The organism is Tildeniella sp. (assembly GCF_059505325.1).
On sequence record NZ_JCACKI010000032.1, the window covers coordinates 1 to 56,064 of the forward strand.

Annotated in this window: 57 protein-coding genes and 3 pseudogenes (1 of these 60 only partly in view); 29 read left to right on the forward strand and 31 right to left on the reverse strand. The window is 50.3% G+C overall.

Annotation, left to right across the window (positions count from 1 at the left end; translation table 11 throughout):
- Nucleotides 1-20: 20 nt before the first annotated feature.
- The 4 genes from AC5JO6_RS12690 to AC5JO6_RS12705 all read right to left on the reverse strand — a co-directional run bounded on the left by AC5JO6_RS12690 (nt 21) and on the right by AC5JO6_RS12705 (nt 2,884).
- A complete protein-coding gene (locus tag AC5JO6_RS12690) occupies nt 21-965 on the reverse strand; it encodes a DEAD/DEAH box helicase (protein WP_496081433.1) in 945 nt (314 codons plus the stop codon).
- Between the two features lie 227 nt (nt 966-1,192).
- Nucleotides 1,193-1,888 (reverse strand): phosphoribosylformylglycinamidine synthase subunit PurQ, encoded by a 696-nt coding sequence (gene purQ / locus AC5JO6_RS12695; RefSeq protein ID WP_496081434.1) that lies wholly within the window; start codon nt 1,886-1,888, stop codon nt 1,193-1,195.
- A gap of 9 nt (nt 1,889-1,897) precedes the next feature.
- Nucleotides 1,898-2,473 carry a Uma2 family endonuclease gene (locus AC5JO6_RS12700; RefSeq protein ID WP_496081435.1) on the reverse strand — a complete coding sequence of 192 codons (576 nt, stop codon included), beginning with the start codon at nt 2,471-2,473 and terminating at the stop codon, nt 1,898-1,900.
- Between the two features lie 30 nt (nt 2,474-2,503).
- Nucleotides 2,504-2,884, reverse strand: a complete 381-nt coding sequence (locus AC5JO6_RS12705) for a VOC family protein (RefSeq protein WP_496081436.1) — start codon at nt 2,882-2,884, stop codon at nt 2,504-2,506.
- 60 nt (nt 2,885-2,944) lie between these two features.
- Here AC5JO6_RS12705 and AC5JO6_RS12710 point away from each other — a divergent pair, with 60 nt between their 5' ends.
- From AC5JO6_RS12710 to AC5JO6_RS12725, 4 genes are all read left to right on the forward strand, one after another.
- On the forward strand, nt 2,945-3,115 hold the full coding sequence (locus AC5JO6_RS12710; RefSeq protein ID WP_496081437.1) for a PCP reductase family protein: 171 nt from the start codon (nt 2,945-2,947) through the stop codon (nt 3,113-3,115).
- Nucleotides 3,116-3,150: 35 nt separating this feature from the next.
- Nucleotides 3,151-3,972, forward strand: a complete 822-nt coding sequence (nei, locus tag AC5JO6_RS12715) for an endonuclease VIII (protein WP_496081438.1) — start codon at nt 3,151-3,153, stop codon at nt 3,970-3,972.
- A gap of 320 nt (nt 3,973-4,292) precedes the next feature.
- Nucleotides 4,293-4,982, forward strand: coding sequence for an antibiotic biosynthesis monooxygenase (locus AC5JO6_RS12720; RefSeq protein WP_496081439.1), 690 nt, complete (start codon nt 4,293-4,295; stop codon nt 4,980-4,982).
- A gap of 743 nt (nt 4,983-5,725) precedes the next feature.
- Nucleotides 5,726-5,926, forward strand: a complete 201-nt coding sequence (locus AC5JO6_RS12725; RefSeq protein ID WP_496081440.1) for a hypothetical protein — start codon at nt 5,726-5,728, stop codon at nt 5,924-5,926.
- Nucleotides 5,927-5,962: 36 nt separating this feature from the next.
- On the opposite strand, the gene AC5JO6_RS12730 is transcribed toward AC5JO6_RS12725, so the two are convergent.
- Nucleotides 5,963-7,183, reverse strand: a complete 1,221-nt coding sequence (locus tag AC5JO6_RS12730) for a DUF8838 domain-containing protein (protein ID WP_496081441.1) — start codon at nt 7,181-7,183, stop codon at nt 5,963-5,965.
- A gap of 9 nt (nt 7,184-7,192) precedes the next feature.
- Between AC5JO6_RS12730 and AC5JO6_RS12735 the strand changes: the two genes are divergently transcribed.
- Entirely contained in the window at nt 7,193-7,483 is a 291-nt protein-coding gene (locus AC5JO6_RS12735; protein WP_496081442.1) for a hypothetical protein, read from the forward strand.
- Between the two features lie 134 nt (nt 7,484-7,617).
- On the opposite strand, the gene AC5JO6_RS12740 is transcribed toward AC5JO6_RS12735, so the two are convergent.
- The 13 genes and pseudogenes from AC5JO6_RS12740 to AC5JO6_RS12800 form a co-directional block, all read right to left on the reverse strand.
- Nucleotides 7,618-8,409, reverse strand: coding sequence for an IS5 family transposase (locus AC5JO6_RS12740; protein WP_496081443.1), 792 nt, complete (start codon nt 8,407-8,409; stop codon nt 7,618-7,620).
- 70 nt (nt 8,410-8,479) lie between these two features.
- Nucleotides 8,480-9,139: an SMI1/KNR4 family protein gene (locus tag AC5JO6_RS12745; protein ID WP_496081444.1), complete on the reverse strand. Its 660-nt coding sequence runs from the start codon at nt 9,137-9,139 to the stop codon at nt 8,480-8,482.
- Between the two features lie 164 nt (nt 9,140-9,303).
- Nucleotides 9,304-9,411: pseudogene (locus tag AC5JO6_RS12750) on the reverse strand (YjbQ family protein); the annotation flags it as partial.
- Nucleotides 9,412-9,429: 18 nt separating this feature from the next.
- Nucleotides 9,430-9,696, reverse strand: coding sequence for a BrnA antitoxin family protein (locus tag AC5JO6_RS12755; RefSeq protein WP_496081445.1), 267 nt, complete (start codon nt 9,694-9,696; stop codon nt 9,430-9,432).
- Entirely contained in the window at nt 9,644-9,937 is a 294-nt protein-coding gene (locus tag AC5JO6_RS12760; protein ID WP_496081446.1) for a BrnT family toxin, read from the reverse strand. The genes AC5JO6_RS12755 and AC5JO6_RS12760 overlap by 53 nt, the downstream gene beginning before the upstream one ends.
- Nucleotides 9,938-10,021: 84 nt before the next feature.
- A complete protein-coding gene (locus AC5JO6_RS12765) occupies nt 10,022-10,438 on the reverse strand; it encodes a secondary thiamine-phosphate synthase enzyme YjbQ (RefSeq protein WP_496081447.1) in 417 nt (138 codons plus the stop codon).
- A gap of 189 nt (nt 10,439-10,627) precedes the next feature.
- Nucleotides 10,628-11,050: an ester cyclase gene (locus AC5JO6_RS12770; protein ID WP_496081448.1), complete on the reverse strand. Its 423-nt coding sequence runs from the start codon at nt 11,048-11,050 to the stop codon at nt 10,628-10,630.
- Between the two features lie 232 nt (nt 11,051-11,282).
- Nucleotides 11,283-14,183, reverse strand: a complete 2,901-nt coding sequence (locus AC5JO6_RS12775; protein WP_496081449.1) for a P-loop NTPase — start codon at nt 14,181-14,183, stop codon at nt 11,283-11,285.
- Nucleotides 14,176-14,532 (reverse strand): Pepco domain-containing protein, encoded by a 357-nt coding sequence (locus tag AC5JO6_RS12780; RefSeq protein WP_496081450.1) that lies wholly within the window; start codon nt 14,530-14,532, stop codon nt 14,176-14,178. The genes AC5JO6_RS12775 and AC5JO6_RS12780 overlap by 8 nt, the downstream gene beginning before the upstream one ends.
- A 375-nt stretch (nt 14,533-14,907) precedes the next feature.
- Nucleotides 14,908-15,326 (reverse strand): annotated as a pseudogene (locus AC5JO6_RS12785) (secondary thiamine-phosphate synthase enzyme YjbQ).
- A 111-nt stretch (nt 15,327-15,437) separates the two neighbouring features.
- On the reverse strand, nt 15,438-17,666 hold the full coding sequence (gene psaB / locus AC5JO6_RS12790; protein ID WP_496081451.1) for a photosystem I core protein PsaB: 2,229 nt from the start codon (nt 17,664-17,666) through the stop codon (nt 15,438-15,440).
- Nucleotides 17,667-17,690: 24 nt separating this feature from the next.
- The gene (gene psaA, locus AC5JO6_RS12795) at nt 17,691-19,946 is read right to left on the reverse strand and encodes a photosystem I core protein PsaA (protein WP_496081452.1); all 2,256 of its coding nucleotides are present in this window, start codon (nt 19,944-19,946) and stop codon (nt 17,691-17,693) included.
- A complete protein-coding gene (locus tag AC5JO6_RS12800; RefSeq protein WP_496081453.1) occupies nt 19,943-20,188 on the reverse strand; it encodes a hypothetical protein in 246 nt (81 codons plus the stop codon). The genes psaA and AC5JO6_RS12800 overlap by 4 nt, the downstream gene beginning before the upstream one ends.
- 311 nt (nt 20,189-20,499) lie before the next feature.
- Between AC5JO6_RS12800 and AC5JO6_RS12805 the strand changes: the two are divergent.
- The 3 genes and pseudogenes from AC5JO6_RS12805 to AC5JO6_RS12815 all read left to right on the forward strand — a co-directional run bounded on the left by AC5JO6_RS12805 (nt 20,500) and on the right by AC5JO6_RS12815 (nt 23,267).
- A pseudogene (locus AC5JO6_RS12805) lies at nt 20,500-20,942 on the forward strand (Tse2 family ADP-ribosyltransferase toxin).
- 29 nt (nt 20,943-20,971) lie between these two features.
- Complete coding sequence (locus AC5JO6_RS12810; protein WP_496081454.1) at nt 20,972-21,499, forward strand: hypothetical protein; 528 nt, start codon at nt 20,972-20,974, stop codon at nt 21,497-21,499.
- A 157-nt stretch (nt 21,500-21,656) separates the two neighbouring features.
- Entirely contained in the window at nt 21,657-23,267 is a 1,611-nt protein-coding gene (locus AC5JO6_RS12815; protein ID WP_496081493.1) for a hypothetical protein, read from the forward strand.
- 257 nt (nt 23,268-23,524) lie between these two features.
- Here the strand turns inward: AC5JO6_RS12815 and AC5JO6_RS12820 are convergent, their stop codons facing one another.
- Together AC5JO6_RS12820 and AC5JO6_RS12825 are read right to left on the reverse strand one after the other, a co-directional pair.
- Nucleotides 23,525-23,929, reverse strand: a complete 405-nt coding sequence (locus AC5JO6_RS12820) for a response regulator (RefSeq protein ID WP_496081455.1) — start codon at nt 23,927-23,929, stop codon at nt 23,525-23,527.
- Between the two features lie 6 nt (nt 23,930-23,935).
- Entirely contained in the window at nt 23,936-24,334 is a 399-nt protein-coding gene (locus tag AC5JO6_RS12825) for a response regulator (RefSeq protein WP_496081456.1), read from the reverse strand.
- A 163-nt stretch (nt 24,335-24,497) separates the two neighbouring features.
- Between AC5JO6_RS12825 and AC5JO6_RS12830 the strand changes: the two genes are divergently transcribed.
- Complete coding sequence (locus tag AC5JO6_RS12830; protein ID WP_496081457.1) at nt 24,498-27,089, forward strand: DNA gyrase/topoisomerase IV subunit A; 2,592 nt, start codon at nt 24,498-24,500, stop codon at nt 27,087-27,089.
- A 60-nt stretch (nt 27,090-27,149) separates the two neighbouring features.
- On the opposite strand, the gene AC5JO6_RS12835 is transcribed toward AC5JO6_RS12830, so the two are convergent.
- From AC5JO6_RS12835 to AC5JO6_RS12845, 3 genes are all read right to left on the reverse strand, one after another.
- Complete coding sequence (locus AC5JO6_RS12835) at nt 27,150-27,377, reverse strand: hypothetical protein (RefSeq protein ID WP_496081458.1); 228 nt, start codon at nt 27,375-27,377, stop codon at nt 27,150-27,152.
- A gap of 69 nt (nt 27,378-27,446) precedes the next feature.
- Nucleotides 27,447-27,656: a type II toxin-antitoxin system HicB family antitoxin gene (locus AC5JO6_RS12840; RefSeq protein WP_496081459.1), complete on the reverse strand. Its 210-nt coding sequence runs from the start codon at nt 27,654-27,656 to the stop codon at nt 27,447-27,449.
- The gene (locus AC5JO6_RS12845; protein WP_496081460.1) at nt 27,638-27,850 is read right to left on the reverse strand and encodes a type II toxin-antitoxin system HicA family toxin; all 213 of its coding nucleotides are present in this window, start codon (nt 27,848-27,850) and stop codon (nt 27,638-27,640) included. Before AC5JO6_RS12845 ends, AC5JO6_RS12840 begins: the two co-directional genes overlap by 19 nt.
- A 127-nt stretch (nt 27,851-27,977) precedes the next feature.
- Between AC5JO6_RS12845 and AC5JO6_RS12850 the strand changes: the two genes are divergently transcribed.
- The 5 genes from AC5JO6_RS12850 to AC5JO6_RS12870 all read left to right on the forward strand — a co-directional run bounded on the left by AC5JO6_RS12850 (nt 27,978) and on the right by AC5JO6_RS12870 (nt 32,808).
- The gene (locus AC5JO6_RS12850) at nt 27,978-28,703 is read left to right on the forward strand and encodes a ribonuclease III domain-containing protein (RefSeq protein ID WP_496081461.1); all 726 of its coding nucleotides are present in this window, start codon (nt 27,978-27,980) and stop codon (nt 28,701-28,703) included.
- 130 nt (nt 28,704-28,833) lie between these two features.
- Entirely contained in the window at nt 28,834-29,238 is a 405-nt protein-coding gene (locus tag AC5JO6_RS12855; RefSeq protein WP_496081494.1) for a DUF433 domain-containing protein, read from the forward strand.
- Complete coding sequence (locus AC5JO6_RS12860; RefSeq protein ID WP_496081462.1) at nt 29,213-29,578, forward strand: DUF5615 family PIN-like protein; 366 nt, start codon at nt 29,213-29,215, stop codon at nt 29,576-29,578. Before AC5JO6_RS12855 ends, AC5JO6_RS12860 begins: the two co-directional genes overlap by 26 nt.
- A 162-nt stretch (nt 29,579-29,740) precedes the next feature.
- Complete coding sequence (gene ctpC / locus AC5JO6_RS12865) at nt 29,741-31,027, forward strand: carboxyl-terminal processing protease CtpC (RefSeq protein ID WP_496081463.1); 1,287 nt, start codon at nt 29,741-29,743, stop codon at nt 31,025-31,027.
- 152 nt (nt 31,028-31,179) lie between these two features.
- On the forward strand, nt 31,180-32,808 hold the full coding sequence (locus AC5JO6_RS12870; RefSeq protein ID WP_496081464.1) for an NAD(P)/FAD-dependent oxidoreductase: 1,629 nt from the start codon (nt 31,180-31,182) through the stop codon (nt 32,806-32,808).
- Nucleotides 32,809-32,848: 40 nt separating this feature from the next.
- Here AC5JO6_RS12870 and AC5JO6_RS12875 read toward each other — a convergent pair whose 3' ends face one another.
- On the reverse strand, nt 32,849-33,253 hold the full coding sequence (locus AC5JO6_RS12875) for a hypothetical protein (protein WP_496081465.1): 405 nt from the start codon (nt 33,251-33,253) through the stop codon (nt 32,849-32,851).
- Between the two features lie 454 nt (nt 33,254-33,707).
- Nucleotides 33,708-34,085: a Mo-dependent nitrogenase C-terminal domain-containing protein gene (locus AC5JO6_RS12880; protein ID WP_496081466.1), complete on the reverse strand. Its 378-nt coding sequence runs from the start codon at nt 34,083-34,085 to the stop codon at nt 33,708-33,710.
- An 832-nt stretch (nt 34,086-34,917) separates the two neighbouring features.
- On the opposite strand from AC5JO6_RS12880, the gene AC5JO6_RS12885 reads away from it, so the two are divergent.
- Entirely contained in the window at nt 34,918-36,093 is a 1,176-nt protein-coding gene (locus tag AC5JO6_RS12885; protein ID WP_496081467.1) for a sulfotransferase family protein, read from the forward strand.
- Between the two features lie 80 nt (nt 36,094-36,173).
- Entirely contained in the window at nt 36,174-36,791 is a 618-nt protein-coding gene (cysC, locus tag AC5JO6_RS12890) for an adenylyl-sulfate kinase (RefSeq protein ID WP_496081468.1), read from the forward strand.
- Between the two features lie 47 nt (nt 36,792-36,838).
- Here the strand turns inward: cysC and AC5JO6_RS12895 are convergent, their stop codons facing one another.
- Entirely contained in the window at nt 36,839-37,036 is a 198-nt protein-coding gene (locus AC5JO6_RS12895; RefSeq protein ID WP_496081469.1) for a hypothetical protein, read from the reverse strand.
- A gap of 81 nt (nt 37,037-37,117) precedes the next feature.
- On the reverse strand, nt 37,118-37,321 hold the full coding sequence (locus tag AC5JO6_RS12900) for a hypothetical protein (RefSeq protein WP_496081470.1): 204 nt from the start codon (nt 37,319-37,321) through the stop codon (nt 37,118-37,120).
- Here AC5JO6_RS12900 and AC5JO6_RS12905 point away from each other — a divergent pair.
- The gene (locus tag AC5JO6_RS12905) at nt 37,320-38,741 is read left to right on the forward strand and encodes a PilT/PilU family type 4a pilus ATPase (RefSeq protein ID WP_496081471.1); all 1,422 of its coding nucleotides are present in this window, start codon (nt 37,320-37,322) and stop codon (nt 38,739-38,741) included. The two genes, AC5JO6_RS12900 and AC5JO6_RS12905, sit on opposite strands and share 2 nt — an antisense overlap.
- A 19-nt stretch (nt 38,742-38,760) precedes the next feature.
- Nucleotides 38,761-39,522 carry a circadian clock KaiB family protein gene (locus tag AC5JO6_RS12910; RefSeq protein WP_496081472.1) on the forward strand — a complete coding sequence of 254 codons (762 nt, stop codon included), beginning with the start codon at nt 38,761-38,763 and terminating at the stop codon, nt 39,520-39,522.
- Nucleotides 39,523-39,549: 27 nt separating this feature from the next.
- On the opposite strand, the gene AC5JO6_RS12915 is transcribed toward AC5JO6_RS12910, so the two are convergent.
- A complete protein-coding gene (locus AC5JO6_RS12915) occupies nt 39,550-41,826 on the reverse strand; it encodes a PhoX family protein (protein WP_496081473.1) in 2,277 nt (758 codons plus the stop codon).
- A 465-nt stretch (nt 41,827-42,291) separates the two neighbouring features.
- A complete protein-coding gene (locus AC5JO6_RS12920) occupies nt 42,292-43,476 on the reverse strand; it encodes an NAD(P)H-quinone oxidoreductase subunit H (RefSeq protein ID WP_496081474.1) in 1,185 nt (394 codons plus the stop codon).
- A 319-nt stretch (nt 43,477-43,795) separates the two neighbouring features.
- Between AC5JO6_RS12920 and rsmH the strand changes: the two genes are divergently transcribed.
- The gene (gene rsmH / locus AC5JO6_RS12925) at nt 43,796-44,722 is read left to right on the forward strand and encodes a 16S rRNA (cytosine(1402)-N(4))-methyltransferase RsmH (RefSeq protein WP_496081475.1); all 927 of its coding nucleotides are present in this window, start codon (nt 43,796-43,798) and stop codon (nt 44,720-44,722) included.
- A gap of 101 nt (nt 44,723-44,823) precedes the next feature.
- Entirely contained in the window at nt 44,824-45,486 is a 663-nt protein-coding gene (locus tag AC5JO6_RS12930; RefSeq protein ID WP_496081476.1) for a class I SAM-dependent methyltransferase, read from the forward strand.
- Between the two features lie 93 nt (nt 45,487-45,579).
- On the opposite strand, the gene trhO is transcribed toward AC5JO6_RS12930, so the two are convergent.
- The gene (gene trhO / locus AC5JO6_RS12935) at nt 45,580-46,413 is read right to left on the reverse strand and encodes an oxygen-dependent tRNA uridine(34) hydroxylase TrhO (RefSeq protein ID WP_496081477.1); all 834 of its coding nucleotides are present in this window, start codon (nt 46,411-46,413) and stop codon (nt 45,580-45,582) included.
- Between the two features lie 462 nt (nt 46,414-46,875).
- Between trhO and AC5JO6_RS12940 the strand changes: the two genes are divergently transcribed.
- The 6 genes from AC5JO6_RS12940 (at nt 46,876) to AC5JO6_RS12965 (ending at nt 52,417) form a co-directional block, all read left to right on the forward strand.
- Complete coding sequence (locus AC5JO6_RS12940) at nt 46,876-47,355, forward strand: hypothetical protein (RefSeq protein WP_496081478.1); 480 nt, start codon at nt 46,876-46,878, stop codon at nt 47,353-47,355.
- Between the two features lie 84 nt (nt 47,356-47,439).
- Nucleotides 47,440-49,566: a biosynthetic arginine decarboxylase gene (gene speA, locus AC5JO6_RS12945; protein ID WP_496081479.1), complete on the forward strand. Its 2,127-nt coding sequence runs from the start codon at nt 47,440-47,442 to the stop codon at nt 49,564-49,566.
- 36 nt (nt 49,567-49,602) lie between these two features.
- On the forward strand, nt 49,603-50,139 hold the full coding sequence (locus AC5JO6_RS12950; protein ID WP_496081480.1) for a Uma2 family endonuclease: 537 nt from the start codon (nt 49,603-49,605) through the stop codon (nt 50,137-50,139).
- Nucleotides 50,140-50,311: 172 nt separating this feature from the next.
- Nucleotides 50,312-50,683: a methyl-accepting chemotaxis protein gene (locus AC5JO6_RS12955; protein WP_496081481.1), complete on the forward strand. Its 372-nt coding sequence runs from the start codon at nt 50,312-50,314 to the stop codon at nt 50,681-50,683.
- Between the two features lie 162 nt (nt 50,684-50,845).
- Complete coding sequence (ccmP, locus tag AC5JO6_RS12960) at nt 50,846-51,487, forward strand: beta-carboxysome protein CcmP (protein WP_496081482.1); 642 nt, start codon at nt 50,846-50,848, stop codon at nt 51,485-51,487.
- Nucleotides 51,488-51,547: 60 nt separating this feature from the next.
- A complete protein-coding gene (locus AC5JO6_RS12965) occupies nt 51,548-52,417 on the forward strand; it encodes a pentapeptide repeat-containing protein (RefSeq protein WP_496081483.1) in 870 nt (289 codons plus the stop codon).
- Nucleotides 52,418-52,494: 77 nt separating this feature from the next.
- On the opposite strand, the gene bchB is transcribed toward AC5JO6_RS12965, so the two are convergent.
- Nucleotides 52,495-54,021: a ferredoxin:protochlorophyllide reductase (ATP-dependent) subunit B gene (gene bchB, locus AC5JO6_RS12970; protein WP_496081484.1), complete on the reverse strand. Its 1,527-nt coding sequence runs from the start codon at nt 54,019-54,021 to the stop codon at nt 52,495-52,497.
- 127 nt (nt 54,022-54,148) lie between these two features.
- On the opposite strand from bchB, the gene AC5JO6_RS12975 reads away from it, so the two are divergent.
- The 3 genes from AC5JO6_RS12975 to AC5JO6_RS12985 all read left to right on the forward strand — a co-directional run.
- Nucleotides 54,149-54,331: a hypothetical protein gene (locus AC5JO6_RS12975; RefSeq protein WP_496081485.1), complete on the forward strand. Its 183-nt coding sequence runs from the start codon at nt 54,149-54,151 to the stop codon at nt 54,329-54,331.
- 340 nt (nt 54,332-54,671) lie between these two features.
- Nucleotides 54,672-55,022, forward strand: a complete 351-nt coding sequence (locus tag AC5JO6_RS12980; RefSeq protein ID WP_496081486.1) for a hypothetical protein — start codon at nt 54,672-54,674, stop codon at nt 55,020-55,022.
- A gap of 201 nt (nt 55,023-55,223) precedes the next feature.
- A protein-coding gene (locus AC5JO6_RS12985; RefSeq protein ID WP_496081495.1) for a prolyl oligopeptidase family serine peptidase crosses the window boundary here: on the forward strand, nt 55,224-56,064 show its beginning. Its footprint extends 1,229 nt past the window's final position; only the first 841 of its 2,070 coding nucleotides appear in the window; the start codon lies at nt 55,224-55,226; the stop codon falls past the right edge of the window.

The following is a 56,064-nucleotide window of genomic DNA, read 5'->3' on the forward strand; positions in this document are numbered from 1 at the left end:
GTAGGAGAACTGCAAAGACTCTACTTCTCCATCATTACATCTTGAGCACTACCATCAACATCAATTGCAAAAACCAAAAGCGGTTTATATTTTTCTCGATTCTTAACATAATGATCAACAATCCGGTTATTGCGAAGCTTAGACAGAGCAATCTTCTTAGCAATTTCTTTCGGTAGTTTATCAAAAACCTCAATCGCTTTAATATCTTTGTAAGTCAACTCCCTAGAAAAATCTAGTTGTGTTTCCAAGCTTTCAAAAATTGGTTCGGCAAGAATTCCTCTGTTGATGAGTGTTCTTAAGTGTTCTGAGAAGATAATATCTTGAGGAAAAACTTCCTTAAGTAAGCCTTTCTCGCCTTCATCAGTTCTAAACGGAGTAGCTGTTAAACCTAACATCCTGAAGCCACCTGATTTCCCTCGACTCTTAAAATCTTCCTCAATGGTTTCGACCAATTTACGATACGTTTTTGCTGTTGCGTGATGCGCTTCATCAACTACCAGGAGAATGGAATCAGAGTGCTTAACCCAATTCTCAAGGAGATGGTTTAACCCACTATTGAGACTATCTTTGCTAGCAATAATAATGTCGTCAGTTGCTCGGATATTAATAGGGCGATCGTGCTTAGGATGACCAGAAATCACACGGTATCTAAATTTTTCGACATCATGCAGCAATGACGGATAAGCGCTGAACTTCAAAGCCTCAAATGCTTGGTCAAGCAACTCATGCCGATGAGCGATCCACAAAACCTTCTTGCGTTTGCCAATAAAGTTACGCAGTAGCCAATGAACTGCTGTCAGTGTCTTTCCACCACCTGTAGGTAAAACCAACAAGCCCTTAAAGGGAGACTGGCTTTGCTGATCTAGTGCTTTGATTGCCTCGTTCTGGTGAGCGTAAAGTTCTCTAGGGTTATCACCTGTGTTGACTTGGATCTGACCTGAGTACTCAACTTGAACCGTTTGCATGGTGTTGGAAGCCTAAAGATGATTACGGATGTGAGTCTTGTTTACTCGTTTATAACCTTGCACCCTTAATCACAGCTTTCCCAAGCTGATCGCAATCAGCACAGATTTTAGTGCAATTGCCCTATCGATCAACTCAAGGTAAACCGCCTCTAGATACTAACAAATAGGACTTCGGCTGTCTCTTAACCAATAATTTCAGGAGTTAATAAGCCGTTTCTCAAAAATACCTAAGCGATCGCCCGATCGCCCATTGCTGCCAAAATGCCTTCAAATAATGGCAATCCATCCGTACCACCCAGCATTGGATCAGAGGCGCGTTCTGGATGTGGCATCATGCCCAACACATTGCCCTTGCGGTTGCAGATGCCTGCAATGTTGTTGAGTGAACCGTTGGGATTGTTGAACTGAGCATCAGTGGCATAGCGGAACACAATTTGACCGTTTGCTTCGAGGTCTGCCAGCGTGTCTACATCGGCATAATAGTTGCCTTCACCATGCGCGATCGGCAGCGTTACAACCTCGCCATTCTGATAGTTTTGCGTCCAGGGTAAATCGGTTCGCTCTACACGAAGGGGCACGCGATCGCAAATGAAATGTAAATCTCGATTGCGTACCAGGGCACCTGGCAGTAAGCCCGCTTCAGTGAGGACCTGAAACCCGTTGCAGATGCCCAGAACGAGCTTGCCCTGTTCGGCGTGTTTGATGGTTGCTTGCATGGCGGGTGAGAACCGCGCGATCGCTCCACATCGCAAGTAATCCCCATAGCTAAAGCCACCGGGAACGATGATGACATCCAGATCAGCCACGTCGCTTTCCTCATGCCAGATCATGCGCGTGGGCTGCTGCAAGAGCGATTGAGTGACATACGCCACATCGCGATCGCAATTGGAACCAGGAAAGACAATCACACCAAATTTAACCATGACGCTTTATTACGAATCGAACGGAATGCCTGCTTGCTGAAAAACTTGCTCTGCGGTGAATGCCAACCCCTCGAAGAGCGGATCTGTCAACAGTGTATCGCCCATGTAGGTTTGAGGTGGCGCATCGGGGTAGAAGACGGTGATGCTTCTGGCTTTGCTATCGACAACCCAAAGGCGCAATACATTAGCATCCAGATACGCCCTTGCTTTTGCAGCTAATTGACCAAATGTTTGACCGGGCGAAATGATTTCGATCGCGAGATCAGGGGGGACTGGGCAAACCGTATTTTCTTGCCAACTAGCGGGTAAGCGCTCGTAAGAAATATAGGTGAGGTCAGGCGTGGGTACCCAGTCTCTTCCTTGCCATGTCAACGCGATGCCTAGCTCTGGATAAACCTCGCCGCGCCCTTCAAACTCACGACACAACAGGAAGAGAAAGGCACGGGTAAGGCAAGAGTGGAATTTTTTCGGAGACATTTTGGGAATTGCCTGACCATCAACCAACTCATAAGTCAGATCATTCTCATCTGGCGGGAGAGCTAAAAATTCCTCAAGCGATAGTAACCCCTTTGCTTGAACAACCATAGTGCGTGAACCATTACATCAGTTCTCATTCTAGAGGGATTCTGCTTGATGCAAGATGAGCCAATTCCCATCGGGGTCGTAGGCATAGATTTCACTGCCGTGAGAGGCAGTGATGATGGTTCCCAGTGGCGGGCAGCCGAGTTGGGTGAGGTGGGCGATCGCCGCTTCCAGATTCTCCACTTCCAAACATAAGCTCATGCCAGTGGGAGAAGGGGGAGTGGGGAGTGGGGAGTGGGGAGTCGTTTTAGGGCGAAAAATGCCAAGTTTGAGATGGGGCAGATGGAATTCGGCGTAAACATTGGGGAGTAAGACCACTGGTTCTAAGCTTAGAAGCTGGCTATAAAACTGTGCTAAGGCATCGAAGTGAGAAGTTGCTAGTGTGAGTAAGGCAGCGGTGCAACGAAGCGGCATCAGCAGATTCCGGTAGAATAAGTTTGGTTTTGAAGCACGATCGCAAAGGCAGACTTCGATATGGTAGACCTTCCCCAATGGACACCAGAAGCAGAAGCAAAACTTAAGCAAATTCCCTTTTTTGTCCGTGCCCAGGCAAGAGAACGGATTGAACATTTAGCCCGCACGGCTGAACTGGATGTGATTACCGTTGCTTTGGTTGAGCAAGCGCGGCTAGAGTTTGGGCAATAAGCGATAGTAAGGATGGACTGTTCACAACGCAGCTCATGCCCGAAGGACCTGAAATTAAACAAGCGGCTGATGCGGTGGCGCAGGCGATCGTTCAAACGCCGCTCCTCCACATTTCGTTCGCCTTTGAACGCTTGCAACCCTACGAAGCCATTCTCGTGAATGAGCAAATTTGGGCAGTCCAAGCAAAAGGCAAAGCGATGCTGATTCGCTTTCAGAATCAGCTCAATATTTATAGCCACAACCAGCTTTACGGGAAGTGGTACATCCAAAAAGCAAACGCCTACCCGGTGACAAACCGTCAACTACGGCTGGCAATTCACACGCAGCAAAAAGCCGCTCTCCTTTACAGCGCTTCCGATATCGATGTCATCACAAACGAACAAGTTGCCAGCCATCCCTTTCTCAGTCGCCTCGGACTTGATGTGCTGGATGATGACACAACTGTAGAACAGGTGCGCGATCGCCTCCTTGACAAACGCTTCCATCGACGGGGCTTAGTTAGCCTCTTGCTCGATCAAGGTTTTCTATGCGGACTCGGCAACTATCTCCGCAGCGAAGTGCTGTTTGTTGCCAGAGTACATCCATCTCTGCGCCCCGTTGACTGTACACCTGAGCAAATTGATGGGGTAGCAGCAGGGGCGATCGCCGTGAGCCGTCAATCTTATCTCACCAAAGGCATCACCAACGACCTGGAAATGGTCGCTCAACTCAAACAGCAGGGTTATTCGCGCCAGCAGTACCGCTTTTACGTCTTCAACCGCGATGGCAAGCCCTGCTATAGTTGCGGCACTGTAATTCTTAAAGATAGCGCAGGCGGTCGCCGTATCTATTACTGCCCTTACTGTCAAAAGCGATGAGATCATGTGTGGCAAGCAATAGTGGCAAACAATACGGCAACCATAGGAGCGCTTCTTAGGGGTTGTACAGAACTAACAGCATGGTCTGTAGCCGTCAGCGAAAAGCTGATAGCCGATAGCTGATAGCTGATAGCCGATAGCTGATAGCTAATCCAAAAGTGTGCAGTGATTTTTTAGCAAGCTGTTAGTATTGCACCCGACCAGTGCGTTCACAGTGTGTATGGCGCTCCTAAGAGATGGCGCTGCTAAGAGGGATAACAGGCGTATCCATCAACGTGCTAAAAGTTGTATAGAAATCAGTATTGAGGAGCATGTCTCTCATGACTGGAAGCAGCCAGAACACTCAAGATGCCTCTGTCACTGTCGTCATCTCTCGACGAGTGAAGCCAGGCTGTGAAACTGCTTTTGAGGCGTTTTTAGTTGGAGTCACAGCCGCTTGCAGTCAGTTTCCAGGGTATTTGGGTAGCAGCATCTTCCGTCCAGCTAGCGTTGACGATCCTGAGTACCGCGTCATTTTCAAGTTTGATCAACTAAGCAATTTACGTCATTGGGAAGCTTCGGCAGAGCGGCAAATATGGTTTAACCAGGCAGACACTCTCACTGTGTGCCCTCCCAACGTGCAAGTTTTGACGGGTCTAGAAACCTGGTTTACCTTACCTGGCAAGGCTGCCATTGTTCCTCCTCCTCGCTACAAAATGTCGCTGGTCACTTGGCTAGCCGTTTTTCCGCTCATTACGGCGCTTTCTACTTTGTTTCAAACGCAGCTTGCACTGCTGCCGATCGTCTGCCGGGTGATGGTCATCACTGCGATCGTTGTACCGACGATGACCTACCTCCTAATGCCCCAAATGACGCGCCTATTTGCCTGGTGGCTATATCCCATACCCTCTGCACTGCCAACCGATGCACTGCCAACGGAGCAGACGCAAGCAGCACCTGTCCTTGCACCCAGCACCATAGCGCCGCTTCCCATCATGCAATCTGTGCCAATTGAGCTAGAAGCTGGGTAGTGCGCTCGATCGCAACGAGGAAAGTGATCACAAAAAGAAAAGTGTTGACTATCTGGCTTTTAAGCACCACCGTACTTAAAAAACGCTGGTGAACGTGTGGCGATTCCAACTACCACTAATAATGATGCTTAGGAATTGTACAGAAATAACAGCAGGGTCTGTAGCTGTCAGCCGCCAGCCATCAGCGAAAAGCTGATCGCTGATCGCTGACAGCTAATCCAAAAGTGTGCAGTAATTTTTTAGCAAGCGCTGAAGCAACGGCGATCACCTGGGTTCGTTCGTTGTAACCCGCCTGCTTAGAGAAGTAGACACTCTGGCAAGTGGTCGCAGCGATCGAGACAGTAGTTCAAAAAGGTTCCCCATATTTCTTTTGCAAACCTTATGTGAATCAAGTCCATCTATCTCTAAAATTTATGCGTTATGGATTAGATGGGAACCGCACAACCCTAACAAGAAAGCGTTGCATTTCCTTCTGGAGAGGATGTTTTGCATGATCAGGGCAGTGGTCAAGACTCAGAGCGTACAAGTAAAAGTACCAGCAAACTAACACGACCCAATTGGCGCGGGGCTGTCAAAGGGATGGTGCCACTTAATCAATCTCGTTGTTGACACAAATAAAACTGGCAGCCCTTGGCTTGGCACTGAAGCGTGATGCTTCTAGTGTCTAAAGTCGAAAAGCTGACGGTTTAAGTGCTCTACCAGGCGAGAAAAACCCATACGTTTTGTAAGAGCATCAGGCGCACATGTCCAAACAGCGAGTAGAGTTAAACCCCGAAAATGCCGCGATCGTGAATGAGTTGGTGACGCTGGGGTTTTTTAGAACCCCGACGATCGCGGCTAATTATCTCCTGTCACTGGTTGGTAAACGAGCACTGCATCGACTGCGCAGGAAGCTCAAGCAGCGCTTGTTAGAACGCGATGAGCAACAGCGCCTTGCAGAATGATCTTTAACGATTAGCGAACGTCCTCTAACACACTCCCTAGCAGCAATCAGCGGGATCACAGCATGAGCTAGCAGCGTTTGTGATTGTCACGCGGTATTCTGTGCCTTTGGTTTCACGGGCATGACGGACGCGATCGCCTGCACAGTTGAACGGTTCCGCCGTTGCTAAAGAAATATCCATTTGCGGTAGAACGGGGATGATGTCCTGCTGATAGGGACTTTTCGGATCGGTATAGATCTGGAAAGTTTTGTCACACACTGCCATTCGCTGACCGCGATAGAGCGTGTGTCCGTCGTCATCCTGCACCGCTTTCCAGGGACCTTTGTAAACAACTGCCTGGTTGCGTTCCCAGCAGGCACCCTCTTTGCCCTTGAACGCACGTACCGTCATTGAGCGGAACTCAATGCCGTCGATGACTTGCCAGGGTTCTGCCTGCCGCACCAGAATTTCCACACCGTAAAAGCCCGCTTGCTCAAACATATCCAAAAAGGCATCTTCGCGGAACGCTCCTGCAATGCAGCCGCTCCAGAGGTTGGGGTCATTCAAAATGTCTGGTGTCGGGTCTTCATCGCAGACGATATCCGAAATGACCGCTCGCCCACCCCGCTTGAGGACGCGGTAGATTTCTTGAAAAAGCTGCTGTTTGTCCTGAGGGCGCACCAGGTTGAGGACGCAGTTAGAAATGACGACATCCACACTACTGTCAGCAATTAACGGTTCGTCCTGCCGCCACCGATCGCACTCCACTTCAAAGACACTCAATTGATCGAGCGCCGTGATGGGATGCTGCGAGAGCCAGTCTTGGGCGCGATCGCGATTCAGCGCCAGGTCTTGAATCTTGCCTTTCACAAACGAAACATTGCGGTAGCCGAGCGTCTCTGCCATCACATCAAGATATTTGCGCGACAGCGACAGCATTTCATCATTGAAGTCAACGCCAATCACCTGTCCTGTTGCGCCAACCTTTTGAGCCAGAATGTAGCAATTTTTGCCAGCACCGGAACCGAGATCAACGACCGTTTCACCGATCGCTACGTACTTTGTTGGATCGCCACAGCCATAGTCCTTCTCAACGATTTCGGCGGGAAGTTTGGCGAGATACTGAGCATCGTAGCCATCGGTGGGGCAGCAGAGCGCAGCTTCGGGCTGACGTGCCCCCGCTTCATAGCGTTCTAAGACTGCCTGTTCCACGTCGTAGGCAACGGTTTCGGACGGTTCGCAGCAGGGTATCGGTTGGGTTATTGCAATCTCAGCCATCGTGTCTTCTTGCTCATTGCTACGGAGGGAATCGCTTTTAGTGTAGTCATTTTGAGCGGTCAGCGGTCAGCGGTCAGCGGTCAGCGGTCAGCGGTCAGCGGTCAGCGGTTAGCCGTCAGCGGTCAGCGGTCAGCCGTCAGCGGTCAGCGGTGTGTTACACCAAATCAAATTGCAAAGGCTACAGATCTTTTGCCCTCATCCCCAGCCCTTCTCCCTAGGGAGAAAGGAGCTAAAGGCAAAGTCCTCGCCTCTTGGTCGAGGGATTTAGCGATTATCTTGAAAGTCAAGCGGGAAAGGTAACTATTTCGGGTTTAGCGTCTGCGGTAGGAGACACCCAAGCCTTGCCCTGCTTGACGATTGCATTCAAAATGATGAGCAGCTTGTGCATACAAGCTACTAAGAGGCTGTTTGAAAAGGGGGCGGGGTGTGACAAATTACGCCAACCGCCGCACCATCAGTCGAATCATGGCGAGATAAATCATCGTTTCAGCCGTTGCTGGTAAGGCTTCGTAGTCGTAGTTGAGGCGGCGATACCATTGCCACCAGCCAAACGTCCGTTCCACAATCCACCGTTTTTTGAGCAGCATAAAGCCTTGAGTCTGTTCCGGTCTAAGCACCGCGTGCACGACCCAACGCAAGTGATCCATCACCCATTGCAGAAAGGGCTGCCCACTATAGCCACCATCAACCCAGACTAAGTAGAGCCGACTGACTTTAGCCCCTAATGCAGATAGGCGCTGCAACACTTGTTTGCCGCCTTCGCGCTCGGGCACACTGGCGGCTGTGACCAAGACGCACATGACCAAGCCCAAGGTATCCACGACCGTATGGCGTTTGCGTCCCTTCGTCATTTTGAACTGGTCAAAGCCGACCGCTTGCTGCACCATGGCTGGTGTGGGAACACTTTGACTATCGAGAATCACTGCCGAAGGACTTTCAGCGCGTCCAACCGCTGCCCGTGTCCACGCTCGTAACCGCTCGTGGATCGCTTTCCAGGTACCGTCTTTGCGCCAGTTGCGGAAGTAGGTATACACCGTTTGCCAGGCGGGAAAATCACCAGGGATATCGCGCCACTTACACCCTTGCGTGACCACGTAAAAAATGGCGTTGAGCACCGCCCACAGGCTGGTACTGCGGCGACGACCGCCAGGTTTGGCAGGCGGCAGCAGCGGTTGGATTAAGTCAAATTGGGCGCGGGTCAGGTTGCTTGAGTAGAATTTAACCATCGCTCTCACGGTGCTGGAGTTCACTACTGACAGCCTAACCGTGTGAGCTTTTTTACGGTCGATCCGGCTTTTAAAACAGCCCCTCATAGCATTCTAAAATCGCTGATAACATTGATGTGAGGCTATCATAAACTATGCCTTCATCGTGAAAAACAAAATAAATAGGTGCTTTATCTTGCTTTTCGCGGCGACAATAAGCACCATAAAACTCACCCTGAAAACTGAATAATGGTAGTAGGTTGGGAATGATCGTTGGATCATCATCGCCAAGGACTCTCCAGGTTAAATTCATCTGGTACTCTTCAAGAGCCTTGTGTAAGGGCAGAAAATAGTGATAGTGGAATAAGAAATCATCATGAACTTCAACGTTCATCCCATCACGCCATTGATATAATTCCTCGACTTCCCTTGGTAGACGGAATGGAAAAGCATGAGTTATCTGCTTAATCTGTGTTCTTGAAAGCCCTTTTCGTAAATTAGCTCTCAAGATGGGATTAGCCTTGGCTGTGTGATTAAGAATTTGTCTTAGGATTCCAGCAATTGTTGAAGGGCTACTCATACCTATCCAGACCAACTCATTAAAATCTGATTTTTCTACTGATTGCAAAATATGCGGATCTACTGCATTACAGCTTTTTTGTAGAGAATCAACAGAAACTTGACCAACGATGCGCTCACTCAGAACTAAAGCTACATAATTATTATTCGGCTGAAAGCTTCTGCATAACACCCCAAATCAGCTAGATAGGCGGAGAGTCTCTGTATACACCCCAAGTTGGATAGATAGGCAGATCGTCTCGTAAGATCGTGCTACCTCAAGAAAATAAGCAGAGACTAAAGATTTTAAGGTGTAGCCCGCTCATCCTTCTCTCTACGTCATTTGCTCCACAATCTTTAACTTCCGCTCAGATGGACGACTAACTCGCGGGTATGGCTGTGCTGGCGATATTCCCACAGGTAAATGCCTTGCCAAGTGCCTAGCATCAGACGACCGTTGGCTGGCGCTTGCACTGAGTTTGATTACGTCTTGTGAGCTTCTGCATAAATCCGTAGTGCCGCAGCCATTTTCTTTTCGTAATCCTCGCCTTGAGCTTGAAACCAGGCGAGTGTGTTGGGATCTACTTGAACCAGAACGCTTAATGACTCTACAGGTTTCCACCATCGCGACTTGTTGAAAAACTCCTCCGTCAATGGCGGAATATCAGAGGTATCGATCTCCTCTTCTGTCAGCGAATCAACTTTCTCCCAATTCGTTTCTGAGGAACTGTTCATAGCGTTTTTGTTCATAGGGCAGAGCTTTACGAAGTGAAATAATACGAATTGTTTGGTCGCCTAGTTCTGTAAAAACTACAACGACTACACGCCCATCAAGCATCCCGATACCAATCCATCGATCCTCTCCGTAGTTTTGCCGCTCATCCAGGGAAATACGGAGGGGTAGGCGGAAGACTCTCGGTGCGTCTGCAAAATCAAGCTTATGCCTGGCAACATTTGCCGTGTTCTTTTGCTGATCCCACTCAAATTTCATGCTTTGATTCTATGAGATTTTCATCCGTGTCTCAAGAACTGCTTCTCTAGACTCAAAGCATCGATCGCACGGTTATTTAATCTCTTAACTTCCGATCAGGTGAATAACCAACTCTCGGATCTGACCATGCTGCCGATGTTCCCATAGGTAAATACCTTGCCAGATGCCTAGAACAAGCCGACCGTTGGCGATCGGAATTTGCTCCGATGTTTTCGTCAGCGCGGTGCGAATATGGGCAGGCATATCGTCTGGACCTTCGGTGCTGTGGATGTAGTTTTCCCACTCTGGCACCAGCTTGGCAAAAAAGTTTTCTAGATCCTTTAGTACGTCCGGATCGGCATTTTCTTGAATCAGTAAGCTCGCCGATGTGTGACGCAAAAAGAGCGTGCAAAGTCCCGTTTGAATTTGCGATTCAGCGACGATCGCCTGCACTTTCTGAGTCACTCTGCAAAGTGATTTGCCTGTTGTTTGAAGCTTCAGTACCTGCTGATGTTGGCGCATGGAAGGTGAGGGGAGAGGAGTGAGGAGTGAGGGGTAGGAAAGTTTTGAGTTGTGAGTTTTGCGTTTTGAGTTGCAAGAAAGGGAGGTGAGGGTTCTCCTTAAGCAAACGTCCCTCAATATGAGAGTGAGGGATTTAGCTAGGCTTCATGTGCGCTAACCGAACGTGGCGGTGGAGTTAGAAGCTGTCCCTTAAGTGGCGGCGATCGGGTTTACGCCAAGCTGCTGTAGGATGCCGAGTTGGTCGGAGCTACCCCACCGCTCGACAATCTGACCATGCTCAAAGCGCGCGATTTGCACACCACGGGCTTTGATTGGGCGACCTGTTGCTGGAATACCGAGGAAGTCGCCTTGATGGGTGCCGGTAATGGTGTAGGCGATCGCGATATTATCGTCATCAGCAACCATTTGTTCCACACCGATGCTGAGATCTGGGAAGGCAGCCCGAAAACCCGTGAAAAACTGGATGAAGCCTTCTGGTCCTGGAAGCTGATCGGAGCCTGGATCGCGATCGATCACATTTGGTGCAAAGACTTCGTGTAAGACATCGAGATTGCCACTGTTCACGGCTTCACCGAGGCGCTGCGTTGCGGCAATATTGGCTTGCTGGCTCATGGCTTCTCCTGGAGTTTGTACAGATGGATCTCTTGCAAATTATAGGAGGTCTAAGCCAGTCGATCGCCCGCTTGATATCTTTCTCGGTCAAAATTAGCTTAGTTTCCATATATTTCAAGCCTCTGTTTTAAGTTTGGGTGCGATCAACCTTTGCTCTAGTTGAGTTGAGGTTACAAAACCCAATCTCTTCTGGGTCGTTGGATTTCATGCTTCTACCCAACTTACTAAGCTTTCATATCTTCTTCAGTGCTTGAAACTCTAAATCTCCTAAGTTTTGAATCCAGCAAGGTAAGTTTGTTTTAGCATTTTGGGAAGATTTCTCCTGAACTTTCTGGCGTACCTCTGCAATTCCCATTAAAAGGTTTTCAAATGCTGATCCCTCAGGGACATCACGAATGTCTAATGATCTAGCTCTTTCTTCGTTCTTCCTTAAATCGCTTATTGTCTTGTCCATATTCCGGTAATCAGCAGTTTTTGAAATACGAAGTCCAAGTTGTGCAGACCCCACTAATGCTTTAGCACAAGCATCAGTGGGGTGCTGGTGCAATTCAAAGAAGCATAAACCAATGTTTGAAAGATACACCATCGCATTTTCTTTGTTCAAGGATTTTGGGGTGCTATCTGATAAAGCAACTGCATACAACCAAGCTGCAAATTCGTAATTCTTACTGTCGCGTTCTGCTGTAGCCCACTCAGAATAAAACTTTCTATCTCTTTGGCTGTCCGTGAAAGAAGACTCACGAAAGAGTGTCGTAGTTTGTTTGAGTCTATTGTCTTTGCGGTAAAATTGAGCGAGATGAGTAAACAACTGATGCGATCGCTCTACTTTATAGAGAGCTTCAGCGATACAAATAGCCACACTAATCCTTGAATTTTCTGCGTTCTCGGCGAAGTGTTTTGGAAAATCGTATCTCCACTTCATTATTTCATTTTCACTCAAAGAAGGGCTTAAAGTTTCGGCTGCCCCGGCTAAGCGCGGATATATATCATCTTCAAACTTTTTTGAATATGGCGCGCTCGATAGAATTTTAACCGCAGTCTCCGCTATTACTTGATGACGCACCAAAATGGGAGTATCTGAGCCAGATGCGACGATTTCATTTCCTAGCTTTTCTAAAATATCCTCTTGAAGTTTACTGGGTTGGTATTCAATTGCTTTTGCTAAAATAGCAGGCTTCAGCAGCTTAAGTCCTTCAGCATGCATTGCAGCAATACAGGCATAGGCATCAACAAGACTGTCACCATTGGGTGAGCATTTCATATCCTCCAGAATTCTTCCAACTCTCTCTTCTAAAGTTTGATTCTTTCGTACTTGTAGCATTGCCGCTAAGAAGGCAGCCTTGTCTGATTTTTGCTTTTTCAGTAATTCTTGTGTCGCCTCCTCTTCAGATTTGTTTTCTAACGCTCCTGCTTCTTTCCATGCCCTGACAATTTGTTGAGCTTCCTCTTGCTTCAATTTGGGCATGGGTTTTCTTGTGAATTGCGCTCCCCAATCTAAAGGTTTGCCATAATTCTCCCACACTGTGTCACGGCAACAGATTAAAAACTGAATATCTTTTCGATCTATTGGGGTTAAACGTAATTTATTAATCGATTCAATGACTTGAGAAGAGGGGTCGTCACTAACAATTAACCATTTAGAAGTATTGTCTAGTTTAGGTAGCTTACTCAAGATGTTTCTCATTTCAGAAATGTCTGGATCTTCCCACCAAACAATGTGGAAACCTGAATCCTCCTTAACCAGCCGACAAACTACTTGCCGCAGCGCAGTTGACTTTCCCTCACCTCCAGGTCCGACAAGTAAAGTAACCCGAAATCCTCGATCTCGATGAGTCTGCAAAGTATGAGTTAATTGCTTAACAATCTCTCGATGCGGAATGCAGTTAGTGAGTATTTCTTCCCATCCAGGATCATATCCTTCAAAGTACAAATTAAGAGTTTCTTTGTTAATAGTTTTAGGTGTTCGTTGGTCAAGAAAATCATTAGTTATGGGCAAACACCCGCTTGGTGGTTCTCTATAAAAATCAGCTAAAGAATTTGTCTCTACTGATTGTTGAGTTGGGCGTACAGGTGGTGTTAGAAGACGAGGCGCTGTAGTGTTTTTCTGTCTTTGAACAGGTGTTCGTGATGTAGATGTTGATTTAGCAGTATCTTTGGAAACTGGAACAATCTCATCTGATGGCTTGCCACTAAGGTTTAGCTGCAAATTTTCGTGAATCGCTTTTTGAAGACGTTCAGTTTCTTGACGTACTATTTGTAGTCTTGAAGAGTCAAATTCGGCTATTCTCCACCATACATCGATCAAATCCCTCGCTCTAGTAATGTCTCCACTCTGTTCAGCTTGCGACGTACTACTTTGTAAACTTTCAATATCTTTTTCAGTGATACATTTCGGAAACAGAGGGAGGTCGCACTTCCCAATAGATTCAGGGATGATGAGAGGAGTTTGAGTCGGTTTTCCATGTTTACGGTTAAGTTCTGGCACTTCTCGTTTCAAGTAGGTCTCCAGATATCGTGGAATTGTATGCTGCTTTAACCCTTCCAAAAGCTGACATGTGAAAGCTCCATGCTCAAGGTCAGCAATTTCATAAGATCGCTCGCCTTTACTGCAAGAAAATAGGGTGACAATGCCTTGTTGTTTAGCAATCTCAACCGTTCTGCTGCCCACAGCATCTCCAGCACTCCTGCTAGAATATGAGCTTTCATTACGACACATGTCAAAAATAAGAACAGCATTCCTGGCTTGACGATCTCTTATTTGATTGATTACAAATTGAGTTGAAATGGCGGTTTCTTCTAAATCGTTGGGATCAACATCGTATGGCAGCAGATAATCCTGTTTATCTGCTCCGACTGCTCCATGCCCTGCAAAGAAGAAGCATAAGCAATCAGCTTGCACAGGTATTTTCTCGCGTAGCAATATCCGTAAATAAGATCGTGAAGGGCGAGTAGGTGAATTGTTGATTGGTGCAGAATTATCGGAACACAGTAAGACATTATCTTTTGGAAATCCTGCTTGCTCACACAAAAATCTTCTAATTTCCTCTGCGTCACGAGTGGCGAACTTTAGATGCGCTTCTTCAGGCAAGAATTCGTATTTGTTAATGCCAACAACAATTGCCCAATTATTCATTATGTTGTGCTTCAAAACGCTTAAATTTTAATGTAATCGCACCCTTTCCGGTTGCCTTTCCCCCAGCAACTAATTTAATCTCGCCTTCTCCACCAATCTCAACTAACAATTCCACTTCATCCAACTGCATAGATGATTGCGAACCAATCTGATCATCCACTTGCTTGAACAGTCTTCCCACAAGTTGGAGAAACTCGTTCATCTTCTGCTCAAGGTCAGCAATTGGTAACTTTACTTCCTTGTATTTCAGTACTTTTTGGCGTAGTTGATCACCCCAACCACCTCTCTCACCCTCTGTTGAGGTAGGGACAGCATCATCTGTCACAATCCAAATGTAATCCTTCGTCATACCTAAATATGAACCTCTTTTGTTCTTATCCTCCTGTTCAAATCTATTATGTGTTAAAGCTCACCGAGGTGCCAAGATTAAAGTTGTGTAACTACTAAACATCCGGTTGACAAGGTCAGCGTAGCCAACAACCGTGTTCGGTTAGTGGTGATGCAAAATTTTCTAGCTGCCGCTGGCTTTTGCCGTTAGACTGAGAACTTTCGGATAACACCACAAATCAGCCAGATAGACAGAATGTCTCTATATGAACACTCCAAGTTGGGTAGATAGCAGATCACCTCAGAAACTTGTGCTATCTCAAGAAATAAGCAGAGAATAGAGACTTGAAGGGGAAGTCCGATCGCCCTTTTCCCTGAGTCATTTGCTCCACCATCTTTAACTTCCGCTCAGGTGAACCACCAACTCGCGGATGTGACCGTGTTGGCGATGTTCCCACAGGTAAATGCCTTGCTAGGTGCCGAGAAGAAGGCGACCGTTGGCGCGATCGGAATTTGCTTCGATGTATGCGTCAGTGTAGTGCGAATGTGAGCCGGCATATCGTCGGGTCCTTCGGTGCTGTGGATGTAGTTTTCCCACTCTGGCACTAGCTTGGCAAAAAAGTTTTCTAGATCCTTCAACACATCAGGATCGGCATTTTCCTGAATCACTAAACTAGCCGATGTATGGCGTAAAAAGAGAGTACACAGTCCGGTTTGCATTTGCGACTCGGCAACGATCGCCTGCACTTTCTGGGTCACTCTGCAAAGCGATTTGCCTGTGGTTTGAAGCTTGAGTACCTGCTGGTATTGGCGCATGGTAGTGAGAAGTAAGAGTAATGGCGGAGGACTCCTTAAGCAAAAGTCCCCCGCCATTACAGCGAGGGACTTTTGCTACATTGCTACAGCACTAACGTTGCTTGATATGCGCTAGCCGAACTTGGCTGCTGTAGCAGAGATCAAGAAGGCAGCGTAGGTAAGGATGTAACCAACCGTGAAGTGAGCGAGACCAACCACACGAGCCTGGACGATCGAGAGCGCAACGGGCTTATCTTTCCAGCGAACCAGGTTCGCCAGTGGGGTGCGCTCATGTGCCCAAACCAGGGTTTCGATCAGCTCTTGCCAATAGCCTCTCCAGGAGATCAGGAACATGAAGCCCGTTGCCCAAACCAGGTGCCCAAACAGGAACATCCAGGACCAGACCGACAGGTTATTCATGCCATACGGGTTGTACCCGTTAATGGTCGCACCAGAGTAGAGCCAAAGGTAATCGCGGAGCCAGCCCATGAGATAGGTCGAGCTTTCGTTGAACTGAGACACGTTACCAGACCAGACAGCCAGATGTTTCCAGTGCCAGTAGAACGTCACCCAGCCGATCGTATTGAGCATCCAGAACATCGCCAGGTAGAACGAATCCCACGCTGAGATGTCGCAAGTACCGCCCCGTCCAGGACCATCGCAAGGGAAGGCATAGCCGAAGTCTTTTTTGTCCGGCATCAGCTTTGAGCCACGTGCATCCAGCGCACCCTTGACCAAGATCAGGGTGGTGGTGTGCAGACCCAGCGCGATCGCATGGTGAACCAAGAAATCGCCAGGACCAATGGTGAGGAACAAGGAGTTTGTACCGCTGTTGATGGCATCCAACCAACCGGGCAACCAGACGTTACCGTAGTTGGGCCAGGCAGTGGTTGCAATACTGTCAGGGTTCGACAGCAGCGCATCCATGCCGTACAGCACCTTGCCGTGCGATGCCTGAATGAACTGTGCGAACACAGGCTCAATCAGAATCTGCTTTTCGGGCGTACCGAAGGCAACAACGACATCATTGTGCACGTATAGCCCCAGCGTGTGGAACCCGAGGAACAGCGAAACCCAGCTCAGGTGAGAGATGATGGCTTCTTTGTGCTGTAGCACTCGATCCAACACGTTGCCTTTGTTCTGGTCTGGATCGTAATCCCGTACCCAGAAGATGGCTCCGTGAGCAAACGCACCGACCATCAAGAACCCAGCAATGTACTGGTGATGGGTATACAGGGATGCCTGCGTCGTGAAGTCTTTCGCCAGAAAAGCGTAAGGTGGCAGCGCATACATATGCTGCGCGACTAGAGACGTAATCACACCCAATGCCGCCAGGTGGATGCCCAACTGGAAGTGCAGCGAGTTGTTGTAGGTTTCGTACAAGCCCTGGTGAGGCAGGTTGAACTGACCTTCACTGCTGCTAGACAACAAACCTTTCTTGCTGTCCAGCATTTCTTTGATGCTGTGACCGATACCAAAGTTGGTGCGGTACATGTGACCAGCAACGATGAACAGGACGGCGATCGCCAGATGGTGATGCGCCATATCCGTCAACCAGAGCGATTCAGTCTGTGGATGGAAGCCACCCAGGAAGGTCAGAATCGCCGTACCAGCACCTTGAGATGTGCTAAACACATGCCCAGGGGTGTCAGGGTTTTCGGCATACACGCCCCAGTTACCGCTGAAGAAGGGAGCTAAACCAGCCGGATGCGGTGGGGTAGAGAGGAAGTTATCCCAACCTACATGCTGTCCGCGCGCTTCGGGAATCGCCACGTGGATCAGGTGACCTGCCCATGCCAGCGAACTCACGCCAAACAGACCTGCCAGGTGGTGATTCAACCGCGATTCGGCATTCTTAAACCAGGCAAGCGACGGGCGGAACTTGGGTTGCAAGTGCAGCCAGCCAGCAAACAGAAAGACCGCCGATAGGAACAAGAGAAAGAGCGAACCCGCGTAGAGTTCACCATTCGTCCGCATCCCGATCGTGTACCACCACTGGTAAACACCAGAGTAAGAGATATCAACCGGGTAGTTGACTCCACCTTGAGTGAAGGCATCGACCGCTGGCTGACCGAATTGAGGGTCCCAAATCGCGTGGGCGATGGGACGGATGTTCAATGGATCTTTGATCCACTGTTCAAAGTTGCCTTGCCACGCTACGTGGAACAGGGAGCCAGAGGTCCACAGGAAGATGATTGCCAGGTGACCGAAGTGAGAGGCGAAAATCTTTTGGTAAAGATTCTCTTCCGTCATCCCGTCGTGGCTTTCAAAGTCGTGGGCAGTGGCGATCCCATACCAGATCCGACGAGTGGTCGGATCTTGAGCGAGGTCCTGGCTAAATTTGGGAAATTTAGTTGCCATAGTTCTACTTCGTTCTCCTCGCGCTTATCCAAGTGCCAGTGCACGAGCCAGGAAGAATGCCCACGTTGTGACAATCCCTCCCAGGAGGTAATGTGCTACCCCCACAGCCCGACCCTGAATGATGCTCAGTGCGCGGGGCTGAATTGCCGGGGCAACCTTCAGCTTATTGTGCGCCCAAACAATCGATTCGATCAACTCCTGCCAGTAGCCGCGACCGCTAAACAGGAACATCAAGCTGAATGCCCACACAAAGTGTGCACCCAGGAAGAGTAAGCCGTAAGCCGAGAGCGCTGAACCGTAGGAGGTAATCACCTGCGTTGCCTGTGCCCAGAGGAAGTCGCGTAACCAACCGTTGATGTTGATCGCACTCTGAGCAAAGTTGCCGCCTGTAATGTGAGCGATCGTGCCGTCTGGATTGACCGTTCCCCACACATCTGACTGCATCTTCCAACTGAAGTGGAAAATCACGATCGACAGCGAGTTGTACATCCAGAACAGACCGAGGAAGACGTGATCCCAACCAGAAACCTGGCAGGTGCCGCCACGACCAGGTCCGTCGCAAGGGAAGCGGAAGCCCAAATTCGCTTTATCTGGAATCAGACGCGAACTACGGGCATACAGCACACCTTTCAGCAGAATCAGCACGGTGACGTGGATGGTGAACGCATGGATGTGATGCACCAGGAAGTCCGCCGTACCAAGCGGAATCGGCGCGATCGCCACCTTACCCGCAATCGCAATTGTCTCACCACCGAACACATAGCTGGCTGGAGCAAGCGCATTGGGAGCGGTTGTACCTGGGGCAAGCGTATGCAGGTTTTGGATCCACTGCGCGAACACAGGCTGCAATTGAATCGCAGTATCTGAGAACATATCTTGAGGACGACCCAGCGCCTGCATCGTGTCGTTGTGCACGTACAGACCAAAGCTATGGAAGCCCAGGAAGATACACACCCAGTTCAGGTGCGAAATAATCGCATCCCGATGGCGCAGCACGCGATCGAGCAGATTGTTCTGATTCACGACAGGGTCGTAGTCGCGCACCATGAAGATGGCACCGTGCGCTGCTCCACCTACGATGAAGAAACCACCGAGCCACATGTGATGCGTAAACAGAGACAACTGCGTCGCATAGTCCGTCGCCATATAAGGGTAGGGCGGCATGGCGTACATATGCTGGGCAACGATGATGCTCAAAGAGCCGACCATTGCCAGGTTGATTGCCAATTGAGCATGCCAGGAAGTCGTCAGCACTTCATAGAGACCCTTGTGACCTTCGCCAGTAAAGGGACCTTTGTGTGCTTCCAGAATTTCCTTGATGCTGTGCCCAATACCCCAATTGGTGCGGTATTGATGTCCCGCAATGATGAACAGAACCGCGATCGCCAGATGGTGGTGTGCTGTATCCGACAGCCACAGACCACCTGTAACGGGGTTCAAGCCACCCTTAAAGGTCAGAAAGTCCGAATATTCTGCCCAATTGAGGGTGAAGAAGGGGGTTAAACCTTTCGCAAAACTGGGGTATAAATCCGCCATCAGCTTCGAGTTCAAGATGAACTCATGGGGCAAGGGAATGTCCTTCGGAGCGACCCCTGCATCCAGCAGCTTGTTGATGGGCAGCGAGACGTGAATCTGGTGCCCCGCCCAACCGAGCGAACCAAGACCGAACAAACCAGACAAGTGGTGGTTCAGCATCGATTCCACATTCTGGAACCATTCCAGTTTGGGTGCCCGCTTGTGGTAGTGGAACCAGCCAGCAAACAGCATCAGACCCGCCATGACTAGACCGCCGATCGCGGTGCAGTAAAGCTGGAAGCTGTTGGTAAAGCCAGATGCCCGCCACAGGTAGAAAAAGCCAGATGTAATTTGGATACCGTGGAAACCACCGCCCACATCTGCATTCAAAATTTCTTGTCCGAAAATCGGCCACACAACCTGGGCACTGGGCTTAATGCCAGTCGGGTTGGTGAGCCAAGCCTCGTAGTTTGAAAACTTAGCGCCATGAAAATACATGCCGCTGAGCCAGATGAACACAACAGCCAGATGACCGAAGTGAGCACTGAAAATTTTACGAGAAACGTCTTCTAAGTCGCTAGTATGGCTATCAAAATCATGAGCGTTGGCGTGAAGATTCCAAATCCAGGTGGTGGTTTTGGGACCTCTAGCCAGGGTGCGATCGAAATGACCAGGCTGCGACCACTTCTCAAAAGAAGTTGGCACCGGATCGTTGTCAACCGTAACCTTGACCTTCGCTTCGCGCTCCCGTGGAGTAATTGTCATTGAGACTCTCCTCTCTCTAGACAAGGAACGAGGAATCCCCCCTGCCAGCCGCTGCCCTGATGCTGACAAACAGCCTTTTGCCCTAGTGAGCAGCCATCCGTGTGCATCGGAATCGCTTCCAAGCTCACTGAATGACATAAGACTGCAAGCAGCGATCGCAGTTCTAAGAACGGAGCAACGATCGCCATCAGAACCCGTGAGGTTCGTGCTGGCAATACAAACAGACTGGTAGAGGTTCTCATCGTGTCATTATAGGACTCGTGTTACGCCGAACTTGAACGCAATTAACAATAATTCAAACTCCTCCGATCGCGGCTGTAGATGAGCTTCAGAATCTGAGCCGAACCAAAAAGTCAAGCAAGATCACGATTGTGTTTGTAAAACTAAATAATCTGAAAACTAGAGACATATTCTCTGGGATCACGGCTCTCAGGCAACCGAAGATGAAACAATTTTTTAAGAGAGAGTTGTATGATGTGTGCCGCTAATTACTGTGGTGGAGCGATCGCGCCTTCTGCTAAATCTGTAGACTGCATAGAACTTATTTCACCTGATGGGAAACCTTTACTACCGAGGTATGGCAGAAGCAAACGGCAAACCCAAAATTGGTCGTAGCGCTCGACTGCTAGGAATCCGACCCGGCATTGACATTGATGTGGCACAAAGACCCAGCAACTGGATAGACAAACAAGGGTACTTGCGGGCGGAAACGAATCTCGATCCTTCGGCTGAGTCTGTAACTGTAGCCCTTAGAAACGGAAAGGGATGTCTGCCTCACTCTCGATCGAAGGCTTACCAGCATTCCGTCGGTCTGCTGCGTTTGGCGGTACAGGCAGAGACCAGCTTTGGCAAATTGACGAGAGCAAAATCAGTGGCGACCTTGAAGCAGTACAGGATCACTCGACACACGTCAGCATTCTGCCAAAAGCTACAATGCTCTTAGAGAACTATGAAACAGCATTGGCAAAAACCAGGGACGATTGGGTAAAGGTTTGACGGAACAAGGCAGTGAACGGAGGGCGGTGATGGCATGGATTTTTAGTCTGTCGGCTGAATGTGGCGGGGAACAGGTTGCAGCGGTGCAATTTGCTCAGCACTTCGACGCTGTTGCCTGGATGCTCTCAAACGGTAGACAGGTACTGTGTCAGGCTGAAGTCTTTCAAGCTCTGGACGCAAACTGGTGGTGTCGAGTTTATCCAAGTGGCATCAGTGAGGTTGGCATCAACACACCAGAGACTGCTTACTTGATGACCGAGCTAGGCATCTTACTGTATCAACGCTTGCGATCGGCTCCAACCTTTCGTTACGCCCTGGTTGGTGTCGAAGTGGACGAGTTTAGAACCTATAGTGAGTTACTTGAGGATGCCTCTACCATAGCTTTTCCAGGCTTGGTCATGGCTGACACAGTTTGGCGAGTCATGGGTTCCGCTCCAGCATTCCGACCCTTCACCTTTGGGTATGTTTGGACACCCTACGAAGGTGAAGCTTACAAGCCATTGCTGTCGTCTTCGACGTTGAAGCGCCAACTGAACGAATTACTGCTTGCTGGGTAAGGCAAAAAGACAGGAGCGATCGACATCAATCCCATCCTCACCTTTTAGCAGAAAACTAGCGACCCAAAAACTAGCGACGAAACTTTGCAGGGGAGGCTGGGTCTTTTCCGCTATAGTTCCCTATGGGCAGCTTTGAGGAGTGGATTCTGTGTTGGGAATGAAGCGCTGGCAGACCGTCGCCAAAATCTTGTTTGCACTTGTGTCGATCGTGCTGGTCACGGCGGGTTGGGGACGTGTTGATAAAGCACATGCCGCTTTTTGGGGGCGATCGCGCTCCGCAGCCACTCAAACAACCATCAAAACCACGGGGAAAATTGCAGAAGCCTCACCACCGATCGCCCTGCAAGAGCTACGGCAGGCATTAGACGATTACCAGCCCCAGGTGACGATCCTCAGTCCCCGTAAAAACGAAGTCCTGTCTGATAACACGGTCTCTATCCGCTTCCTTGTCAAAGATCTGCCCCTCTTTAAAAATGAGACGTTTGGGTTGGGTCCGCACCTGCACGTCCTGCTGGATAATCGCGCGTACCAGGCAGTTTACGATACCAGCCAGCCACTCATCTTTAACGATCTAGAGGCTGGAACTCACACCATTCGCGCCTTTGCCTCCCGTCCCTGGCACGAAAGCTTCAAAAATGACGGTGCCTTCGTGCAGACGACTTTTCACGTTTTCACCAAAACTCAGGATAATAGCCCCAATCCTGAACTGCCGCTGCTGACCTACAGCCGACCGCAAGGCACCTATGGCGCAGAGCCAATTTTGCTGGACTTTTACCTGACGAATGCGCCCCTCCATTTCGTTGCTCAGACAGATAACACCGATGATATTGCCGACTGGCGCATTCGCTGCACGGTGAATGGCGACAGCTTTGTGATCGATCGCTGGCAACCGTTGTACCTCAAAGGCTTTAAGCCGGGTAAAAACTGGGTGCAGCTTGAGTATCTTGACGACAAAGGTGACCCAGTACCAAACGTATTCAACAATACGGTACGCATCGTGGAGTACCAACCGAATGGCGATGATCCTCTCTCAAAGCTCATGCGAGGAGAGTTTTCCGCCGCTGATGTGCGTGGCATTGTTGACCCCAACTACACTCCACCAGCGCCCACCGTTGAACCGATACCAGAACCATCTCCCAGTCCCTCAGAGACACCGTTGCTGGAACCAACGCCTATTCCAGAGTCAACGCCCGTTCCAGAACCCACACCCACTCCAGAATCCACACCCAGTTTGGATCTTCCCGATCGCCCCAGTTCGATCGCACCTCTAATCCCGATCCCAGAACCGTCTCCTCCCAGCCCTGAACCAACCCCAGAGGCGGCACCGTCAGATGAAACAGAAAGGCAGGACGCGATCGCCCCTCCAGTCCCGTCGCCAGAGCGTCCGTCAGAGCCAGAAACAGAGCCAATTTCCCCAACTCCACCAGACGATGCAACCCCGCCAGCAGCAGCTTCCGTAAGTGGACAAGAACGCTTGCGGCAAGTGTGGCAGCAACTCAGTCGCTATTTACCACAGAGACGCAGCGCGATACGTGCTCCGCACACACAAGTGAACGCGCCCTCCGTCAATACCGTGCCAAATGCTGAGTTAAATCCGACTGAGTTAAATCCGACTGAGCCAAACCCGACTGAGCCAAATCCGCTCCCCAGAGTGTCGATCCCGTCCCCCTTGCCGCCAACGCTGCCCGAAATTATTGATGCTGCTCCAGATGCGTCTTCTGCGGTGGAATCAGAGCCATCGGTAACCGGGAAACCTCGGGGTCACTAGGCGATCGCCACACTGCCTACCCTGAGGGTATTCACAAAACAGTTAAATATAGTACTATTGTACCTATCGAGGCGTTGAGAAGCTGCTAAACTCGATTCGCACTCTGTATTTTGGCGAATGCGTAGACGAAATTATTTACGGTAGTCTGGGAAACAGAGCTGCCTCTGATCAAAGGGTATGAGTTCATGTGTGGCGTAATGACCCATCAACCGATCGCTCATCAGCGTTCTAGGGTTGATACATCAGGGCTTGTTTCGCTATGCCTCACCTGGCAACAGTGCCATTACCTGGTCAATAAACGCTCGATAGTCCACTACGGGTTTAGAAATATAGTCGTCGGCACCGCTTTGCTGTAGGGAGTTTTCTTTGTCGCCAATCATGGCATGTGCCGTCACCAGAATAATGGGCACGGAGGCGGTACTAGGGTCGCTTTTCAGCAGTTGAGTCAGCTTAATGCCGTCGACTGCTTTACCCTGGTAAAGGCTATGCGACAGCGACACATCCATCAGAACCAGATCTGCTTGCCCCGCTTTGACAATCTGCATCACCTCATCGGCATCTTCGGTATGCTTTACCGTCAAACCACCCAGTTTGGTCAAATAGCGCGAAAACACCCGCACGTTACCCAAATCATCTTCAACCAGCAAAACAGTTTTCGTCATTGGTTCCTACCCTGTAGGCAACAGCGCCATAATCTGATCGACAAACGCTTGATGATCCACAACGGGCTTGGAGATGTATGCATCAGCGCCACTCTGCTTCAGAAAGCTTTCGCGATCGCCCTCCATCGCATGGGCTGTTACCAGAATGATCGGCAACTTCGCCGTCATCGGATCCGCTTTCAGCATCTGGGTGATTTTGATACCATCGACCGCTTTCCCCAAGTAAACACTGCGCGACAGCGATACATCCATCAGGATAATATCGGCTTCCTGAGCATGGGCAATTTGCATCACTTCTTCCACATTTTCAGTATGCTTGACCGCCAAACCGCCTCGCTTCGTCAAGATTTTAGAAAAGACGCGTGCGTTAATCAGATCGTCTTCGACAATCAGAACGGTTTTCATTGTGGTTTCCTTGGAACATGACTCAGATGCAGCCACTTCATTATCCGCGCCGATTTTACTGTGAAATGGACACAGGAGCGTTGGGGATTGCCCCCATCGTAAACGTCACTTGCTGCAAATGCTACAAAGCTTTTATGAAATCAATGCTGAAGGAATCAAGCTCATGGCTGTAATTACCACTGCTCTGCATACAGAGATGCAGCAGTCATATCTGGAATATGCCATGAGCGTCATTGTGGGACGCGCTTTACCCGACGTGCGCGATGGGCTGAAGCCAGTGCATCGACGAATTTTGTATGCGATGCACGAACTGGGTTTAACCCCCGATCGCCCCTACCGCAAGTGCGCCCGCGTCGTTGGAGATGTACTGGGTAAATACCATCCCCACGGTGATCAGGCAGTTTACGATGCGCTGGTACGGTTAGTGCAGGAGTTTTCGAGTCGCTATCCGCTGCTGGGTGGTCATGGCAACTTTGGCTCGGTAGACAACGATCCACCTGCTGCCATGCGGTATACCGAAACGCGACTGGCACCGATCGGTAACGAAGCACTCCTTACCGAAATTGGCGAGGCAACCGTCGATTTTGTCGGCAACTTTGACAATTCGCAACAGGAGCCAACCGTACTCCCAGCGCAACTTCCCGTCCTCTTGCTCAACGGCAGTTCGGGGATTGCAGTTGGCATGGCGACCAACATTCCACCCCACAATCTAGGAGAAATTGTCGATGGCTTAGTGGCGCTGATTGATCACCCTGATCTGCCCGATGCCAAGCTGTTTGAACTGATCCCTGGACCCGACTTTCCCACGGGTGGCGAAATTATTGGTACCGATGGCATTCAGGAGGCATACACCACGGGGCGCGGCAGCATTCCGGTACGGGGCATTGCTCAGGTGGAAGAACTCCAGATTGGTCGTGGGCGGCACCGACGGACGGCACTGATTGTCACAGAGTTGCCCTACCAGGTGAATAAAGCCGCCTGGATTGAAAAGATGGCAGAGCTAGTGAATCTGGGACGACTGGAAGGTATTGCCGATCTACGCGATGAGAGCGATCGCGATGGCATTCGGGTCGTCATTGAGCTACGCCGCGATGTCAGTCCTCAGAAAGTGCTGACCAATCTCTATCGTCAAACCGCACTACAGTCAAACTTCGGCACCATTATGCTGGCACTTGCCGATGGGCAACCGCGTCAGATGCCACTACGGGAGTTACTCCAGCAGTTTTTGCGTTTCCGGGAAGACACGCTCACCCGTCGCTATCGCCACGAACTGAGTCAGGCAGAAACGCGCCTTCACATTGTCGAAGGGTTAGTGCTGGCGCTGAATAACCTGGATGCGGTAATTGATATTTTGCGCCAAGCGCCTGATGGCAGCACCGCTAAGATGCAGTTTCAGGAACGGCTTGACCTGAGCGATCGCCAGGCAGATGCCATTCTCTCGATGCCGCTGCGACGGTTGATTGCCACGGAACGGCAAAGCTTGCAAACCGAATTTGACGAGTTGACCGCACGGATGCGCGAACTCCAACGGTTGCTGGACGATCGGCGCGAACTGCTCAAAGTGTTGAAAAAAGATCTGCGATCGCTCAAGAAAAAGTACGCTGATCCCCGACGGACAAAGATTATTGCAGTCAGCGGTCAGCGGTCAGCGGTCAGCGGTCAGCAGTTAGAAATTGGCGAACAGCTCATCCTCGATCGACCGTCACTGACCACTCACAACCAGCCGCTAGACACTGATAATCAACAACCAACAACGGTCACTCCGACCCACGAAGCCGAAGTCGAAGAAACAGTCGTCGAACTCACTCAACGGGGCTATGCTCGCCGACTGACAGCCAAAGCCTTTCAACGCAACCAGAGCAAAGCGGCAAGCAAGCCGACTCAGATGCTAGAAGAGAGCGACGACTTTGTTGCTCAAACCGAATTTGCAACGACGATTCAAACGCTGGTCATCCTCACTCGCAGCGGCAAGGCGTATCCTCTCAGTGTTAAAGATGTGCCCCAGGTATCGGGTAAATCACGCGGCACGCCCCTGGTAACATTGCTCCCGCCTTCGGCTCAAAGTGATCCTGCATCGATCGTCGGTTGTTTTGTGCTGCCCGATGAGCGAGACGACATCGATCTCTTGTTAGTCACGCAGCAAGGACGCATCAAGCGGTTGCCACTAGCAGAGTTAGACGAATTAACAGGGCGAGGACTCACCGTATTGAAGTTAAAGCCAGATGACCAGTTAGCCTACGTTAGCCTGGCAGAAGTTGGCGATCAGCTTGTATTGGCAACAGCGGGTGGGCGCTTACTGCGCTTGGCAGTCAACGACGAGCAACTACCCTCACTAAGCCGAGTTGCACAGGGCAATCTGGCGATTCGGTTGCGCAAACAAGAAAAACTGGTCGGCTATACGCTGATTTATCAAGGCGACGACCTCTTCTTAATGTCAGAGCAAGGGTATGCTAAGCGTTTGGCGATCGACACCATCCGTCTCTCCACAGTTGGTGACCTCGGCACTCAATCATTTAAATTTACTGGTAAAACCGATGCCCTTGTTGGTATGGTCGCTGCTGCACCGCATACGGCAATCACGCTGCTAACGAACACTAACCGTCTGTCGCGCTTAACAGGTAGCCTCGTACCACTCAAAGGTCGGGATGAACCGGGCGATCGTCCGCTTAGTCTTGACCCCGACGAACGTGTTATCAGTTTAACGATCCCAAAACTGCCGCTGCCTGACGCAGAAGACGACAGCGTTGAGGCGTAGCTGGCTTTTCAAATGAGCTTGGGCGCGTATGAATCCAGAAAATTGCCTGTCGAGGCTGCTTCACAGCGATTCAAACTGAGCGGTAAAGCCGTCCAGCGTCATACATTCATCTTGAAAGGCTTCCGCCTCGCTCACGTCTTCTACCTGAAAGGTCATGATGCGCCGCTCATCCTCTTTCATCTTTTTGGTGGAAAGTGGCTTGACCGTATAGTGCGCCATGATTGCGTTGAAGGCGTTCGCATCGTTGCGCCAGCTCTCAGCCGAACAGTAAACCGTTACAAGCCACATGATGGTTCATTTTTTAGTTGTAGGAGTGATGATACGCGATCGATCAACTCACTTCCCAACAGTCTTCTTTCAACACACCTCAATGTACTGACACAAACTCGACGGTTCAGGAATCGATTCACGATTTAACTCCATTCCTTCAAGATGGAATTCGATCGCCTCCCGAATCATCTGCTGTATCTCTTCTAGCGTGTCCCCTACGGCAATACAGCCTGGAAGATCAGGCACATACGCTGAATAGTTTCCCGCTGCTTTTTCAATCACAACTGCGTAACGCACTGGCTTTCATCCTCCAGTTGAGCCTGCCTCCTGATACTTTTAAGCGTACCTGTAGCTAAGTCTTTCGACAACTTACCTGGAACAGTAACGGTTCCCGACTTAGTAGGATGGCGATATTGACGGTGACTGCCTTTCGTTTGATCTAGATACCAACCATCTGCCTCTAATCGTTTGATCAGATCTTTGACCTTCATGCTGTATCACTTCCCAAGCAAAAGCCAAAATTCGGCTCCCTAGCACATCAGGAATATCAACAAATCTCAGTGTAGGTATAACTTGACACACGAGCATACAAGCTACCGAGGTTAATCAAATCCTTTCATGAACGTGAACGATCAGGAATTACGTCAGTGGGTGCAGCAGCATTTTGGCATACGTCCGCAGGATCTAAACAAATATCGGAGAGCACTTACCATCCGGCAGTACGAGGTGCTTGAGTTTTTTGGTGATGCAGTCCTAGCTTTCGTTGTTTCTGAGTATTTGGTTTCAAAGTACTTAATTGATCGACCAGAATGGTTTACGAACGTTAGAGCAGAGATCGTTAAGAACGATAATTTGACTCAAATTGGTCAAAAAATTGATATTGTTTCCGTTGCCAATATTCCTCAAAGTCAGATCACCGATAGAGTGATTGCCGATTTGGTTGAGGCATTGATAGGAGCGATCTATCAGGATTGCGGGCTAAAGAAATGTGAGACTGCCATTAGACAAGCATTTGATTTGGCGACGGTAGATTCTGAAGCGAGACAACGAGTTGAGGCAAAAGTCAGAAAAGATATCGCTGAATTAGAACGTAAACAGCCCGTTTCGGCATTGCAAGAATTTTTGGCAGACAAAGGCGAACTGAAGCCTGACTATTCTGAGCTAAATCGAGTAGGGACACCTAATCTACCAATTTTCACCTTTGAGGCAACCTGTAAATTTGAGCGGAAGACCTACACAGCAGAAGGTCAGGGAGGATCAAAAGCTAAAGCGAAGCAGAACGCTGCACAGAACCTTTTTGCTGAAATGCTGAAAGTATATAAGAAGTCTTGGGGTATTGACTGATGGTCTGAGTTGCCGCAGGAACGAACATCATGACGATCACGCCCACCCATACTATTCGTCAACTAAATGGCTTTTCGCTATGCTGAAGACAGTATTTAAGCGATCGGCTTTCGGCTCTGGAGTTGAGCAAATGAGCAACGATTTATTGACTATATCCATTGCGGGGCTAGAGACTCAGCCGACTCGACTGGATAACTACTTTGACTTTTTGAGTTCGGACGATATTCGGGTTAAAGGTACACGAGTGGGAATTGAGAGCATCCTGCACCGCTATATTTACAGTGCTGAGACACCTGAGGAAATTGTCACCCATTTCTACACGGTGACGCTGGAGCAAGTTTACGCCACTATTCTCTACTATCTCCATCATAAAGAAGCCGTTGGCAAATATGTAGCAGATTGGTTAGCGTTGGGGCAGCGAATGCGTGAAGAACAGAGGATTAACCCATCTCCAACTGTGCAACGATTGATGAAACTAAAGGCTGAACGCGAGGCAGCACAGCAGGAAAATGGCGCTTCGCTATCTCATGGATGAAAACGTCGATCCGCTTTACCAAAAGCAATTGCGACGGCTAAATCCTGATTTGGTTGTTTGGGCAGTCGGTGATCCGGGTGCTCCCGCCAAAGGTACGCTCGATCCTGAAATACTGCATTGGTGCGAGGAACACACGTTCATCCTCGTAACAAATAACCGTGCATCAATGCCACTCCATCTGGCTGACCATATCGCTCACGATCGTCATATACCTGGAATCTTTATTCTTAGCAGTGATTTAAGTGTTGGACAAAGCCTTGATGAATTGCAGCTTATTGCGGAAGCTTCACTAGAAGGCGAGTATCAGGATCAGATGATCTATCTACCCACGTTACGGTAGGCGCGATCGACCCACCAACGCTTCAAAGACGATCGCGCTCAACAGCCCGATACATTCTGTTCTAGTGAAGAATTTTGTCTATTGTTGAGGGAACGACGTTGCCTCGATCGGCTGTGCTAGATTGAGCATAATCTTTTGCAGTTTCTCCTCTAGCTCAGTCTTATGGCAGTCACGAAACGTGGGCTTGTTCTCGCTTCTACAGCGATCGCAGTTAGTGCAGTCACCATTACCGGAGCCGGCATTCACCTATCCGAAGGGCAAGCTTTCTTCCAGGAAAGCCCAAAAGGACTCGTTGATGAAGTTTGGCAGATCATCGATCGTACCTATGTTGATGGCACCTTTAACAAGGTTGACTGGAAGGCGACTCGCAGTGAATATCTGAACAAGCCCTATGCCAACAAAGAGGAGGCATATAAAGCAGTGCGCGAAATGCTCAAAAAGTTGGGCGACCCCTACACTCGCTTTATGGATCCGCAAGAGTACAAGAATATGCAGATTGATACCTCTGGGGAGCTTACCGGAGTCGGTATTCAGCTTGCAGCCGATGAAAAAACAAAAAAGCTGACCGTCATCGCACCGATCGAAGATTCGCCTGCATTCACAGCGGGCATTTTGGCAAAAGACATTATTACCAAAATTGATGCCCAGAGCACCGATGGTATGGAGCTGAACAAAGCAGTGACGCTCATTCGTGGCAATCCTGGCACTAGCGTTAAGCTGACCGTGCAGCGTGGTGATAAGCAGATGGAATATCAGCTTAAGCGGGCAAAAATTGAGATCCACCCCGTCCGTGCTAGCTATCGGAAAGACGAGGCTCAAGGCGGAGTCGGTTACATTCGGCTGGTGCAGTTTAGCGCCAACGCACCTGCTGAGATGAGGAGCGCCATTCAGAAGTTAGAGAAGCAAAACGTGAGCGGTTACATTCTCGACCTGCGTTCTAACCCAGGTGGGTTGCTCTTTACCAGCATTGAAATCGCTCAGATGTGGTTAAAACAAGGTGCTATTGTTTCGACAGTCAATCGTCAAGGAGAGCAGGATCGAGAGAAGGCAAACAACCGGGCGCTGACCGATAAGCCTCTGGTGGTGCTGGTTGATGGTGGCTCTGCGAGTGCCAGCGAAATTCTCTCTGGTGCCTTGCAGGATAATAAACGCGCCACGTTGGTTGGCACCAAAACGTTTGGTAAAGGCTTAGTGCAGTCTGTCGGTAGGCTGGGTGATGGTTCTGGCTTGGCAGTCACGATCGCTAAATATCTGACACCCAGTGGTCGAGACATCAACAAAAACGGCATCGAGCCAGATGTGGAAGTCAAGCTGTCTGATGAGCAACGACAAACGCTGAGTGGCGATCGAGAGAAAATCGGCACGTCCGCTGATTTACAATATGCTAAAGCCCTTGAAATTCTGACCCAACGCATCAAGGCTGAACAGCCCACTGCGCCAAAGTCCTGAAGCGGTCTGGGGCAGACAATGAGTCGGTTCGCTGGTTGTGGATGGCATACTCCACCACAGTCTTGTTTGTTGACTCGGCTGCCCTGAGCGTTAAAGCCTAGCTTTAAAAAAGAAAGCTCCTAGCTTCTGCTATTTATCCTGCCAGACCGTCCATGCTGCGCCTCACTGAAATCAAACTCCCACTGGAGCATACTGAAGCAGATATCCAATCCGCGATTCTCAAAAAATTGCACCTTGTCCCAGACGATCTAATTGGCTACACCATCTTCAAACGTAGCTATGACGCTCGTAAACGTGGTTCCGTTTCCTTTGTTTATATTTTAGATATCGAAACGCCGAAACAAGCACGACTGCTCCAGCGCTTCAAGCACGATCCGCATGTGGTGCCTACCCCTGATACGACCTACCGCTACGTTGCCCAAGCACCCTCTGCACTGAAGGTACGTCCTATCATCATCGGTAACGGTCCTTCTGGCATGTTTGCGGGTCTATTACTAGCACAGATGGGGTTTCGTCCGTTGATTTTAGAGCGGGGAAAAGCCGTCCACGATCGCTCCGTTGATACATTCGGTTTCTGGAGCAAGCGCAAATTCAACCCGGAGTCAAACGCCCAATTTGGGGAAGGCGGCGCAGGCACTTTCTCAGATGGCAAGCTCTACAGCCGAATTAAAGATGCCAATCGTCAGGGGCGGAAAGTTCTTACCGAGTTGGTCAATGCGGGTGCTGCCCCTGAGATTCTTTACGTCAACAAACCCCACATTGGCACTTATCGGCTCGTCAAGATTGTCGAGCACATGCGCCACACGATCGAGTCTTTAGGCGGCGAAATCCGCTTTCAAAGCCGAGTGGACACGATCGACGTTGAGCAAGGGCAGGTATGCGGCGTGATTCTCGCCAATGGAGAGTACATCCGCAGTGACCACGTTATTCTGGCGATCGGACACAGTGCCCGCGACACCTTTGAGATGCTGCATCGGCAAGGTGTTTATATCGAACCCAAGCCGTTTTCGATTGGCTTTCGGGTCGAGCATCCGCAAGCATTAATTAACCAGTGTCGGTTGGGATCGCAGACAGGTCATCCCCTGTTGGGTGCAGCGGATTATCAATTGGTACACCACTGCTCGAATGGGCGATCGGTCTACAGCTTTTGCATGTGTCCGGGAGGGCAAGTCGTTGCGGCAACATCCGAACGCGGGCGTGTAGTCACTAACGGTATGAGCCAGTACGAGCGGAGCGGCAAAAATGCCAACAGCGGCATTGTCGTTGGCATCACGCCAGAGGATTATCCAGGTAGCCCCTTAGCTGGGATAGACTTGCAGCGTCGCTTGGAGGAACGTGCTTTTGAGTTAGGTGGCAGCACCTATGAAGCTCCGGGTCAGCTAGTCGGTGATTTTCTGGCGCGACAGTCGTCTACTCAGTTAGGAAGCGTGAAGCCATCCTACAAGCCAGGGGTGCATTTGTGCGATTTGAGTTCCAGCTTGCCGGATTATGCGATCGCTGCAATCCGTGAAGCGATCCCCATATTCGACCAGCAAATCAAGGGGTTTGCCATGCATGATGCTGTCCTTACGGGAGTAGAAACCCGCACTTCGTCACCCATTTGTATTAAGCGTGGCGCTGACTGCCAAAGTATCAACACGAAAGGGCTATATCCAGCAGGCGAAGGAGCTGGCTATGCGGGAGGCATTCTTTCTGCTGGTGTAGACGGTATTAAAGTCGCTGAAGCAGTTGCTTTGAGCCTTGTGGCAGCCAACGGTCAGCTATCAGCTATCAGCAGTTAGAGAAACGCTGATAGCTGATGACAAACTATGCCGTTATTTCCTAATCAGTCTCCTTCGCGTGTTTTAGGTTTGTGGATACGGGTTCAGCGATCGGCTCGCTCTCTTGCAGAATCCTCTGTGGTAGAACGTCCTCTGGTAAAACGCCTGCTGCAATTAAATCGCCAGTGAGACGCTTTGCCACTTGATCGTGCCGATCGAACAGCATGAGTAAGCCTTGCGCCTCCAGATCGTCAATAGTTTGCTTCACCACTGTCAATGGCTCTGCTTGAGTCAATTCTGATCGAGCAGCTTGCTCTGCTTCTAAGTGAGCAGGCTGATCAGAACCCGTTTTGCTGACGATCGCGTGCAGCGATTTGTGTGCTGCCGCTGTAGCATTTCCGTTGCGCGTCTGGGCTGTCGGCTCAACAACGTCAACAGCACTAGCCTTAGAAAATGAGAACTGCATGGCATACCCTCTTGAGACTGACTAGAAGAACATTGCCCGCCTGCTCAAGGTGCGTGGTGACCGCATAGACGAGCGATCGACGGGTAGATAAAAAGTGAAGAAAAACGAGTGTTGCTGAATGGCGGGATGCATTGCCCTCATCCCCTTTCTTGAATGACCGAAGGGCTATACCCTTCTCCCCAGGGAAAAGGGAGCAAGAACTCTGGTTCCCTCTCCTTTTGGGAGAGGGCTAGGGTGAGGGTCAGTCAGATGGATTCATCCCATCAGCGATGCCGAAAAACGCACGTCAGACGCTTGCAGGCGGTATCGAAGTGAAATAGACGTGAAGGTTTAGAGAGTGTCATCGAAAAGACGACTATTGGGGGCTTGGGGTCTAGAACAATGCCTGAGGACTGGCAGCGTCGCTTGTATTAGTACCAGTTCAAGTACCTCTGAGAGACCAATAGCGTCAAGACTAGCAGAAAGGTGAAATATCCTCGCCACAGGCATCTGCTAAATAGCAAAGAGCACGAAAACGCAGCGCCACCAACTCATCATAGAAAGGGTTGAGTTTGCAAAGGGGCGGAATCGAAAGTAGCGTGCGTCCAAAAAGCTGAAAAGTACGCTCGAAGGGACATCGAGCCGGGATGAGCAAGCAAAGCGATCGCGCCATTCGGCGATCGTGTAGTTCAAGGTTTGCTAACCACTGCCGAATCGGTTGCAGCGGCGCGAAGCGTATCTGTAAGCCCAGGTGACTGCCCACCGTTGGATCGATCACTGGATTGGAAGCAACGTCTGGGCAACGATCGCTTTGAGAGTGATTAGTTGTTTGAGCGGTTGAAAGCAGAATCATGCCTCGTTTGTGTTGAATAGAACTCAAGGCAGCACAGGAAACCCTCCTGTCATCCTTGCTTTACTTAGCGTTGCCAGCCATGTAAGCCCAGGTACCTAAAGTGGACGCTAAGAGCCAGCCAGTTAAGACGATCGTCGTTAAAAGCAACATATGCACCTCCATTGGTAGATAAAGAATCGTGGGTCTCAACCCATGCACAAGCTAACAACCGGATCAAAAGGCTGCAATATTTATTAATGGAATCAGGAAATTGTTACATCTTTCTACATCTCTCTCAGCGATACCCGTAAAGAGCGCTGTCTACGTAAGAGTGGCTCTAACAGAGAAGATGGAAGGGTCTGCTCTAGTGTCGATCAAACGGTAGCATGCGTAGCACTATGAGAACGGTAGCGCTGCGGTGCTGCAATCTGAGGCAAGTCGGGAGAACTCGATCGGATAGCAGGCTCCATCGTCAAGATGAATCACACTGGGGCACAGCACACGGCGCATAAGTACGATTAGCGGTACAAAAGCAAAACCTGCTTGTCGCTCACGACTCACTAAAGATTGGCTCTACGATGAGATTCACAAAAATCAGGTAAAAAATTTGGGTAATTAATTTTGGTCATTATCAAATCTTCACAGCAATCATCGGGACTTTGCCCTCAGGACGGAGAATGCTGAAACAGGCATGAATGAGTGGCTCAACGCAACCTGATAGACACGCAGAGTTCAACCATTCTCTTCTAGCATCAAAGAAAAATCAGGCGTTGCCTCTTGGCTGAAGTTAGCATTCACAGTTCATTTTGGATACAATTAGAAACCACAAAATATGACACGGAGGTTATCTTAAATGCGACATGACGGGAACAGCAAGCAACCCGTTCTGCTCATTGCTGGAATGCATCGATCAGGCACGTCTCTCACGGCATCGCTTCTACAAAGCGCAGGTGTAGATGTTGGTCAACACCTTCTTGAAGGAAACACTGGCAACTTAAAAGGACACTTTGAAAACCTTGATTTTTTGAATTTTCATCAAGATGTTCTACGTTCAACGGGAATTTGTGAAGCTGGTTGGACATTGAAAAAAAGTATTAATGTCCCTGAATATTATATTGATGCAGCAAAGTTACTTGTCTCCAAAAATGCGTCGCTAACGCAGCCTTGGGCATGGAAAGATCCTAGAACAACTCTTTTCTTGAATTTTTGGGGCAACTTAATCCCAGAAGCAAAGTTTATATTCATTTATCGATCGCCCTGGGAAGTGGTTGATTCTCTATACCGTAGAGGCGATGAAGTATTTAGTCACAATCCTCAATTTGCTCTCGATCTATGGACAAATTACAATCAAGTTGTCTTAGATTTTTACAGCTCTTTTTCAGACAGATGCTTTTTAATACATCTCAATCAAATTACTAGTGATCCTACTGCTTTTATCGAGTCAGTGAGTCAACAATTCAGCCTTTCACTTAATCCTCCCAAAGAGGAGCTTTACGATGCCTCTTCTTTAAAGACCCAGACATCGTATTCTCAGCGCGCCCTAATGATTCAGCGCTATTTTCCAGACGCTTACTCGTTATATCAGCAGCTCAACAACGCAGCAGGTTTTAGTGATGATTCAACGCACATCAATCAAGAGCTAGTTTCACCAACTGCCTGGTTACTTAAAGATTGGCTAGATTTACAGGGCTTGAGCAATCGAGTTGCCGACCTGCAAAGTCACTTCTCTGCTTCTCAGGCAGAGCTGGTAAAAATGGCTCAAGAGCGTCACCAGCTTCAAGATGCGAATCAGCAGCTTCAAGATGCAAATCGGCAGCTTCAAAATGCAAATCAGCAGCTTCAAGAAGTGAACCAAGCACTCCAAAAAGATGTTTCTACATGTATAGAGAGTACCAATGATCTTAAAGAGCAACTCAGCCACCAGCTTGACCAAACGCACGCTGCCATTGCAGCGATGAAGACCAGCAAGTTCTGGAAGCTAAGAACACAGTGGATTCAATTTAAGCAGCTATTTCATCTTAAAGAGTAGTAAGCTCAAACGCTGTAAGGGACAGACTTAGCAACAACTTTTTGACACCAGGTAGATTGAGCTAAAGGCTGAGTTGATTCATGAAGACGAATGGTATGGTCATTTGGTTAACTGGGCTAAGTGGTGCAGGGAAAACTACGATCGCGCAAACTTTAGAGCGCTTATTTTTAACATGGCAGCTTAATGTGGAGTTGCTGGATGGTGATGTCATCCGCACAAACTTATCCAAAGGGCTTGGCTATACAAAAGACGATCGCGATACCAACATTAGACGAGTGGGCTTTGTGGCAAATTTGCTGAGCCGCAATGGGGTAATTGTGATCGTTGCAACGATTAGCCCTCATCGCTTGGTGCGTGATGAAATGAAAGCAATGATTCCTAACTTTCTCGAAGTTTACGTTAATGCGCCTCTCAACGTTTGTGAATCGCGCGATGTTAAAGGTTTATATGCAGCAGCAAGAAGGGGAAAAATAAAGGAGTTTACAGGTATTGATGCTCCTTATGAAGCTCCTTTTAATCCTGACATTAACTGTTTCACTGACCAGGAAACGGTAGAAGAGAGTGTCGCTAAAATCATGCAAGCGTTGAAGTCTGCCAGCTTTTGGCACGACATGCAGCCAGAGACACCTACAGAGATACCTACAGTGCAGCACCAGACAGCCTTGAATCGGTTGCCAACGCGTCGGCAAAAAGCGTGATCTGCCAAAACTGAAACGCATTAGCGCGCAATAGTAAGCAACGTATGTCAGGCAGGCTGACATTTGCCAGCGCGAATCAAACCGACGCGGCGGGCGATCGCCTCCTGCTGCGAGTCGTAGGGTCCCCAATGCTCTGAGGCAGAAGACTCCTCCGTTTTTTGTAGAGGCTCAACGTCATTGCCAGACAAAATGACACATTGACCATTCGCTTGCTTCACGACATACCAGGCTTCGGTGTCACTCATAAACTTATTTTCACGAGATTCAACATAGAAATGATAGGACAACAGTCGTTGTGGGAAAACTGCTCTAGAGATGGGTGTCTGTTATTTTGGTAGAGACGCGCAGCCTAGACGAACGATCGCAGTTGCCTGAGCAAGCATGGGTGCATCACACGGGTTATCCAGGCACGTTCTACAGGCGTTGTTTTGCTCCTCAGCCACCATCGCTATCAGTACAACGGTACGGGTCTTGATCAAGAGTCCGTCGATCGCTTTTATCGCTCTACGCTCCGTAGAGAAGTAGCACATGACAGAATCACAGCGTCCACCGATATCGCCGCCACCTCCGCGTGTTCCGCCAGCACCACCACCGCCAGCGCGCACGCCTGCCAACAACGGCACTACGATCGCTGCCACGCAACAGATGACATCCGCTATGCCCCCTGCTGGAGCAACACCGACGATTATCTCTGCGCCTGCTGGTACGTCACTTCCCATGATGGGTTCAACTCAACCTGCTGGTGCTGCCACGCCAACCGTTGTCTCGTCTCATGCCCAGCAGCCTGCGGCATCTCAAACGGTCGTTTCTGCGCCTGCGACACCCCCTGCCGGACATCGTCCCACTGCGCCACCATCGGTACCCGCGAACGTGCGCAAGCCGAATAACGGTTCCCCGACGCTGGCAGAAATTGTGCGACATGCTTTCGACAAAGGCTATTCAGACGTTCACGCTGGCGTTGGAGAAGTCCCGCGCTTTCGGAACCGGGGCGAGATTGATCCAACAGACTGGCCCGTCACCGATCGCGAAACTTTCTATAGCTGGCTGCACGAGATTCTTAGCGAAGAAGACATTCACGAGTTTGAGGAGACCCTGGACTTTGACGCTGCCACTCAGTATGACTTTGCTCGTGTGCGGATCAATATCTTCGACTCGTTGCACGGTCCTGCCATGGTGCTACGGTTAATTCCGCTCAAAATTTTGACGATGGAGCAGCTTAACCTTCCCCCTGTGTTCAAAGACGTTTGTCACTACCACAAAGGTTTGGTGCTGGTTACAGGTCCTACGGGTTCTGGTAAGTCCACCACTATGGCAGCCATGATTGACTACATCAACAAGGAGATGCCAAAGCACATCATTACCATTGAAGACCCGATCGAATTTGTACATAAAAGTCAAAAGGCATTGATTAAACACCGAGAGGTCGGTATTCACACCCGCAAATTCGACAATGCGCTGAAAGCAGCTCTGCGGGAAGATCCAGATTTAATTCTGGTGGGTGAGATGCGGGATAAAGAAACCGTTAACACGGCTCTCAAAGCGGCACAAACGGGGCACCTCGTCATGGGAACGTTGCACACTAACAGTGCGGTCAAGACGATCGAACGGATTCTGCAACTGTTTGAACCAGAGCAGCAGGAACCCATTCGGATCTCGCTAGCCGAATCAATGGTTGCCGTTATTTCTCAAGGTCTGTGCCGCACGACCGATGGCAAACGCGCTGCCTTTCACGATATTCTGATTAACACAGACGCGATTAAAGATTTCATTCGGCGCGGTGAAATTGAGGAGATTGAGCAAATTATTCCTCGCTGTACCTTCGACGGTATGTGTACGATGAACCAGTCTCTCTACAAACTCTATGAAGCGGGACGAATTACAGAAGAAGTCGCTTTGGAGATGTCGCCAAAGCCAAACGAAATGGCGCAGTCGCTGAGAGGGCGCGTGTAGCCACCTATAGGAAAAGACGTTGAACCCAGATTCCGCTCCTAACCCTGGTGTCTTTAAGGGCATTGCGCTGTTTACACCCGGTGGCGGTTTAATTTACGGCATCGATTATAAGAAGCAGGAACGCTGGCACCTGCATCTTTGCGTCGCGCTACGCGATCTTTTGGGTTTGCCAGAACCGCCTCACTTTTTGGTGCCCTGCTATACTGCAACGGTCGATCGCTGGCTTGACTCGCGAACACAGCAACTGTTGACGGTCGCTGAGGCATCACCACTGGTGCTTCGCTATCAGACTTTACTGAATGTCGTCTTCGGTCTGGATGATCTAAACTGGCAACCGTCTGCACTGAAAGAAGGCTTGTGTGATGCTGTGATTTTAGCGACCTATCGCAAACAGTTTCCGCAACTTTGGGAACCCCACGATTTAATGGTGCGGTATGAACAGACCGATCCCTATGCCCAGCTCTATGAAGTGCCACAGACCGCAATTGTAGAACCGATTGCACCAGAGACAGAGACGAAAGGCTACGTCCTACGACTTTTTGTTTCAGGACACAGCACAGCAACAGAACGGACGCTGCAAACCCTGCATCGGTTGCTAGAAGAATCTCTCAGCCATCCGTATACGCTTAAGATCATTGATGTGTCGCAGCATCCTGAGCAGGCAGAGCTTGATCAGGTCTCGGCAACACCAACGCTGGTCAAAGCATGGCCTCATCCTGTACGCCGTATTGTTGGCGACCTGGACAACGTTGACCAACTTCTACGTATTTTAGGGTCGTAGTGAACTGCTTACTGTCTGGAAGCTGAGTCAAGTAGCGATCGCGCCTTGATCGCGGCGGCGGATGGTAACAACGGCAGGAATCGGCGGCTCGTTGGGCTGTTTGGTGGGCCAGTTAGAGCCGATCGGCACTTTGCGCGTTTGCATAAATGACTGTCCAGCAGGCATCCGCATTGAGTACTGGCGGGTTTCGGCTGCCATCTCTTTGCGAGTGCCGTTTAATTCGCCGGGGTGCTGCACTGATAAAAAGAGCGTTTTGGCATCGGGCGCAAAGTAGGGTCCGGTGAGTTCTGCATCCATGGGAGCAGTGCCGAACAGGAAAGGTGTCCCTGCCGCTTCGCCCGCTAAGGGAATGCACCAGAGCGAGTTGTTGCCAAACAGACCGCGCAGGTTGGTTGCCTTGACAGGCACACCGTTTTTTTCCAGGCGATCGGCAGGCACCGGGTAATTCATCTTGTCTGAGGGCATGTCCGTCACAATCCAGAGATTGCCGTTGGGGTCAAACGCCAGATTATCGGGGTTAGAGAAGCCCAAGCCACCTGCCGCTGGTTCGCCGCCTGTTGCCATCATCTCCCACTTGAACGACATTGCGGCTGGCTCATTGCCATCCTCGCTTAAACGCATGACCCAACCATATTCGTAAGCAGAACTGCCGTCTGGACCTTTGAAGATACGAACATCGGGGCTGCCATCTTCCTTGCTGATGGCTCCCGATGTGAAGGCGATTAAGAGTGAACCATCCGGGGCAATTTCGGTATCTTCAGGACGAGCAGTACAGGTTGCGCCAGCTGCGTTTCCGGCATAGTGTGCGTCGATGAGAATTGCGCCCTGCTTTTCTGCGTCGCTGCCAGTATAAAGTTGACCAAGCGTTTTGAATTTCTTCTGGAAAGCTGTAATTTGTTCATCGTCCTCAACCTGCATCACGCCGCCTTTGGGACGTTGCGGTAAGGGCAGCATTCCTCCAGCCATGCGTCCGGGCGCTTCGGGTGCAACAGGTGTGCTGGGAGACAGCGCAATCCAGCGTCCCGTACCGTCTGCGTTAAACTTAGCGGCGTAGAGCATTCCCTCGGTCAACAGTTTGGAGTTTGCTTTATCTTTTGGGTCGCTTACTTTGCTCTTGCTGACGAACTTATAGAGATGTCCACCGCGCCGATCGCACCCCGAATAGAACACTAGGCGCTTACCTGCTTCTGCCCGAATGCCGACTGCCTCGTGGCGGTAGCGTCCCAGCCAGGTATGTTTCGTACCGTAATCGTCGGGGTTTGCCGGATCGATTTCCACCATCCAACCGTACTTGTTGCCAGCCAGCCCAAACACATTCCCCAAGCCACTGATTTCTTCATCTGTAATATTGAACGGGCGATAAATGGGGTCAAACGACGTGCCATCTGCGTGTACGGGTTCGGGTACCTGCCCCTGAATGTTTTCTTCAGCGCTTAAAACCGTGCCCCACGGGGTTGTGCCACCCGCACAGTTTTGCATGGTGCCGATAATTTTGGCTCCCAGTTTATCGACATAACCCTGCCCTTTGGTCTTACTAAAGATGGCAACAGCGGGTCCAGTTGCTTTCAAATAGCGTCCATCAGTGAGACCGGAGATGCCAGTGACGCGGCGATCGGCAACATTCGTTCTCACCCAGCGACCATCCGACTCGCGCTGCACTGAGAGCACACCCAACCCCAGATCGGTCAGAGCTTCCTGGGCAATTAGCTTCACTTTCGCTTTCACAGGATCGCTGTCTGCTAGCGCAAACGCATTTAGTCCTGGTACCTTGTCATCTTTAATCGCTTTGATGGCGGCTCTCACCGCTTTATCGACTTCTCGCAACGGTAGCGCTTTGCCGATCACTTTTTCGTAGGTCTGCTGCCAGGAAACCGCGCTGATATATTCAAAGTTGACTGTCAAAAAGCCTTTGCCAGCGCTGGTTTCTACAAGCGAGAGGTAATCATTGTTGTAACCAAAGCGTGAATCGCCGACTTTATCGCCCCACTTTGCCAGGATGTCGTAGGTGTAGCCCTCTGGCAGCACCAGATCGTCTATTACTTCGTAGCTGGCGAAATCAGCTGCAATTTGTTGTTCACTGTTGGCGGTGAAGGAAACCTGTTTTACGCCCACTGAATCATTGTTGGACAGCGGTATGGGGCTTTTGAGTGGGTTGAATCCCAGCAGCGTTTTACTGCTCATCGCGCCAGTGGTGGATGATTGCCCCGTTAAAACTGACGATCGCTGACCGGGTAGCCCGTTACAGGCAACGGTACCTGCACTCGCACCCAAAAAAAGAAGAAAGTGTCTGCGGTTAATTGCCATGCCGTTTCAGCCCAAAGGTAGATGTGACAGTTCAGGAAAAATCCAACTGGATTTAGGCTAACTCAACTGCTTTAAGAAATGGTAAAAGGTTACAACCCCTTCCTCCATGCATGTTTAGATGCACGCAGTTAGAAGGTGTGCTTGAGCATGGCGAACTTGTAGGCGCGAGATTAACCGGGTGAGTTCAACGCCTTGAGTCAGTAAGGCTGAGGGTGCTGGTTCCCTTGACTGGTTTTGCGATGACGATCGCACGTAAGAGTCACCGCCTTGAGAAGGCTGCGTGGGCGCTCCCCAAAGCGATGACCCTGTTATTTAGTCAGGCTCGTATGTCCTCACCACATGACCGTCACGTCTAGAAACCAGTCAAGCCTTGATTCTCAAGCAACTTTTGCGACGTGCGTGGTTAAGCCTGCCTTCTCTTGCGATTTCTTCTTTTGCGGTTTCTTCTTTTGCAGTTTGAGGAGACTAGCGATCGACCGATCCCATCACCACGTCAACGCTGCCCAAAATTGCAAAGATATCTGCGACCTTGTTGCCTCTCACTAAACTCGGTAGCACTTGCAGATTGTTGAAATCACCAGGACGGATCTTCCAGCGCCAGGGAAAAACGGTATCGTTCCCGACGATGAAGATCCCCATTTCACCCCGACCCGCTTCTAGGCGGACGTAATGTTCGCCTTTGGGGATTTTGAAAGTAGGTGCAATCTTCTTGCCGATGTACTGGTAGTCAAACCCGTTCCATTCTGACTTGGGACCTGCTTCCATGCGTTTTGCTTCCAGGTTCTCAAAGGGACCACCGGGAAGCCCTGCGATCGCCTGCTGGATAATCTTCACCGACTCGCGCATTTCCCCCATCCGCACCACGTAGCGCGCCAAACAGTCGCCTTCCGTTGCCCAAATCACCTTCCAGTCAAAGTCGTCGTAGCATTCATAGTGGTCTACTTTACGCAGATCCCACTGTACGCCAGAGGCTCTGAGCATGGGACCCGAACAGCCCCAGTTGATGGCTTCTTCACGGGTTAAAACGCCTACGCCTTCTAAGCGACGACGAAAGATGGGGTTGTTGGTGATGAGTCTTTCGTACTCATCAATGACGGGCATAAAGTACGTGGCGAAGTCTTCGCACTTATCGACCCAACCGTAAGGCACATCGGCAGCAACACCCCCAATGCGGAAATAGTTGTGATTGACCATGCGATAGCCTGTTGCCGCTTCGTACAGGTCGAGAATCATCTCGCGATCGCGCAACGTATAGAAAAACGGCGTTTGCGCTCCCAAGTCAGCCACAAACGGTCCTAACCACAGCAGATGATTCACCAGCCGCGCTAACTCCAGCATGATGACGCGAATGTAGCTGGCGCGTTTAGGCACGGGCACGTTGGCAAGTTTTTCGACCGCATTGACGGTGATTGCCTCGTTAAACATCCCACCGTAGTAGTCCCAACGGCTGGTGTAGGGGACGTACATGATGTTGGTACGGTTTTCGGCAATCTTCTCCATGCCTCGATGCAGGTAGCCCAATACAGGCTCACAGTCGATGACGTTTTCACCATCCAACGTCACAACCAGCCGAAAGCAGCCGTGAGTCGAGGGATGGTGAGGACCCATGTTGATCACCATGGGTTCTGTCTTCGTCTCGATCATTGTCATAGATGAACAGTCTCCCGTGTGAGCAGTTGGATGAGTTGTTGGTTGTTAGTTGTAGGTTGTTAGTGAAGAGGTTTCCAACAACTAACAACTAATCTCTAACAACTTAGTGGTTCTCTTAGATTATACGGATTGATTGACTGGAGAAGGTGTTAAAGCTAACGGCGATCGTCATCAAGCTTTGAGAGGAAAACGATAGAGTAGGGTCGAATGCTCTTCTTTAGCGGTCAGCTATCAGCTATCAGCTATCAGCGGTCAGCTATCAGCGGTCAGCTATCAGCATTCACCCTGCTTCCTCCGCCCCCTCTCTTCACACCTCCTGATGGCACCTGTACAAGACATACCCAACGACGCATCCGATTTGCCTGACTCGCCTGTAGAAACTGCATTCGTGCATATCCCTGTCCTGAGTCGTGAGGTGCTAGAAGGTTTAGCTGTGCGATCGGGCGGACACTATCTAGATGCAACGGTTGGCGGCGGTGGACACAGTGCGCTCATTCTGGCTGCTGCGCTAGATGTACAGGTAACGGCGATCGATCAAGATGAGCAGGCGATCGCGGCAGCACAAATCAAACTGGCTGAGTTTAACGATCGCGTCCAGTTCCACCGCACGAACTTTGCGGCATTTCAACCGGGCGACCAGCAATTTGACGGCATCCTTGCAGATTTGGGCGTGAGTTCCGCACAGTTCGATATCCCCGATCGCGGCTTCAGCTTTCGCCACGAAGCACCGCTGGACATGCGGATGGATCAGCAGCAAGATCTCACTGCCGCTGATGTAATCAACCACTGGGATGAAGTGAAGCTGGCAGACATCTTTTACACCTACGGTGAAGAGCGGCTGTCGCGCCGGATTGCCCGCCGCATTGTCGATCGGCGACCCTTTGAAACCACAACAGAACTGGCAGAGGCGATCGCCTACTCTGTGCCCAAGTCATATCGGTACGGGCGCATCCATCCCGCCACTCGCGTTTTCCAGGCATTAAGAATTGCCGTCAATCAAGAACTGACCGTGCTGGAAACCTTCATCGATCGTGCCCCTCACTGGCTCAAACCAGACGGCAAAATCGCCATCATCAGCTTCCACAGCCTCGAAGACCGCATCGTCAAACATCGGTTCCGCGAATCAGAGTTGCTGAAAGTGCTGACCAAGAAGCCCATTCTGCCCCAGGATGATGAAGTGGCGGAGAATGTGAGAGCGCGATCGGCGAAGCTGCGAATGGCGGAGAAGATGGGAAGTGGGGAGTAGGGAGTGGGGAGTAGGAAAGAATTTTGAGTTTTGATTTCCCTCTGCGCCTCTGCGCCTCTGCGGTAGCTTCATGATTCCGAAACCTCATTTCAAAATCCTTTATGTCAAATCAATCCATCAATCTCGACGATCGACTTTACAGCTACTTCCAATCGGTTTCCCTACGAGAGCCAGAGATCCTCACGCAGCTACGGCAGGAAACGGCACAGCATTCTATGAGCCAGATGCAGATTTCGCCAGAGCAAGGGCAATTGATGGCGCTGCTAGTGCAGTTGATGGGCGCAAAGAAAACGCTGGAAGTGGGAGTCTTTACTGGCTATAGTTCACTGGTCGTGGCACTAGCGTTGCCGTCTGATGGCAAGGTTGTTGCGTGTGATGTGAGTGAGGAGTACACCGCGATCGCCCGTCGTTACTGGCAACAGGCAGGCGTAGCGGACAAAATTGATCTCCACATTGCTCCTGCACTTGAAACCATGGATCAACTGCTGGCGACTGGACATGCAGGCACGTTTGACTTTGCGTTTATCGATGCAGACAAGAGCAACTACGACGGTTACTACGAGCGATCGCTCCAATTGGTGCGATCGGGCGGACTGGTGACGATCGATAACGTCCTCTGGTATGGGCGGGTTGGCGATCCTCAAGTGCAAGACAATAGCACTAACTGCATTCGCGCCTTGAACGAAAAACTACATCAAGATGCGCGGGTGAGTCTTAGCCTGGTGCCGATCGGGGATGGGCTGACGCTGGCGAGAAAGCGTTAGGTAAGGGGTTGGTATCGCAGAGGCGCGGAGAGAACCTAAAACTCAAACTCAAATGCCCCTGTGCGATTGCTGTTGTCGTGCTTCTTGCCGCGATCACTTCTTCTCTGTCAGGTTACTGGCGCAATGAGGACAGGCGATCCCATACTCATAGTTTGGAGCAGCCTTGTCCGCCTCTGAAAGGGGATGTCCACAACTGCGACACAGATCATGGGTTCCGGGTTCTAGCCCATGCTGCACGGCAACCCGCTGATCAAAGACAAAGCATTCGCCTTCCCATAGGCTTTCGTCGATCGGCACTGCTTCTAAGTACTTCAGAATGCCGCCTTTGAGATGATAGACTTCCTCGAAGCCTTGAGCCAGCATGAGCGCAGAGGCTTTTTCGCAACGGATGCCGCCTGTGCAGAAGAGCGCTACTTTCTTATGTTGAGCTGGATCGAGGTGTGTGCGGACATACTCCGGAAACTGGCGAAACGATCGCGTCTGCGGATTTTCTGCTCCCTGAAAACTGCCAATACTCACCTCGTAAGCATTGCGCGTGTCAATAACAGTCACATCGGGATCAGCGATCAACGTGTTCCACTCTTCTGGATCAACATAGGTGCCGACTTGCATATTCGGATCGGCTTCAGGTACACCGATCGTCACAATTTCTGCTTTGAGGCGAACCTTCAGACGATCGAACGGCTGCACGTCTGCGAACGATTCCTTATGCTCCAGATCAGCAAGACGGGGATCGGCGCGAAGAAAGGACAACACTGCATCGATCGCCATTCTTGAACCCGCGATCGTGCCATTGATTCCTTCTTCTGCCAGCAAAATGGTGCCCTTCACCCCTTGCTGCTGGCACTGCGACAATAAGATCGGCTGCATCATGGCTGCATCCGGGAGTCTGACAAATTTGTAAAGCGTAGCAACAACCAACACCATGTCTTCCTGAAATGTGTTTCAGATCCCCGACTTCTCTAAAAAGTCAGGGATCTACAAGGTGGGGATCTGACCTGGGACAGGGAATCTTAGAGCCAGTTTAGCTATTCTAGTAAAGACGATCGCACGAAAACGGTGGTTCTATGTAGTCACCAGAACCGAGCATCGTGACCCGATCAAACTATACATGAATGGCACTGACTTAAGGAAAATGCTACCGAAGAAGCCCCCTGAATCCCCCAATGCTGGGGGACTTTGAAAGCTCTGCTCCCCCAGCATTGGGGGTTGGGGGGCAAGTTGGATCGTTATTTCAGTGACATTCAACTATACATAGTCTGTGATCACGTCTTAAGTTGCATCAAGCACTATTGCCGATCGAAATCTTGCAGTAGCGCTTACAGAAGCACCGTTGACGCTTATAACTAAAGCAGGGAACGAGGAAATCAGGGAATGAGGAGACTTTAAATGAACAATCAAATTCAATCGCAAGCGACCAAGGTTTGGGGCATTGTCAAAGACCCCGCAACGGGCGCAACCTACAGCCAAACTGTTTCTACAACCTGGATGATTCTGAAGGAAACAGGCTATCTGCTCTGGTTAGTTATTTGCCTGACGCTGGTATTGGGCGACTGGATTTGGCGCACGGGCTACCGCACAGGCTGGAGCACTCGCGAATGGATCAATAACTTTGAAAAACCCAACACCGATCGCATGGCTCAAGATGCCGGACAGGGGTTGTTAGAGGCAAGCAGATCAGCCGTGTCAAGCGCGATCGCCACAGCCAAAAATCAGCTCGGCATCGAAGCCAAGCACGAACCTCTTCTAGCTAGCGAACCACCCACTCCAACGCCTACGCCAGCTCCTACACCCACTCCAGCGCCTGCACCACCATTTACGCCTTCAACGCCTCCCACACCCAAAACAGAGGAATTGGATTCTGAATAGCCGCTGGGTGCCCTACCTTACCTACGACACCGGAATGGATGCGATAGACTAGCACTTCAGAAATGATTGCGAGGTCAGGAAAGCATGGGGGCACGGTCAACGGCTGCAAAGGCTGATTCGGAACGGGAAGCGGTAGAGCCAACCGATCGACAAACGGTTAAAGCTAAACACCAGGCTGCGAATGGGTCAGCCTTAGAGCCTGCACCTAAAGCCTGGTCGATCGAGAGAAGCGAGGAACTTTACCGGATTACAGGTTGGGGCGAACCGTACTTTTCGATCAATGCCGCCGGACACGTTACCGTTTCTCCCGAAGGCGATCGCGGTGGTTCCCTGGATCTTTTTGAACTCGTCAATGCGCTTAAACAGCGGAATCTAGGCTTACCACTATTGATCCGGTTTTCCGACATCCTGGAAGACCGGATTGAGCGCTTGAATGCGGCTTTTGCCAAGGCGATCGCGCGGTACAACTATCCCGGTGTGTATCGGGGTGTGTTTCCCGTCAAGTGCAATCAGCAACGGCATTTAGTTGAGGCATTGGTTCGTTTCGGCAAGCCCCATCAGTTTGGCTTAGAGGCAGGTTCCAAGCCTGAACTCATGATTGCACTGGCAACCTTAAAAACGCCCGGTGCACTGCTGATCTGCAACGGCTATAAAGACCGCGAATACATCGAAATGGCAATTTTGGCGCAGCAGCTAGGGCAAACCCCCATCATTGTGCTGGAGCAAATTGAAGAAGTGCCGCTGGTCATTGAAGCGGGTCGCAAACTGGGCATTCGTCCTATTCTCGGTGTTCGCGCCAAATTAAGCAGCAAAGGCGTAGGACGCTGGGGCACCTCAGCAGGCGATCGCGCCAAATTTGGCTTAACCGTGCCCGAAATTCTCAGCACGGTGGAGCAACTCAGCGCGGCGGACATGCTGGATTCGCTGCAACTCTTGCACTATCACATTGGTTCCCAAATTTCGTCGATCGCCGTCGTCAAAACCGCCATTCAAGAGGCAAGCCAGATCTATGTGGAACTGGCAAAACTGGGCGCAGACATGAAATACCTGGATGTGGGTGGCGGCTTGGGTGTAGATTACGACGGCTCCAAAACCAACTTCTACGCCTCCAAAAACTACAACATTCAGAACTACGCCAACGATGTCATTGCGGAAGTCAAAGAGGCTTGCGACGAACGTAAATTGCCTGTACCAACGCTCGTGAGTGAAAGTGGACGGGCGATCGCCTCCCATCAATCTGTCCTCGTGTTCGATGTCCTCAGCACCAGCGAAGTGCCCTCTGGCATTCCCGAACCCGTACAGGAAACCGAGCATCTCATCATCCGCAATCTCTACGAAACCTACGAATCCATTACCGTCGAGAACTATCAAGAGGCGTATCACGACGCAACCCAGTTCAAAGAAGAAGCCATCAGCCTGTTCAACTTTGGCTACGTCAGCCTGCCCGAACGCGCCAGAGCCGAACGCCTCTACTGGGTTTGCTGTGAGAAAATTCTGGCGATCGCCCGTCAGCAAGAATATGTCCCCGATGACCTGGAAGATCTAGAAAAGATCATGGCATCGATTTATTACATCAATCTCTCAGTGTTTCAATCGGCACCGGATAGCTGGGCGATCGACCAACTTTTTCCCATCATGCCCATCCACCGTTTGGACGAAGAACCCACCAAACGCGCCACCCTCGCCGACCTCACCTGCGACAGCGACGGCAAAATCGACCAATTCATCGACCTGAAAGATGTGAAACCCGTTTTGGAGTTACACGCATTGCGAAAGGCAGAAGGCAGAGGGCAGAAGGCAGGGGAAGCAGAGGGAGCAAGGGGGGCAGGGGAAGCAGCCTTAACTTTAAACTCTTTACCCCCACACCCCACACCCCACACCCCACACCCCCACGAACCCTACTACCTGGCGATGTTCCTCGGCGGTGCCTACCAGGAAATCATGGGCAACCTGCACAACCTGTTTGGCGATACCAACGCGGTACACATTCACCTCACGCCCAAAGGCTACGAGATTGAACACGTGGTTAAAGGCGACACGATGACAGAAGTGTTGGGCTATGTGCAGTACGACTCCGAAGACCTGATCGAAAGCATTCGTCAGCAGACCGAACTGGCATTACGAGAAAAACGCATCACGCTGCAAGATGCCCAACTGCTGCTGCAAAACTATGAGCGCAGCTTGAGCCGCTATACGTACCTCTCTGCCTGAGTGCGATAATGAGAAGCAACCAGTGGGTAATGGACAATGGCAACCGTCGTTCAAGCTCCAGCGATCGCCCTTGACGAGTTCAACAATCATCCGCTTGATCATGTTGAATGGATCGATGGCACGCTCATTGAAAAACCGGAAATGACGGCAAAAACTGGACGCATTCAAGCGAGGCTTGCGCGCTATTGGGGGAATCACAAAGATGCGACCCATCAAGGTGGTGAAGTGTATACCGAAACCCATTGCCGCACCGTCGATCGCACCCGTTGTCCCGATGTTGCCTATCTATCGCCTGATCTGGTTGCCCAGTATGGAGACTTCAAGGTACTGCCCCACAGCTTTCCTTTAGTGGCTGAAATCATTTCGCCCACGGATATAGCGGAAGAGGTCTTTACGAAAGCGCGTGAATATTTAGAGTCAGCCTGTCAGGAGGTCTGGTTAATCTTTCCTGATAGTCAGTGCATCTTAGTCATGACACCGCAGCAACAAAGGCTCTATGGCATAAGTGATACCGTTAGCACTCAAAACGTCTTGCTCGAATTTAGCGTTGCTGTTGGCGAGTTGATTGCCTGAACGATCGTACTAGATAAGCAAAGAAACGTTTTGCCTTAAACACAAACTGAGTACGGGCGTGTCAAAAACAGTTGCAGATTCGTAGGGACGTTACATGTAACGTCCCTACAGAAGGTTAAACTCTATAAAATGCGATCGTATGACTCCCTCCTCCACGCCTCTGATAAATGCGATGACTGATCCCGGAACCCCCAACGCACCCGATAAAATTGACATTCTGATTGATCGGGTCGGACACTTCACCGAGGGGTTAACAGAACTCAAATTGCTGGTACATGAACAGGCAGAAACAGCTAAGCAACAGGCAGAAACAGCCAAACAACAACTAGCTGCGATCGAGAAGCAGGGCGAACGTATAGAGAAGCAGAGCGATCGCTTCGACCACATTGATGAACGCCTTGATCGAATAGCTCTAGCCGTCGAGCAGCAAAGTCAGAACATTGAACGGATTGTTACCGTGATGGAGGAAAGTAACCGCAGTCAAGCGGAAACCATTAACCGCCTAGTGAGTGTTGTCGATCGCCTGTTGCCACCGTTGCCTTAGAAGAAAATGCTGGCTGGCGTGGGCGATCACACGACTAACACATGGATCAGTCGCCAGAAAGTAGTCAGAAGGTGAAATAATAGCAAACGGATACCCAACGTTTCGTCACGAGCGATCGCGACCAGTTGCAACCAACTCAGCCCTCCAGCCGTCACCAACATCTTGGGTATAGACCTTCGTAGCTACGTGTATATCGATCGCCTGCAAGCGCAACATGCGGCTTACATGGGCACTGTTTCCATTGGATTCTTACCCCTTCCGGGCGATGCGTCCCTGTGGATCGAAATTTCTCCTGGTATCGAAATCAATCGCATCACCGATGTCGCGCTTAAATCGGCAGTCGTCCGTCCCGGTGTCCTGGTTGTTGAACGACTGTATGGTTTGCTAGAGGTGCATTCCAGCAATCAAGGTGAAATTCAAGCAGCGGGCAGAGCCATTTTGGATGCATTGGGTGTGCGGCGGCAAGATTGCCTCAAGCCCCGCGTGCTGTCCAGTCAAATTATTCGCAACATCGACCCACATCATACGCAGCTCATCAACCGCAACCGACGCGGACAGATGATTATGGCAGGGCAAACGCTGTACGTGATGGAGGTCGAGCCTGCCGCCTATGCTGCACTTGCCGCCAACGAAGCGGAAAAAGCAGCCCTGATCAACATCCTGCAAATCTCCGCAGTGGGTAGCTTTGGGCGGCTCTACCTGGGCGGCGAAGAGCGCGACATCATAGCGGCAGCCGGAGCCGTTGTAGAAGCAATGGAAAATGTCTCTGGACGGAATCATCCCGACGATCGTCGCCAAGAATAAGTGTGATGAGCTGTAATTCATGGATGAACTGTTAGTACCGATCGGGCAAAGGACGCAAGCATGGCAAATCCAGAGCATCTTGCACTACTAGACTGTGGTGTAGCGCAGTGGAACGAGTGGCGACAGCGATCGCCCCAAACGTTGCCTGACCTTAGCAACGCCGATTTGAGCGGTAAGCAGTTTGCAGGCATCGACTTAAGCTGCGCCAGCCTCAATGGAACGCTCCTTTGTAACACTAATTTGAATGGCGCTGATTGCACTAAAGCCACGTTTAATAACGCTAATCTCATGCGAGCCAGCCTGGAAAAAGCAACCCTGAAGCAGGCAGAGCTAGTCAATGCGACCCTTAGTGTTGCCAATCTCAACGGTGCCAATCTTGCTTATGCCGTCCTGATCGGTGCCGATCTGAAGGTGGCACTTTTGAGACACGCAGATCTAAGCCATGCTGATTTAAGTGCGACCGAACTGTACGGGGCAGATCTACGATCGGCGGATCTGGACGAAGCAAATCTCAGCCGCGCTAATTTGAGTACCGCGAGGCTCATTGCTGCCAACCTCAGTATGGCAAATCTCACTCGTGCAAACCTCGATCGGGCTGAAATGGGGCAAGCTACCCTCTACCGCTCCAACCTGTACGCCGCGAATTTAACCGATGCACACATTGTTGGGGCTTCTCTGTTGGGAGCCGATCTGAGCCATACCAATCTATTACGAGCCAATTTTTCCTGGTCGAATCTTAGACGGGTGAATTTGGCGAATGTGCATGGTTGGAGAGCCAATCTACGGGGTGCAGACTTAAGCCGCGCTGATTTGAGTGATGCTGATCTTACAGACGCAAATTTGCGTGGGGTCAATCTTAACGAGGCAATCCTTATCGGCACGACGTTGAGCGGTGCCGATTTGAGTGATACGAAGCATGATCGCCCCTAGTTCAAAGGTGCGATCATGCCCAGCATGAGCTTCCATTGACAATAGAACAACATAAAGCTGTTTGCCACTTAACCTCTTTATGCGCCAACTGCCTCTTTCGCGGCATAGAGCACTTCAGCGGTGATCACTTCAATGTTGCGATCGCGCGCAAATTTCTCGGTATTCCGCTTCACCTTGCCGCGCACAAAACCAGGGATTTTGTTGAGTTCTGCCTGTCCGTCTTTGCTCCAGGCAAGATCAGAATCCGCAGAAATCCCTTTGGTGATGCCTTCTTTGGTATCGTGACCGCCGAAAATTTCCAGTAGATGGTCTTCCATCCCCAGGGTGAAGGAGTTGTAGATCAAATCCACAAGCTGGTTGGTACCTTCATAGCCGAGGAAGGGCTTGTAGCCGATCGGGAAGTTCTGGACATGAATCGGTGCCGAAATCACGCCGCAGGGAATATCCAACCGCTTACCGACATGGCGTTCCATCTGGGTGCCGAAGATGGCGCTCGGCTCCACACGGGCGATCGCGTCTCCTACCGCACCGTGATCATCGGTAATCAGCACTTCATCGCAGTATTCGCTAACCTCTGCGCGGAACCAGGCTTCGTCATTCTTACAAAAGGTGCCTGCCCAGACGACGTGGATACCCATTTCACGCGCCAGCACCTTGGTAATGGCAGCGGCATGAGTGCTATCGCCATAAACGACCGCTTTTTTGCCTGTGAGGTTCTGGCAGTCGATCGACCTTGAAAACCAGGCAGCTTGCGAGACGTGCAGGGTTTGCTCATTAATGTAATCTTCGTAGTCCACATTGGCACCCTGAGCATTGAGGATTGCCTGAATTTTGCGGATGCAGCGCGCCGTTTCGACGACTCCCATCGGCGTAATGTCTACAAAGGGGGTGCCAAATTCTTGCTCTAGATACGCGGCTGACAGCGGACCCAATTCGCGGTAAGGCACAAGGTTAAACCAGGCGCGGGACAGGTTTTTGATGTTGTGAACGGAGGCACCTTCGGGAATGACTTCGTTGACTTCAATACCGAGGTCTGCCATCAAGCGCTTCAACTCAGTACAGTCGTGGTTGTTGTGGAAGCCGAGGGTGGAGATGCCAAAAATGTTGACGCTGGGCTTCGCGGTTTTGTCGGTGGGCAGTTCGCCTTTGCGACGGGCTTTCTCAATGTAGAACTGCACAATTTGCTGAAGGGTGCGATCGGCAGCCTGTAATTCATTCACGCGGTAATGGTTGACATCTGCCAGCATGACATCGCCTTTGGACTCAATCTGAGCGCGTTCCACAAAATTTTGCAGGTCTTCTTGCAGAATGCTGGAGGTGCAGGTGGGCGTGAGCACAATCAGGTCGGGATGCTCTTCGGCATCTTTGCGCGTGATGTTGTCTACCACCTTTTCTTGCGAACCCCGCGCCAAAACGTTGCGATCGACCACGCTGGTGGTCACAGGCGTAAAGTTGCGTTCCCGTGACAGCATGGAGCGCATGACGTTGAAGTAGTCATCGCCGATCGGTGCATGCATGATGGCGTGAACGTTCTTGAAGGAACTGGCGACGCGGAGTGTGCCAATGTGGGCGGGACCTGCATACATCCAGTAAGCCAATTTCATAGAGTGCCTCGGTGGGGGAGTGGGGAGTGGGAGAAGCAGAGGGAGATAGGGAGATGGGGAGATGGGGGAGCGGGGGAAGCCGATTTCAAAGGGATAGGGAAGTTAAGGGGATGGAAAAGTTCTTCTCTTGCCTCCCTTGCTTCCCCTGCCGCCTCTGCCCCCTATGCCGACTGTAGTGCCGCAGCACGATCGCTATTTCATAAGCGCCTATCGATTTTCTCAGACATCTTGCGTTGTTGAGCGATCGCTCATTCAGAGGCTTGCATTTATGGCAGCGCTCAAAATCACTCAAAAGCCTTGCTGTGTCTAAGTTTTAATGATGCGTAAAGCACTAACTCGTTGAGTTGGCTGTCATCATTCTTAATGCTGGCGCGATGCTGTAATGCCTTGCAAAAGATTCGCTACTCATACGCCTGCTTGACTAATAAAACTGCTGAAACCCCGAGAGATTTGTCGGTCAGCCAGGATTTGCACTATCCATCACACCTGTTGCGAGCAGGCTGAAGCGATTTGCTCCTTCACAGCAAGTCTCTAACTAATTGTTTGACATAGAACAGTTTGCAATGCAATAATAAATTCATCAACAGTTCAGATATTTACTAAACAAGTGCCGACTGTTGAATCTCTAACTACTATTTCGGAGGTTGACCATGAAACGCTTCATTCTCGCTGGTTTAACCACATTGGCTCTCTGTACTGCAATGGTTTCCACTGCAAACGCTGAACCAACAGCTCTCAATCCCTACACCGCTGCCAGCACTGCCAACGATCGCATCCCCCCATCTGATCTCGTCTCGATGGCACAACGCGGCTACCTGAAGCCCCAAGGCATTCCTGGCTACCTCGGCTTGGCTTCGGCGTATACGCTGGGTCAAATTGGTGCCAAAGAGGTCGTACAGGGCGCTGTGAATGCCCAATTGCTACCTGCTACAGCCGTAAACGACCAGGGCTATCTGAACCTAGTAGATGCCCAACTACAATCGCAGATCAGAGTGCGATAAGGGCGACAGATCCCCGACTTCTTTGAGAAGTCGGGGATCTACAGAAAAGCGTGATTTGCTAGGCTGGGCACACACCAACCCATCGCGTTGGTCTCAGAAGCCTGCATGAAATTATTGACGAAAAAGCGCGGTTTGCTGGCAGTGGCGATCGCGTTCCTTATGATCTGTCACTATGGACAAAGTTGCTCCATCTCTTCTGCCATGACTAACCCTAACCAAACGTTTGTCTATCCTCAGCCTCGTCAGGCGAATCAGGTCGATCACTACCACGGTACGCAGGTTGCCGACCCATATCGCTGGCTTGAAGATCCCGATTCTGGCGAAACTAAAGCCTGGGTGGAGGCAGAGAACAAAGTGACCTTTGGGTTATTGGAGCAAATTCCAGCGCGCGATCGCCTCAAGCAGCGCCTCACCCAACTGTGGAACTACGAAAAATACGGCATTCCCTTTAAGCAAGGCACCCGCTACTTCTACTTCAAAAATGACGGATTGCAAAACCAGAATGTTCTCTATACGCTGAAGTCCCTGGAGGATGAACCCGTTGTTTTGCTCGATCCAAACACCTTATCCGAGGACGGCACCGTAGCTCTATCTGGGCTTTCCATAAGCGAAGATGGAAAATACCTTGCTTATGGCTTGTCCACCTCTGGTTCTGACTGGCAGGAGTGGAAGGTGCGCGAGGTGGAGAGCGGCAACGATACGGACGATCGCGTGCAGTGGGTCAAATTCTCCGGTGCCACGTGGACGCATGACGGCAAGGGCTTTTTCTACTCCCGCTACGACGAACCGAACGAAAAGTCGAAACACGAAGACGTTAACTATTTCCAGAAGCTCTACTACCATCGCCTCGGCACATCGCAAGCAGAGGATACGCTGATTTACGATCGTCCCGACCAGAAAGACTGGGGCTTCAACGGTGGCGTGAGCGAAGATGGACGCTGGCTCATCATTTCCGTTTGGCTGGGCACCGACCCGCGCAATCTGGTGTTCTATAAGGATTTGTCAGTTGCCAATGCGCCGATCGTCGAACTCATCAACACCT

Excerpts from the sequence above, each read along its gene's own strand:
- AC5JO6_RS12690 (WP_496081433.1), bottom strand. The coding sequence starts at position 965 with ATGCAAACGGTTCAAGTTGAGTACTCAGGTCAGATCCAAGTCAACACA.
- purQ (WP_496081434.1), bottom strand. The coding sequence starts at position 1,888 with ATGGTTAAATTTGGTGTGATTGTCTTTCCTGGTTCCAATTGCGATCGC.
- AC5JO6_RS12700 (WP_496081435.1), bottom strand. The coding sequence starts at position 2,473 with ATGGTTGTTCAAGCAAAGGGGTTACTATCGCTTGAGGAATTTTTAGCT.
- AC5JO6_RS12705 (WP_496081436.1), bottom strand. The coding sequence starts at position 2,884 with ATGCCGCTTCGTTGCACCGCTGCCTTACTCACACTAGCAACTTCTCAC.
- AC5JO6_RS12710 (WP_496081437.1), top strand. The coding sequence starts at position 2,945 with ATGGTAGACCTTCCCCAATGGACACCAGAAGCAGAAGCAAAACTTAAG.
- nei (WP_496081438.1), top strand. The coding sequence starts at position 3,151 with ATGCCCGAAGGACCTGAAATTAAACAAGCGGCTGATGCGGTGGCGCAG.
- AC5JO6_RS12720 (WP_496081439.1), top strand. The coding sequence starts at position 4,293 with ATGACTGGAAGCAGCCAGAACACTCAAGATGCCTCTGTCACTGTCGTC.
- AC5JO6_RS12725 (WP_496081440.1), top strand. The coding sequence starts at position 5,726 with ATGTCCAAACAGCGAGTAGAGTTAAACCCCGAAAATGCCGCGATCGTG.
- AC5JO6_RS12730 (WP_496081441.1), bottom strand. The coding sequence starts at position 7,183 with ATGGCTGAGATTGCAATAACCCAACCGATACCCTGCTGCGAACCGTCC.
- AC5JO6_RS12740 (WP_496081443.1), bottom strand. The coding sequence starts at position 8,409 with ATGGTTAAATTCTACTCAAGCAACCTGACCCGCGCCCAATTTGACTTA.
- AC5JO6_RS12755 (WP_496081445.1), bottom strand. The coding sequence starts at position 9,696 with ATGAACAAAAACGCTATGAACAGTTCCTCAGAAACGAATTGGGAGAAA.
- AC5JO6_RS12760 (WP_496081446.1), bottom strand. The coding sequence starts at position 9,937 with ATGAAATTTGAGTGGGATCAGCAAAAGAACACGGCAAATGTTGCCAGG.
- AC5JO6_RS12765 (WP_496081447.1), bottom strand. The coding sequence starts at position 10,438 with ATGCGCCAACATCAGCAGGTACTGAAGCTTCAAACAACAGGCAAATCA.
- AC5JO6_RS12770 (WP_496081448.1), bottom strand. The coding sequence starts at position 11,050 with ATGAGCCAGCAAGCCAATATTGCCGCAACGCAGCGCCTCGGTGAAGCC.
- AC5JO6_RS12775 (WP_496081449.1), bottom strand. The coding sequence starts at position 14,183 with ATGAATAATTGGGCAATTGTTGTTGGCATTAACAAATACGAATTCTTG.
- AC5JO6_RS12780 (WP_496081450.1), bottom strand. The coding sequence starts at position 14,532 with ATGACGAAGGATTACATTTGGATTGTGACAGATGATGCTGTCCCTACC.
- psaB (WP_496081451.1), bottom strand. The coding sequence starts at position 17,666 with ATGGCAACTAAATTTCCCAAATTTAGCCAGGACCTCGCTCAAGATCCG.
- psaA (WP_496081452.1), bottom strand. The coding sequence starts at position 19,946 with ATGACAATTACTCCACGGGAGCGCGAAGCGAAGGTCAAGGTTACGGTT.
- AC5JO6_RS12800 (WP_496081453.1), bottom strand. The coding sequence starts at position 20,188 with ATGAGAACCTCTACCAGTCTGTTTGTATTGCCAGCACGAACCTCACGG.
- AC5JO6_RS12810 (WP_496081454.1), top strand. The coding sequence starts at position 20,972 with ATGGCATGGATTTTTAGTCTGTCGGCTGAATGTGGCGGGGAACAGGTT.
- AC5JO6_RS12815 (WP_496081493.1), top strand. The coding sequence starts at position 21,657 with ATGAAGCGCTGGCAGACCGTCGCCAAAATCTTGTTTGCACTTGTGTCG.
- AC5JO6_RS12820 (WP_496081455.1), bottom strand. The coding sequence starts at position 23,929 with ATGACGAAAACTGTTTTGCTGGTTGAAGATGATTTGGGTAACGTGCGG.
- AC5JO6_RS12825 (WP_496081456.1), bottom strand. The coding sequence starts at position 24,334 with ATGAAAACCGTTCTGATTGTCGAAGACGATCTGATTAACGCACGCGTC.
- AC5JO6_RS12830 (WP_496081457.1), top strand. The coding sequence starts at position 24,498 with ATGGCTGTAATTACCACTGCTCTGCATACAGAGATGCAGCAGTCATAT.
- AC5JO6_RS12835 (WP_496081458.1), bottom strand. The coding sequence starts at position 27,377 with ATGTGGCTTGTAACGGTTTACTGTTCGGCTGAGAGCTGGCGCAACGAT.
- AC5JO6_RS12845 (WP_496081460.1), bottom strand. The coding sequence starts at position 27,850 with ATGAAGGTCAAAGATCTGATCAAACGATTAGAGGCAGATGGTTGGTAT.
- AC5JO6_RS12850 (WP_496081461.1), top strand. The coding sequence starts at position 27,978 with ATGAACGTGAACGATCAGGAATTACGTCAGTGGGTGCAGCAGCATTTT.
- AC5JO6_RS12855 (WP_496081494.1), top strand. The coding sequence starts at position 28,834 with ATGAGCAACGATTTATTGACTATATCCATTGCGGGGCTAGAGACTCAG.
- AC5JO6_RS12860 (WP_496081462.1), top strand. The coding sequence starts at position 29,213 with ATGGCGCTTCGCTATCTCATGGATGAAAACGTCGATCCGCTTTACCAA.
- ctpC (WP_496081463.1), top strand. The coding sequence starts at position 29,741 with ATGGCAGTCACGAAACGTGGGCTTGTTCTCGCTTCTACAGCGATCGCA.
- AC5JO6_RS12870 (WP_496081464.1), top strand. The coding sequence starts at position 31,180 with ATGCTGCGCCTCACTGAAATCAAACTCCCACTGGAGCATACTGAAGCA.
- AC5JO6_RS12875 (WP_496081465.1), bottom strand. The coding sequence starts at position 33,253 with ATGCAGTTCTCATTTTCTAAGGCTAGTGCTGTTGACGTTGTTGAGCCG.
- AC5JO6_RS12880 (WP_496081466.1), bottom strand. The coding sequence starts at position 34,085 with ATGATTCTGCTTTCAACCGCTCAAACAACTAATCACTCTCAAAGCGAT.
- AC5JO6_RS12885 (WP_496081467.1), top strand. The coding sequence starts at position 34,918 with ATGCGACATGACGGGAACAGCAAGCAACCCGTTCTGCTCATTGCTGGA.
- cysC (WP_496081468.1), top strand. The coding sequence starts at position 36,174 with ATGAAGACGAATGGTATGGTCATTTGGTTAACTGGGCTAAGTGGTGCA.
- AC5JO6_RS12895 (WP_496081469.1), bottom strand. The coding sequence starts at position 37,036 with ATGAGTGACACCGAAGCCTGGTATGTCGTGAAGCAAGCGAATGGTCAA.
- AC5JO6_RS12905 (WP_496081471.1), top strand. The coding sequence starts at position 37,320 with ATGACAGAATCACAGCGTCCACCGATATCGCCGCCACCTCCGCGTGTT.
- AC5JO6_RS12900 (WP_496081470.1), bottom strand. The coding sequence starts at position 37,321 with ATGTGCTACTTCTCTACGGAGCGTAGAGCGATAAAAGCGATCGACGGA.
- AC5JO6_RS12915 (WP_496081473.1), bottom strand. The coding sequence starts at position 41,826 with ATGGCAATTAACCGCAGACACTTTCTTCTTTTTTTGGGTGCGAGTGCA.
- AC5JO6_RS12920 (WP_496081474.1), bottom strand. The coding sequence starts at position 43,476 with ATGACAATGATCGAGACGAAGACAGAACCCATGGTGATCAACATGGGT.
- rsmH (WP_496081475.1), top strand. The coding sequence starts at position 43,796 with ATGGCACCTGTACAAGACATACCCAACGACGCATCCGATTTGCCTGAC.
- AC5JO6_RS12930 (WP_496081476.1), top strand. The coding sequence starts at position 44,824 with ATGTCAAATCAATCCATCAATCTCGACGATCGACTTTACAGCTACTTC.
- trhO (WP_496081477.1), bottom strand. The coding sequence starts at position 46,413 with ATGGTGTTGGTTGTTGCTACGCTTTACAAATTTGTCAGACTCCCGGAT.
- AC5JO6_RS12940 (WP_496081478.1), top strand. The coding sequence starts at position 46,876 with ATGAACAATCAAATTCAATCGCAAGCGACCAAGGTTTGGGGCATTGTC.
- speA (WP_496081479.1), top strand. The coding sequence starts at position 47,440 with ATGGGGGCACGGTCAACGGCTGCAAAGGCTGATTCGGAACGGGAAGCG.
- AC5JO6_RS12950 (WP_496081480.1), top strand. The coding sequence starts at position 49,603 with ATGGCAACCGTCGTTCAAGCTCCAGCGATCGCCCTTGACGAGTTCAAC.
- AC5JO6_RS12955 (WP_496081481.1), top strand. The coding sequence starts at position 50,312 with ATGACTGATCCCGGAACCCCCAACGCACCCGATAAAATTGACATTCTG.
- AC5JO6_RS12965 (WP_496081483.1), top strand. The coding sequence starts at position 51,548 with ATGGCAAATCCAGAGCATCTTGCACTACTAGACTGTGGTGTAGCGCAG.
- bchB (WP_496081484.1), bottom strand. The coding sequence starts at position 54,021 with ATGAAATTGGCTTACTGGATGTATGCAGGTCCCGCCCACATTGGCACA.
- AC5JO6_RS12980 (WP_496081486.1), top strand. The coding sequence starts at position 54,672 with ATGAAACGCTTCATTCTCGCTGGTTTAACCACATTGGCTCTCTGTACT.